Source organism: Streptomyces sp. NPDC037273 (assembly GCF_055603625.1).
In genome coordinates this window covers 604,035-658,439 of sequence record NZ_JBVJVO010000002.1, presented here as the reverse complement: position 1 = coordinate 658,439, position 54,405 = coordinate 604,035, and the positions used below count along the sequence as shown (strand labels likewise).

Below are 54,405 nucleotides of genomic sequence, written 5' to 3'. Positions count from 1 at the left end.
CCGAAGACGTCGATGTTCTCGCGGATGCGCGAGGGGGTGACCGACTTCGGGATCACCACGTTGCCCAGCTGGAGGTGCCAGCGCAGGACGACCTGGGCCGGGGTGCGCCCGTGCTTCCGGGCGATGGCGACGATCGCCGGGACGTCGAGGAGCCCGCGTCCCTGGCCGAGCGGCGACCAGGCCTCGGTCGCGATGCCGAGCCGGGCGTGCGCCTCGCGGGACGCCGCCTGCGGCAGCTGCGGGTGGAGCTCGATCTGGTTGACGGCGGGCACGATCGAGGTCTCGCCGATCAGCCGCTCCAGGTGCTCCGGCTTGAAGTTGGAGACGCCGATGGCCTTGGCGCGGCCGTCCGCGTAGATCTTCTCGAAGGCGCGGTACGTGTCCACGTACGCGTCCTTCGCCGGCACCGGCCAGTGGATCAGGTAGAGGTCGACGTAGTCGAGGCCCAGCTTGTCGAGCGAGTCGTCGAAGGCCTTCAGCGTCGAGTCGTAGCCCTGCTCGCTGTTCCACAGCTTGGTGGTGACGAACAGTTCCTCGCGGGCGATCCCGGATCCGGTGACGGCCTGGCCGGTGCCCTTCTCGTTCTGGTAGATCGCGGCGGTGTCGATCGAGCGGTAGCCGGCCTCCAGGGCCGTCGCCACCGCCGTCGCCGCCTCGTCGTCCGGCACCTGCCAGACGCCGAAGCCGAGCTGCGGCATCGGGACACCGTTGTTGAGGGTCACCGAGGGAACGTTGCTGTCCGTGCTCACGTGGGAGGGATCCTTACGTCGTCACTGGTCGTACGGAGATGCTCCCAGCGTCAACGATCACGGGCGGCTCCGCATTCCGCCCCGCCGCACGGGACACCCGCTATCCGTACAGCGCGTCGACCTCGGCCGCGTACGCCCGCTCGATCGCCTTGCGCTTCAGCTTCAGGGACGGGGTGAGCAGTCCGTGCTCCTCGCTGAAGGGGTGGGCGAGGATGCGGAAGGTGCGGATCGACTCGGCCTGCGAGACGAGCGTGTTCGCGGCCACCACGCCCCGCCTGATCTCCGTCTCCAGGGCCGGGTCCCTGACCAGCTCGGCCGGTGCGAGCGGCGGCCGCCCCTGCATCGCGAGCCAGTGCTCCACCGCCTCCTGGTCGACGGTGACGAGCGCGGCGATGTACGGCCGGTCGTTGCCGACGACGATGCACTGGGCGATCAGCGGATGCGACCGCACCCGCTCCTCGAGACCCGCCGGCGCGACGCTCTTGCCGCCGGAGGTCACCAGGATCTCCTTCTTCCGCCCGGTGATCGTCAGATAGCCGTCGTCGTCGAGGGAGCCGAGGTCCCCGGTGGCCAGCCAGCCGTCGTTGAGGACGGCGGCGGTCGCCTCGGGGGCGTTGAGGTAGCCGGAGAAGACCTGGCCGCCGTGCAGCCACACCTCGCCGTCCTCCGCGATGTGCACGGTGGTGCCGGGGACCGGCTGTCCGACCGTGCCGTACTTGGTGCGCTCGGGCGGGTTCGCGGTGGCCGCCGCCGAGGACTCGGTCAGCCCGTACCCCTCGAAGACGGTGATGCCGGCGCCCGCGAAGAACAGGCCCTGCCTGCGGTCCATCGCCGAACCGCCGGACATCGCGTACCTGACCCGGCCGCCCAGGGCGGCGCGGACCTTGCCGTACACGGTCTTCTCGAAGAACTGGTGCTGGACCCGCAGCGCGGCCGAGGGCCCCGGACCGGTACCGAAGGCCTTGTGCTCAAGCGCCTCCGCGTACCCGACCGCCACCTCCACGGCCTTGTCGAAGGGACCGGCCTTGCCCTCGCCCTCCGCCTTGCGGCGGGCCGCGTGGAAGACCTTCTCGAAGACGTACGGCACGGCGAGCACGAAGCTCGGCCGGAACGCCGCCAGGTCCGGCAGCAGCTCGGCGGCCGCCATCACCGGCTGGTGCCCCAGCTTCACCCCGCCACGGATCGCCGCGACCTCCACCATCCGCCCGAAGACGTGCGCGAGCGGCAGGAACAGCAGCGTCGACGCCTGGTCACCGGGCCGGGACCGGAACACCGGCTCCCAGCGGCCGAGCAGCATGTCCGTCTCGAACATGAGGTTCGCGTGGGTGATCACGCAGCCCTTCGGGCGGCCGGTCGTCCCCGAGGTGTAGATGACCGTCGCCACCGTCTCGGGGGTCACCGCGCGCCGGTGCCGGTGCACGACCTCCTCGTCGATGTCCGTGCCCGCCGCCGTCAGCTCCGCGACCGCACCCGCGTCCAGCTGCCACAGCCGCTGGAGCCTGGGCAGCCGGTCGATCACCGAACCGATCGTCATCGCGTGGTCCTCGTGCTCCACCACGCACGCCGTGACCTCGGAGTCGTACAGCATCCAGAAGACCTGCTCGGCGGAGGAGGTCGGATAGACCGGGACGGGCTGCGCGCCCACCGCCCACAGCGCGAAGTCGAACAGCGTCCACTCGTACCGGGTGCGGGCCATGATCGCGACCCGGTCGCCGAACCGCACGCCCTCCGCGATCAGCCCCTTCGCGAGGCCGAGGACCTCGTCGCGGAACGCCGAGGCGGTCACGTCACGCCATTCCCCGGCCGCGTCCTTGCGGCCGAGCACGATCCGCGCGGGCTCCGCGGCGGCACGGTCGAACACGGCGTCCGCCAGACCGCCGACCTGAGGCGCCGCCTCGACGGGCGGCACGGTGAACTCGCGCACTGACCTGCTCCTCGACGGCTCGATGGCTGGAAAGGCCTCTTGTCGCACTCCGTACGGCGCGCGGTGACGGTACCCCACCGGCCTGCCCGGCGGGAGGGCCTTCACCAAGCCGGGACCTTGCGCGTTCGCACAGGTCAGGGCCGGTGGGACGGCCAAGTCGCCGCCGCTTCGGGGCTGTTACCGACCGGACGGTACGCCCGTGGGGCGCGAATCTCCACGGAATCTGTACCGGCCGCTCACGCTCCGAGCCCCGGGGCGTCGCCGGACGGCCTCTCCCGGGCCGCCTCAGCGATGCCGGTGCAGCCGGTCGCCACCCGCGAGAATCGCCTCGGCCAGCGCGTCCGCCGCCTCCTGCACCGCCCCGCCCCTGCGGCCCGAGCGCAGCACGAAGCCGACCTCGCCGAGCTCCGGGAGCCCGGCGCGGGGCGGTACGGGGACGAGACCCGGCGGCACCAGGCCCCGGGTGTGCGCCATCACCCCGAGCCCGGCACGGGCCGCCGCGACGTTCGCGCTGAGGCTGGAACTCGTACACGCGATCCGCCACGCCCGGCCCTGCGCCTCCAGGGCTTCGAGCGCCCGTGCCCGGGTGATGCCCGGCGGCGGGTACAGGATGAGCGGCACCGGCCGCTCCGGGTCGAGCCGGAGGCCCGGCGCCCCGATCCAGATCAGCGAGTCCTCCCAGACCAGCCGGCCCCCGCTCTCCGCCCCGCGCCGCTTGGCGAGGATCAGATCGAGCCGGCCGGCCGCGAGCCGGGCCTGGAGCGTCCCCGAAAGCTCGACCGTCAGCTCCAGGTCGACCTCCGGATGCTCGCGCCGGAACGACTCCAGGATCTCCGGCAGCCGGGTCGACACGAAGTCCTCCGAGGCGCCGAACCGCAGCCGCCCCCGCAGCCGGGTCCCGCCGAAGAACGCCGCCGCCCGCTCGTTCGCCTGGAGGATCGTCCGGGCGAACCCGAGCATCGCCTCGCCGTCCTCCGTCAGCTCCACCCGGTGCGTGTCCCGGGTGAACAGCGGCCTGCCCGTCGCCTCCTCAAGGCGCCGCACGTGCTGGCTGACCGTCGACTGCCGCAGCCCGAGCCGGTCGGCCGCCCGCGTGAAGCTCAGCGTCTGGGCCACGGCGAGGAAGGTGCGCAGCTGGGTGGGCTCGTACACGCGACGACGTTATCGCGGCGCCCGGTCATCACGCATCACGATGACAGTCAGAGCGCTGTACGGGATTCCCGATCACCGGGCCGTGGAGCAGGATGGACCCGCGCGACCCCTCCGTAGAGCAGTGGAGCCCATGACCCGCCACACCCCACGCCCGGCCCCCCGCCGAGCCCTCCGCCTCCCGTCGCGGCTGCCCGTCGACGCGTACGTCCTGGCGCTGCTCGGCACGGTCGGCCTCGCCGCGCTGCTGCCCGCGTCAGGGACGGCCGCGGACGTCGCCGAAGGCGCGTCGACCGGGGCGGTGGCCCTCCTCTTCTTCCTCTACGGCGCCCGCCTCTCCACCCGCGAGGCCCTCGACGGCCTCCGGCACTGGCGGCTCCACCTCACCGTCCTCGGCTGCACCTTCGTGCTCTTCCCGCTGCTCGGGCTCGCCGCGCGCGGCCTGGTGCCCGCCGTCCTCACCCCCCAGCTCTACGCCGGGCTCCTCTTCCTCTGCCTGGTGCCGTCCACCGTCCAGTCCTCGATCGCCTTCACCTCGATCGCCCGGGGCAACGTGCCCGCAGCGATCTGCGCGGGCTCGTTCTCCTCCCTCGCCGGCATCGTCCTCACCCCGCTCCTCGCGGCACTGCTCCTCGGCGGCAGCACGGGCGGCCTCTCCGCCGACGGCCTCCTGAAGATCGTGTTCCAGCTGCTCGTGCCGTTCCTCGCCGGGCAGTTCCTGCGCCGCTGGGTCGGAGGGTTCCTGGTCCGCCACAAGAAGGTCCTCGGATACGTCGACCGGGGCTCCATCCTCCTCGTCGTCTACACCGCTTTCAGCCAGGGCATGGTCGCCGGCGTCTGGCACCTCGTCACCCCCGCCCGGCTCGCCCTGCTGCTCGCCGCCGAAGCCGTCCTGCTCGCCGTGATGCTGGCCCTGACCTGGTACGGAGCCGGCCGCCTCGGCTTCGACCGGGCCGACCGGATCGCCATCCAGTTCGCCGGCTCGAAGAAGAGCCTGGCCGCCGGACTGCCCATGGCCAGCGTCCTCTTCGGCCCGCAGGCCGCCCTCGCCGTGCTCCCGCTGATGCTCTTCCACCAGATGCAGCTGATGGTCTGCGCGGTCATCGCCAAGCGCCGCTCGCGCGACCCGGAGGCGGCGCCGGGCGAGGCGGAAGCCCCCGTGCCCGGCACCACCGAACCGCGGCCCGTACCGGCCGGGTCGTGACCCCAGGCGGCTTGATCGCGCCCCCGGCCGCCCCGGGATGATCATCCGGGCCGCTACGGTGCTCCCATGCCCGCACTCGATCCCGGCCGCACCGCGCTCGTCCTCGTCGACCTGATGGAACGCATCGTCGCGCTGCCCCTCGCCCCCCGCCCCGGCACCGACGTCCTCGCCGCGTCCGCCCGCCTCGCCGACACCTTCCGGGACGCCGGCGCGCCCGTCGTCCACATCCGCGTCGAGCGGCCGAACGTCGAGAACCAGCCGCCCGGCAGCGAGCTCGTCCCCGACCTGGTCAGGGACGGCGAGCCCGTCGTCGTGAAGCGGACCATCGGCGGCTTCCAGGACACCGGACTCCACGAGCTGCTCGCCGGCTTCGGCGCCACCACCCTGGTCCTCGGCGGCATCGCCACCAACCTCGGCGTCGAGTCGACGGCCCGCGCCGCCGCCGACCTCGGCTACGACCTGGTCTTCGCGGAGGACGCCATGGCGGCCCTCACCGCCGACGAGCACCGCGCCTCCGTCGACCTCGACTTCCCCCGCCTCGGCACCGTCGCGCCCGCCGCCGCGATCACGCTGGACGGACCGCGATGAGTCCGCTGCCGATACGTTACGGGGCCCGCCCCTGCTCGCTCGTCGTCTGCCGCGGCTGCTGCTGCGGCGACGGCCGCAAGAACCCCGGCACCGACCACGAAGGACAGCTGGCCCGGCTCCGCGAGGCCGCCGCGGCCTCCGGCGGCCGGCTCGCCGTCCGCACCAGCGACTGCCTCGGCCCCTGCGCCCAGGCCAACATCGTCGTCGTCCAGCCCTCCACCGAGGGCCGGCGGCGCGGCGGCCGGGCCGCCTGGATCGGCTTCACCCTGGACGACGACTGCCTCCACGACATCCTGGCCTGGACGGCCGACGGCGGCCCGGGCATCGCCCCGCCCCCGGCGACCCTCGCCCTCCAGATGATCGACCCGCCGAAGAACTGAGCCCGGCGGGGCGGCGCCCCCACCCGCCCGGATGCGCCGGACGCGGGCGGCGTCCCCGTCCGGACGGGTCAGACGGCGATCCGGTGCTCGCCCGCGTACACGTTCATGTCAGGCCCGCGCAGGAAGCCCACCAGTGTCAGGCCGGTCTCGGCGGCCAGGTCCACGGCGAGCGAGGAGGGCGCGGACACGGCCGCGAGCACCGGGATGCCCGCCATCACGGCCTTCTGCGCCAGCTCGAACGAGGCCCGCCCCGACACGAGCAGCACCGCCCGCTCCAGCGGCAGCAGCCCCTCCCGCAGGGCCCGCCCGACGAGCTTGTCCACGGCGTTGTGCCGGCCCACGTCCTCCCGCACGTCGAGCAGCTCGCCGTCCTCCGAGAACAGGGCCGCCGCGTGCAGCCCGCCGGTGCTCTCGAAGACCCGCTGGGCCGCCCGCAGCCGGTCCGGAAGCCCGGACAGCAGCGCGGGCGTGAGCCGTACCGGGGGAGTGTCGGCGATCGGGAAGCGGGCCGTGGTGCGGACGGCGTCCAGGCTGGCCTTCCCGCACAGGCCGCAGGACGAGGTGGTGTAGACGTTCCGCTCCAGACTGATGTCCGGGACGGCGACACCGGGCGCCAGCTGGACGTCCACCACGTTGTACGTGTTGCGGCCGTCCTCGGTGGCACCCGCGCAGTACACGATGTTCCGCACGTCCGCGGCGGCCGCCAGGACCCCCTCGCTCACCAGGAAGCCGGCCGCGAGCGCGAAGTCGTCACCCGGGGTGCGCATGGTGATCGCGATCGGACGCCCGTTCAGCCGGATCTCCAGCGGCTCCTCGGCCACCAGGGTGTCGGGCCGCGCGTTGACCGCACCGCCCCGGATCCGCAGCACGCGCCGTCGCTCGGTGACCCGACCCATCGTGACCGTTCTCGTTTCTCTGCGCGGGGAAGGCCGGGAGGCCCCGGCCGGGCCATTCTCCTCCACCGCCACCGGCACGACATCCGGGCCACCGGCGGCCCGGGAGCCCGGCCCCAGCAGGGCCCTTGTCACGGTCGGCCAAGCGGTACGGGTGAATCTTGGTGGTTTACGTCACCTGTTACCCATCAGTCGCTGGCAAGACTGGGGGATCCTGCCGGACGAACGAACCACCTAGGGGGTCCCGGGTATGACGGGCACTCGCATCGCCGCGCTCGGGCACTACCAGCCCGCGAAGGTGCTGACCAACGACGACCTCGCCGCGCTCGTCGACACCGACGACGCGTGGATCACGAGCCGCGTCGGCATCCGCACCCGGCACGTCGCGGGGCCCGACGAGCCGGTCGACGAGCTCGCCGCGCACGCCGCCGGCAAGGCCCTGGCCACGGCCGGACTCAGCCCGGACGACATCGACCTCGTCCTCGTCGCCACCTCCACCGCGATCGACCGCTCGCCCAACACGGCCGCCCGCGTCGCCGCCCGCCTCGGCATGACGTCCTCGCCCGCCACGATGGACCTCAACGTGGTCTGCGCCGGCTTCACGCACGCCCTGGCCACCGCCGACCATGCGGTACGGGCCGGCGGCGCCCGCCGCGTCCTGGTCATCGGCGCCGACAAGATGACCGACGTCTGCGACTGGACGGACCGCACCACCTGCGTCCTCGTCGGCGACGGCGCGGGCGCCGCGATCGTCGAGGCCGTCGACGACGACGAGGACGCCGAGCCCGGCATCGGCCCCGTCCTCTGGGGCTCGGTCCCCGAGATGGGCAACGCCGTCCGGATCGAGGGCACCCCGCCGGTCTTCGCCCAGGAGGGCCAGTCCGTCTACCGCTGGGCCACCCAGCAGCTCCCCGCGCTCGCCCGCAAGGCCTGCGAGCGATCCGGCATCGCCCCCGAGGACCTCGCCGGCGTCGTCCTCCACCAGGCCAACCTGCGGATCATCGAACCGCTCGCCGCGAAGATCGGCGCCGTCAACGCGATCGTCGCCCGTGACGTCGTCGACTCCGGCAACACCTCGGCCGCCTCCATCCCGCTCGCCCTCGCCAAGCTGGTCGAGCGCGGCGAACTCCCCTCCGGCGCCCCCGTCCTCCTCTTCGGCTTCGGCGGCAACCTCTCGTACGCCGGTCAGGTCATCCGCGTCCCCTGACCCGGCGCGGCACGCCCCGGGGCTTCCCCCCGCGCCCCGGCGCCCCTTCCGCCCACCGTGCCCCGTTCGGCGGAGCCCGGTGGCGGCGCGCCGGGGGCGGACCTAGCTTCGATCGCGGTGAGGGTCGTTTCCCCTCGGGCACGGAATCGCTCCGTGGCCGAGCCCTCGCGTGAACCGGAGGACCGCCCATGCGCGCGATACGTGCCGCTTCCGCCGCCCTGCTCGCCGCCGTCGCCGTGGTGGCGACCGCGACGGCCGCCCCGGCCGACGAGGGCAACCGGAACATCACGTCCTTCGGCTTCTCCGTCACCCCGGCGACGGTCGCCCCCGGCGGCACGGTCACCCTCACCACCGACGGCTGCGAAGTGCCGTCCGTGACCGTCACCTCCGGCGTGTTCGACACCGTGACCCTCACCGAGGGCCGCTCGGGCAGCGCGACCGTGGACTTCGACGCCAAGGCCGGCGCCCAGTACGAGATCACCTTCGACTGCAAGGGCGAGCGCGGCACCACCACCCTCACCATCGCGCAGGGCGGCCACGAGAACGGCCTGCCCCCCGCCCACAAAGGCGTGAAGGCCGGCTTCGGCACCGCCGCCTCCGCCGCCGACCCGGACGCCCTCGGCACCACCGAGGTGGTCACCGGCGTCCTGCTCATCGTCGGCGCGCTCGGCGCCGCCGTCGTCCTGACCCGCCGCCGCGACGCCGGCGGCCGCGCCTGACGCCCGGCGCCAGGGGGGCCTGAGAACGGCCCCTCCGACCCGGTGTGACGAGGTCCGGGACGGAGGGGCGCCAAACGGTGGAGACACTGCCGAGGAGGGCGGACGTGGGGCGGTCGCACGGGAGGGGAGCGGCGCACGGGCGCCCGCCCGTCGAGGCCCGGCCGGCGGACGCCCCGGCGCCGGACCGGCACGGGCGGCGCGGTGCCTGGGGTGTCGTCGCCGTCGTCCTGCTCGTCGGCGTGCACCTGGTGCGCGGCGGTACGGGCGCGCTGGACGCCCAAGGACCGCCGCAGCCGCACGCGGTCGCCGCCCCCGACGGAGCCCGCGCCGGTGTCGCGCTCGCCGCCCCCGTCTCCGTACCGGACCCGCTGCCGCCGTCCACCCCGGTCCGGGTCCGTATCCCCGCCGTCCGCGTCGACGCCCCCGTCACGGACGTCGGGCTCGACGCCGACGGCTGGATCGAGGCCCCGCCGCCCGAGGACGACCGGCTCGCGGGCTGGTTCACGGGCGCGGTCACCCCCGGCGAGCGGGGCACCGCCGTCGTCGTCGGCCATGTGGACACCCCGAACGGCCGTGCCGTCTTCTACGACCTCGGGGCCGTCGCCAAGGGACAGCGCGTCGAGATCGCCCGGCGCGACGGCCGGACCGCCGTCTTCGCCGTCTACGGGGTAGAGGTCGTCCCCAAGGACGCCTTCCCCGCCGAACGCGTCTACGGCGACGCGGGCCGCCCCGAGCTCCGGCTGATCACCTGCGGCGGCACCTTCTCCGAGGAGCGGGGCTACGAAGGCAACGTGGTCGTCTCGGCCCGCCTCGTCGAAGTCCGCTGACCTCCCGGACCTGACGGACTCCCGCCCCCTCATTGGCCTGGACCGCACGCCGCTCGGCACTGTGGCCCCACGGAGCCGGCGTCGGGGGGCGTCGGGCTCCCCCTTTCCTCCCAGCCGCCCAGGCCCCGAACCCGCCTCCGGCCCTTCCACCAGGCATTTCGCGGAAATCTCCGAGCTCTCGCCCCACCCTGCGCGCACATCCGGTCACAGAACGCACGCGCAGTCGGACAATTCACCACAAGTCGCAGCTCAGGTCGCCCCTCCACCCCACTGACCACGGAAAACGCTGGTGAAAGGCACCTCGAACCCCTGGTAGAGTTACATCTGTCGCCGCGAGGGAAACCGCAAAGCGACAGACACCTAGTCCGGGTGGCGGAATGGCAGACGCGCTAGCTTGAGGTGCTAGTGCCCTTTATCGGGCGTGGGGGTTCAAGTCCCCCCTCGGACACCACGCGGAAGTGCCGGTCGATCTCGAATCGACCGGCACTTTTCGTTGTGTCAGCGCTTGCGCGCCACCACCAGGCGGCAGACCGGGCTGCCGTCCTCGCGGCGGCCGAGGGGCTCGACCGGGGTGAGGGAGACGTCGAAGCCCGCGTCCCGCAGCCGGTCGTGGACGTCGGTGAGGCGGAAGGTCCGGTAGTACATGACGAACGGGGGTCGCCAGACGGCGTTCCTGACGCGCATGGCGGCGTCGAAGCCCCAGAGGGTCCAGTAGAGGCGGGAGCCGACGGGCGGTGGGGCGGCCACGGGGAAGGCGAAGGTGCCGCCGGGGCGCAGCGAGGCGTGGACCTGGGCGAAGAGGGTGCGCTGCTCGTCGGGGAGGAAGTGGCCGAAGGCGCCGAAGCTGACGGCCAGGTCGAAGACCGGGGCGAACGGCAGGGCGAGGGCGTCGGCGCGGACCAGGTCGGCGGCCGGATGGGCGGCCCGGGCCCGGGTCAGCATGCCCGTACTGAAGTCGACGCCCGTGACGCGGCCGGCGCAGACCGAGCGGAGGACGTCGAGTCCGGCGCCGGTGCCGCAGCAGACGTCGAGCCCCGAGTCGAAGGGGCCGAGGGTCTCCAGGGTGCCGGTCACCGCGGCGAGGAGGCGGTCGGAGGTGCGGAAGGGGGTCGCGTCGAACTTGCCGGCGAGCAGGTCGTAGCCGTGCTCGACCGAGGAGAGGGCCTGGACGGTCAGCTCGCGGAGGCTGGGACCCTGCGGGGTGAACATGGCTCCGAGCCTATGCCGTGCGGGGCCCCGGCGGGGGTCAGAGCGCGCTGCCCACCGAGGGCGCCGGCCAGGCGGGGGCGATGCCCGTCAGCTGGCAGGTCAGCAGGTAGAGGGGGATCGGCGGGGTGTAGGGGGAGGTGCCGTCCGGGTGGTGGATCAGGCGCGGCCCGCGGTCGGGGATCTCGGCGCCGGGGGCGTAACAGACGGGCAGCGGCCAGGTGAGGTCGAGGTCGGAGCCGGCCGGGACCAGCCACCACCACCAGTCGGAGTCCGCGTAGACGCAGCCCTTGGCGGGGAGGCGGGAGAGGATCTTGAAGCCGAAGCGGGCGGGGACACCGACGGCGTCGCAGCCGAGGCCCGTGTGGAGGCCGACGGGGACGGCGAGGCGGGTGGCGCCGAGTTCGGCGGCGTCGAGGGTCCGTGAGCCGGGCGCCGTCGAGCCGAGCTTCCCCGGCTGCGCTCCGCGCGGGTCGGAGGTGCCGCGCTGGCGCGGGACGGCGAGGTTCTCGGGCGGCCTGCGGGCCGACCGGGGGGTGAGGAGGGTGGCCATCGACCTCAGCATGGTTCCCCCATGCCGTGGGCGAGCTCCGCCCAGACGACCTGGGCCGTGCCGAGGCCGGTGCGGTCGGCGCCCCAGGCGGTGCAGAGCGCGTCAACTATGAGGAGTCCGCGGCCGCGTTCCTCCTCGCCGCAGTCGCGTATCCGCGGTCCCGCGGGTCCGCCCTCGTCGCGTACGGCTATCCGCAAGGTGTCCTCGCCCTCGCGGAGTTCGCAGATCACCCGGTCGCTCGCGGTGTGCACGACGGCGTTGGTGACGAGTTCGGAGACGACCAGGGCGACCGTGTCGCGTATCTCGGGGCCGCAGCCCCAGAGGATGAGCCGCTCCTCGGCGAGCCGGCGGGCGCGCGCGACGGACCCGGTGAGGGCCGGGAGCTCGAAGGCGAAGCGGCGGACGGGATCGGTGTGCTGCTGTGGGCGCTGGGCCATGACCCGATGGGCTCGCGGACTCATGAGACCTGAGGGCTGCGCGTTACCAGAAGCCACGACCGGTTCCTCACAACAGTGGGCAGGACTGCCGTACGGCGCTGTCGCCGTGGCCCGGTGGGGCACGGCGGCAGCGTGTACTGGTTCACCGGAACACTGTCCTCCTGAGTCGGACACTTGGCAAGTGGCACTCTGAAAATTGCAGAGTGCCTTGTTCTCACTGGCCCGGTCTCGTGGCACACTCGTCGAAACAGCGCGTCGGGGAGGTCTGAGAGTGAGCGAGCCGCGGTCCGCCCCCACGGTGGGACAGGTCGTTCTCGGCAGGCGCCTGCAGGATCTGCGGGAGCGAGCCGGCCTGAAGAGGGAAGAGGCCGCGAAGATCCTCCGGGTGGCCCCGGCCACCGTCCGGCGGATGGAGACCGCCGAAGTCGCGCTGAAGATCCCGTACGTACAGCTCCTGTTGAAGGAGTACGGGATCACGGACTCCGAGGCCGAGGGCTTCATCGCCCTGGCGGAGGAGGCCAACCTCCCCGGCTGGTGGCAGCGCTTCCACGACGTGCTGCCCGGCTGGTTCTCCATGTACGTGAGCCTGGAGGGGGCCGCGAGCCTCATCCGGGCCTACGAACCCCAGTTCATCCCCGGTCTCCTGCAGACCGAGGCCTACGCCCGCGCCATTCTGCGCAGCGGGGCGGTCGGTGGCGGCAGCGACGCCGCCAGGGACGAGGACACCGAGCGGCATGTAGCCCTACGGATGGAGCGGCAGTCCCTCCTGACCCGGGAGGACGCCCCGAAGTTCTGGGTGATCATGGACGAGACGGTGTTCCGCCGACCGGTCGGCGACGGGCCCGAGGTGATGCGCGACCAGCTCGACCGGCTGCTCGAAGCGTCCGAGTCGCCGAACGTCACCCTGCAGATCGCGGAGTTCAGGTCCGGCCACCATCCCGGCACCTACGGACCGTTCGTCCTCTTCCGCTTCGCCATGCCCGAACTCCCGGACATGGTCTACAGCGAGTACCTGACCGGCGCCGTCTATCTCGACGCGCGCCCCGAGGTGGCATCCCACCTGGAGGTCATGGACCGCATGGCGGCGCAGGCCGCGACTGCACAACGCACGAAGGAGATCCTCAGGGATCTCCGCAAGGAGCTGTGAATGGATCGCATATACAACGGCATGCCCGCCGCCGAGCTCGGTGCCGAAGGCTGGCACAAGCCCTGGAGCGGCGGGAACGGGGGCAACTGTGTGGAGGCCATGAAACTGGCCGACGGCAGAGTCGCCGTGCGACAGTCCGCAGACCCTGAAGGACCAGCGCTCATCTACACCCACGGGGAGATCGCCGCTTTCATCCAGGGCGCCAAATCCGGTCAGGCTGACTTCCTGCTCACCTGACCCCTTCCGTCCCACCGCTACCATCGCGTAACTCTTGCCGTAGTGCCAGCCGTTCATCCCGACCAGGAGAGCCGATGACCCAGGACCCCGCATCCGCGCGGAGCGAGATTCGCATCGACACCAGCAAGCCGCATCCCGCGCGGATGTACGACTGGTTCCTGGGCGGCAAGGACAACTACCCGGTCGACGAGGCGATGGCACGCCAGCTGCTCACCGTCGACGCCCGGGGCCGGGACATGGCCCGCGTCAACCGGGCCTTCATGCACCGCGCCATCCGCTGGCTCAGCGCCCACGGCGTCCGGCAGTACCTGGACGTCGGCACGGGCATCCCGACCGAGCCCAACCTGCACCAGATCGCGCAGGAGGCCGCGCCGGAGTCCCGCATCGTCTACTGCGACAACGACCCGATCGTGCTCGCGCACGCGGCCGCCCTGCTGCGCTCGACCCCGGAAGGGGCCACCGAGTACATCCAGGCGGACGCCCGCGAGCCCGAGGTCATCCTCGAAAGGGCCGGAAAGGTCCTTGATTTCGACCAGCCCATCGCGCTGTCGATGCTCGCCCTGCTGCACTTCGTCGGGGACGAGGACGGCGCCTACGAACTCGTCTCCAAGATCGTCGAGAAGCTCGCGCCCGGCAGCTACCTCGTCCTCTCCCACGTCACCGGGGACTTCGACCCCGAGGGTGCCGCGAAGGCGAGTGCCATGTACAAGGCGCGCGGGCTGACCCTGCGGCCCCGCTCGCGCGACGAGCTGGCCGCCTTCTTCGAGGGCCTGGAGTTCGTCGAGCCCGGTGTCTCGCTCACCGCCGAGTGGCACCCGGAGCTCGGCGAGCCGGTCCCGGTCCAGGGCGACGACCCCATCCCGGGATGGGCCGCCGTGGCCCGCAAGCCCTGACCCGACAGGCACGGAGCGGCACGAGGGCCCGTGGACCGGCATCCGGTCCACGGGCCCTCGTCATGCCCCGGCCCGCCTAGGCGGGCTTCACCAGCGTCACCAGGAAGCTCCGCGCGCCGCTCACGTTCCCCGCGGCGTCGATCGTGCGGTACTCGATCGTGTGGGTGCCGTAGTCAGGGGTGGCGTCGTCCCATGGCACCGCGCGGCTGCGGCCCAGCTTCCCGTAGACGAGGTCGTCGATGACGGTGCCGCCGGGGGAGAAGAGGAAGGGCGCTTTCGCGTCCGTCGGCCAGCCGTAGTACGTGTACCAGCCGTCGCCGTCCACCCGGAACTGGCCGACCACGGCGCCCTCCTGGTCGTCCCGCGTGGTCAGGCGCATGGTGAAGGGCCCGTCGTAGACGTACTCGGCGGGCCGGCCCGGGCGGCGCACCGTGCGCAGCGGCGTGGACAGTTCGTACGAGGCCGTCGCCGGGCGGGCGTCCACCGTCCAGCTCAACTCCTCGGACGTTCCCGGGATGGTCGCGGTCAGCCGGTGCGTACCGGGGGGAACGGGGAGTGAACCCAGGTCCAGGTCACGGTCGTTGCGGTCGGCCGGGCGGACCGGGCGGCCGTCGAGGCGCCAGCGCACGGCCAGGGGCCGGCCCGTCGGGTGGGTGGTGTCGGCGTGGACGACCGACCGGGCGCCGACCGGGGCACCGGTGGGGGTGTGGCCGGTGAAGGCGGCCTTCGCCGGCTCCTCGGGGGTGGTGAGCGAGGGGTCGACCGTCCAGGAGACCGTACGGGTCAGGGCCGGCGAGGCACGGACCGCCGGGTCGCGGACGAAGGGGGTCGGGTCGGTGACCGTCGCGGTGACGGTGTGCGGACCGGGGGAGAGGGCGAGGCGGCGCAGGTCGACGGTGCGGGCGCCACGGGTGTCGAGGGGCCGGCCGTCCAGCCGCCAGGTGACGGCGAGTGCGCCGCCGACCGGGTGCAGCGTGTCCACCCAGACGGTCCGGTCGGCGCCGATCGGCGCGGCGTTCGGCGTGTGCTCCTGGACCAGGTTCGCCTTCGCGGAGATCGCCTTGACCATCACCTCGCGCTCCACCTGGTCGAAGGCGTAGCCGAGGGTCTTCATGAGGGAGTGGCGGCTCGGCCGCCAGACGTCCTTCGTGCTGTACAGACCGCCCTCGAAGCGGCCGATGGTGCCGCCCGACGCGCTCTCCTCGCCCAGCCAGCGCCACCACTTGGCCCGCCGCTCCCGCATCTGCTCCTCGGTCAGGAGGGTGTGGTGCGCGGAGCCGGGCTCGGGCCCGGAGTAGGCATCGCCCGGCACTCCGCGGGCGTAGTAGTCGTACTCGTCCTGGAGGCCGCCGAGCGAATGGCCTATCTCGTGCGGGGTGATGAGGGAGGAGAGCGCGTTGCCGCCGGACGCGGTGGCGTAACCGCCGCCCGCGCCGCCGTAGGTGGAGCTGTGGGCGAGGGCGACGACCTGCCGGTTGGCGCGGCTGGTGCCGGGGACGAGGTCGGCGAGCGCGGCGGCCTTGCGGCTGTCGACGGTGAGCAGCCGCTGCACGCTGTCCGGGTTGCAGCCGCCCCAGAAACCCATGTCCAGGGCGGTGTCGCGGGCGGGGGCGGTCAGGGACGGGTCGCAGTCGACGCCGGACTCGGGCGAAGGGACCTCCACCGCCCACACGTTGACGTACGAGCGGTAGGAGGCGAAGGGCTCGATGCTCCACAGCGTGTTCAGATGCCGTTCGAGGTCGGCCCGGAAGGCGGGCATCTCCTCGGCGGTGTAACCGTCGCCCATGAAAACCAGGTTGAACCGCCGGTCGGCGGGCCCGGTCGTCTGGACGGGGACGACGACGGGGCCGTCACCGGTCGTCGGGGTCTCCGCCGCGGCCGGTCCCGCGCCCACGAGTCCCGCGGCCAGCAGACAGACCGCGGCGAGCCGGCCCAGGACTCCACGTGCTCCCTTGCGCTGTGAGGTCATGGGGCGCGAGCCTAGGCCGCGCCCCCCGCCTCGTAAAGATGTTCGCCGGACGTACGGCTGCGCGACGGTTCAGTGCCGCAGATACGCCAGACCGGGGTGCTCCGTCCGGTAACCCTCCACGAGGCGCCGGGCCACGGCCACCGAGTCGACCAGCGGATGCAGCGCGAAGGCCTTGACGGCCGTGGCCCGCGAGCCGCTCTCCGCCGCCGCGAGGACCTCGCGCTCGACCCCCTTCACGGCCGTCACCAGACCGACGGCGTGGTACGGGAGCGGGGAGACCGACACCGGATGGGCGCCGTTCGCGTCGACGGAGCAGGGCACCTCGATCACCGCGTCCGCGTCGAGGGCGGCCAGCGTGGAGCCGTTGCGCACGTTGAGGATGAGGGTGGCCCGCTCGTCCCGCGCGATCGCCCGCATCAGGGCCAGCGCCACCTTCTCGTACCCGCCGGACTCCAGGTCCTCCTCGTCGCGGTCCCCGGTCCCGGCGGCCTCCCGGTTGGCGGCCATGTACGTCGCCTCGCGGTCGGCGAGGGTGCGGTGCCAGGCGGCGAGCGCCGAGGTGTCGGGCTTGGCCACCTCCTCGTAGAAGCCGGCCTGCTGGTCGCGGAGGTAGGCGCCGCGGGTCCGCTCGGCGCTCCGGTAGGCGTGGACCGCCTCCCGGTTGAAGTAGTAGTAGTGCAGGTACTCGTTGGGGATCGCGCCCAGGGAGCGCAGCCACTCGGGGCCGAAGAGCCGGCCCTCCTCGAAGGAGCCGAGCGCCTCCTCGTCGGCGAGCAGCCGGGGCAGTTGGTCCCGGCCGCCGATCCGCAGACCGCGCAGCCAGCCCAGGTGGTTGAGGCCCACGTAGTCGATCCACGCCTCGTCCGGGTTCGCGCCGAGGACCCGGGCGACCCGGCGCCCGAGGCCGACGGGGGAGTCGCAGATGCCGACGACCCGGTCGCCGAGGATCCGGGACATCGCCTCCGTGACCAGGCCCGCCGGGTTGGTGAAGTTGATGACCCAGGCGTCGGGGGCGAGTGCGGCGACCCTCCGCGCGATGTGCGTCGCGACGGGCACGGTCCGCAGCCCGTACGCGATCCCGCCCGCCCCCACCGTCTCCTGGCCGAGGACACCCTCGGCCAGGGCGATCCGCTCGTCCGCCGCCCGGCCTTCGAGGCCGCCGACCCGGATCGCGGAGAACACGAAGTCGGCCCCGCCCAGCGCCTCGTCCAGATCCGTCGTCGCCGTCACGACGGGCGCGTCCGGCACCCCGGCGCCCTGCTCCGCGAGGACCCGAGCGACGGCCGAGAGCCGCCCCTCGTCGAGGTCGTACAGGGTGACGTGGGTGACCCGCCCCTCGGCGTGGTCGCCGAGCAGCGCGCCGTACACCAGCGGCACCCGGAATCCGCCGCCTCCGAGAATCGTCAGTTTCATGCCCGTACGCTACTCGGGCACGCCTTCCGGGCAGCGGGAATGCGCGGGGACGTCCACGCCGCCGTCCACATGCCGGGCGCCGCCCGGCCTTGGCGGTGGGGGAGAATGACGGCATGTCCCGACGCAAGACCCGCCCCCGTGCCGGCACGCCCGCCGCGCCCGCCGTGACCGTGACCTCGCCCTGCCCGTGCGGCCTCGACGCCGCGTACGGGGAGTGCTGCGGCCGTTTCCACGCGGGCACGGGCGGCACGGCGCCCACGGCCGAACTCCTGATGCGCTCCCGCTACAGCGCCTTCGTCGTGCGCGACGAGGCGTATCTGCTGCGCACCTGGGCGCCGGAGACCCGGCCGGACGACGTCGACTTCGACCCGGCGATGCGCTGGGCGGGCCTGGAGATCGAGGCGGCCACCGACGGCACCGCCTTCCATCAGCACGGCACCGTCACCTTCGTCGCGCGCTTCGTCCACGGCGGGGAGCAGGGCACGCTGCACGAGCGGAGCCGTTTCGCCCGCCATGAGGGCGCCTGGGTGTACGTGGACGGCGACTTCATCGAGTAGGGGCCTCAGCGGGCGCCGGCCGAGACGGTGGCCCGCGCCGAGGGGAGGCCGCTCGCGAGGTCCTCGGCGACGATCTTCTTGGCGATGGCGTCCGTCGCCATGCGGAGCTCGGGGCCGCTGGGCCGGCCGCGCTCCTTCTCGATGGTGTCGGAGAGCCAGTCGCCCCAGGCGTGGGTGATGACGTCGGCCTCGCGCTTGCCGGCCGCCGTGTGCGAGAGCAGGTTCCCGTCGCGGGTGAGGAAACCCTCGTCGACCATCCGCTCGAAGACCGGCAGGAGCACCTCCGGCGGAATCCGCCGGCCGGCCGCGATGAGGCCGAGGCTGGCGTGCCCGACGGTCCGGGTGTAGAGCTCGACCTGCATCACCGCCCAGGCGCCGGCCGTGTCGAGCCGGGTGTCGGAGGCGGTGACGATCCGCCGGATGGTGTCCAGGTCGGTGCGGCGCAGGATGCGTCCGACGGCCAGTTCCAGGAGCTTCGCCGAGTCGCCGGTCGCGGTGGGGGAGCTGAAGCCCTCGCCCATGTCGGGGGCGGCGGCGCGCGCCGAGTCGCGCAGCGCCACCTGCTTGAGGAAGAGCGCCACCACGAAGCCGACGGCGGCGACCGGCACGGTCCAGAGGAAGACGGTCTGCAGGGTGTCGGCGTAGGCGTGGACGATGGGCTGGGCGACCTGGTCCGGCAGCCCGTGCAGTCCGGCCGGGCTCTGCGCCGCCTGCGCGAGGCCGGTCTGGGGCACGCCGAGGCCGCCCGCGACGGCCGCCGCCTCGCCGACGCCCGCCGTGAGGTTGGGCTTGAGGGAGTTGGCGTAGATCGTGCCGAAGACGGCGGTGCCGAAGGAGCTGCCGAGCGTACGGAAGAAGGTGACGCCCGAGGTGGCGGTGCCGAGGTCGGCGTAGTCGACGGTGTTCTGCACGGCGATGGTGAGGACCTGCATGCACAGGCCGATGCCGGTGCCCAGGACGAACATGTACAGCGATTCGAGCCAGGTGCTGGTCTCGGGTCCCATGAGCGAGAGCAGATAGAGCCCGACGCCCATCACCAGGCAGCCCAGGATGGGGAAGATCCGGTAGTGGCCGGTCTTGCTGACCACGTTGCCGCTGAAGATGGAGGCGATGAGCAGGCCGATGACCATGGGCAGGGTGCGGATGCCGGACATGGTCGCCGATTCCCCGTCGACGTACTGCAGATAGGTCGGCAGGAAGGTCATCGCGCCGAGCATGGCGAAGCCGACGACGAAGCTGAGCACGGAGCAGACGGTGAAGACCGGATTCCCGAACAGCCGCATGGGCAGCATCGGTTCGGCCGCCCGGGTCTCCACCCAGCAGAACAGGCCGAGCGCGATCAGACCGCCCGCGAAGAGCCCGATGATGACACCGGACCCCCAGGCGTACTCGTTCCCGCCCCAACTGGTGGCCAGGATCAGGGCGCTGGAACCGGCGGCGACGAAGGCGATGCCCGCGTAGTCGATGACCGGGCGGCTCGCGGAGCGCACGGAGGGGATCGTGCGGGCGGCGGCGATGACGACCAGGATCGCGATGGGCACGTTGACGTAGAAGGCCCAGCGCCAGCTGAGGTGGTCGGTGAACAGGCCGCCGAGCAGCGGGCCGATGACGGTCGAGACGCCGAACACCGCCCCGATCGCGCCCTGGTACTTGCCGCGCTCGCGCAGCGGGATCACGTCGGCGATGAGGGCCATCGAGGTGACCATGAGACCGCCGGCGCCGATGCCCTGGAGACCGCGCCAGACGATCAGCAGCGTCATGTTGGTGGCGAGTCCGCACAGGAACGAGCCGGTGATGAAGACGACCGCCGAGATCTGGAAGATCACCTTGCGGCCGAAGAGGTCGCCGAACTTGCCGACGAGGGCCGTCGCGACGGTCTCCGCGAGCAGGTACGAGGTGACCACCCACGACATGTGGGCGGCGCCTCCCAGGTCCGAGACGATGGTCGGCAGGGCGGTGCCGACGATCGTCTGGTCGAGGGCGGCCAGGAGGACGCCCAGCATGATCGTGCCGAAGACGATGTTGCGGCGGCGGCTGTCGAGCACGGGTGGCTCGGTGGCGGCCGAGGGCGCGGGCGCTGCGTCGCTGGTCGTGGTCACCCTCGCAGCGTCACACCGGCACCGGGGGCGTGCATGCGGGGGACGGCCGAACGAGTGGACCCCGCCGGTGTCCCGTCAGGGCGTCACGGGCAGCTGGGGGTGGTGCTTGGCGAGGATCTTGTTGGCCCGCGCCAGCGCGGCGAGGGCGTGCTCCCGGTCCGCCCGGTCCTCCGCGCACAGCGGCCCCCGGAACCGGTACACCTCGCGGGCCGCGCAGTCCGCGTCGACCTCGGCCTGGAGGACGTGCAGCGGGAGACAGGCCCCGATCATCGCGGCCACACGGTCGGGGATCGGTACGGGGACGAGGGGCGAGGGCGAGGTGATCACGGGTCAGTCCTAGTCGGTCCGGGAAGAGGGCGGAAGGTTCTCCCCTCCATACGTACCGGATGCCGGTACAGGTTCCGGTACGGCCCGGTCGCGGCCGGGCAACAGCCCACTGGGCCCCCGCTCGAACACGACACCGCCGGGAGCGCCGCCCGCGCGCCGGCGCCGGGCCGGCGACCGGGATATCGCCGCAGGTACGGGGACGGGTGAGTGGCCCGCGCCCCGCGCACCGGCCCCTCGATTCCGCCCGCGCCACCCTCGAACGCGATCTCCGTACACGGGTGTTGAACCCGCGGGATCATCGAGCGAATGTGAAGGATCTCACTCCCCGGTCCGGAGGCTTCCGGTGCGGCCGCTCCTGTGCCCTTGGGGACTCCGGGGCGCCTGGGGCCTATGTGAGGATCTGGGACAGGTCGTACGAGACCGGCTCCTCCAGCTGTCCGTAACCGCAGGACTCCGGGGCCCGGTCCGGGCGCCATCGCTTGAACTGGGCGGTGTGCCGGAACCGGTCGCCCTCCATGTGGTCGTACCCGACCTCGCAGACCCGGTCGGGGCGCAGCGCCACCCATGACAGGTCCTTCTTGCCGGACCAGCGGCTCGGCGCGCCGGGCAGCCGGGCTCCCTCGTGGGCGGCCTCCTCGGTCCAGGCCGCCCAGGGGTGCCCGTCCGGGGGGTCCATGCGGAGCGGCTCCAGTTCCTCGATCAGTTCGGCCCGGCGCTGGGCGGTGAAGGCCGCGCACACGCCGACGTGCTGGAGGACGCCGTCGTCGTCGTACAGGCCGAGGAGCAGGGAGCCGACTACGGGGCCGCTCTTGTGGAAGCGGTAGCCGGCGACGACCACGTCGGCGGTCCGCTCGTGCTTGATCTTGTACATCAGGCGGGCGTCGGGCCGGTACGGCAGGTCGAGGGGTTTGGCGATGACCCCGTCGAGGCCCGCGCCCTCGTACTGCTCGAACCAGCGGGCGGCGAGCTCAGGGTCCCGGGTCGCGGGCGCCAGATGGAGCGGCGCGTCGACGCCGTCGAGGATCCGTTCCAGGGCCGTCCGCCGCTCGCTCAGCGGGACATCGAGCAGCGAGACCTCGCCGAGGGCGAGCAGGTCGAAGGCGACGAAGCGGGCCGGGGTGGTCTCGGCCAGCATCCGGACCCGGGACTCGGCCGGGTGGATCCGCTCGCTGAGCCGGTCGAAGTCGAGGTGTCCGTCGTGCTCGATCACGATCTCGCCGTCGACCACGCAGCGCTGCGGCAGCCGCTCGGCCAGCGCCTCGACCAGCTCGGGGAAGTACCGGGTGAGGGGTTTGCCGGTACGGCTGCCGATGACGAGTTCCGGCCCGTCCCGGTGCACGATCGCGCGGAAGCCGTCCCACTTCGCCTCGTACTGCATGCCGGGCGGGATGCGCTTCACGGACTTGGCGAGCATCGGTTTCACGGGCGGCATCACCGGGAGATCCATGGGGTGATTGTCCGGTATGCGCGTGTTGTCGGCGAGCCCTAGGCTGAGCCGCATGGCAGGCAAGGCGGCAGCGCTCGAACTGGAAGTCGGCGACCGGACCGTACGGGTCTCCAACCCCGACAAGGTGTACTTCCCCGAACCCGGCTACACCAAGCTCGACATGGTCACCTACTACCTGGCCGTCGGCGACGGCATCACCCGCGCCCTGCGGAACCGCCCCACCACCCTGGAGCGCTACCCCGACGGGGTGACCGGCGAGTCCTTCTTCCAGAAGCGCGCGCCCAAGTACCTTCCCGACTGGATCCCGACCGCGCACATCACCTTCCCCAGCGGCCGGTCAGCCGACGAGATGTGTCCCACCGAACCGGCGGCCGTCCTCTGGGCCGCCAACCTCGGCGCCGTCACCTTCCACCCCTGGCCGGTGCGCCGGGACGACACCGACCACCCCGACGAACTCCGCATCGACCTCGACCCGCAGCCCGGCACGGACTACGCCGACGCCGTCCGCGCCGCCCATGAACTCCGTGCCGTCCTCGACGAGCACGGGCTGCGCGGCTGGCCCAAGACCTCCGGCGGACGGGGCCTGCACGTCTTCGTGCCGATCGTGCCCGAATGGACCTTCACGCAGGTCAGAAGGGCCGCCATCGCCTGCGGCCGTGAGCTGGAGCGGCGGATGCCGGACCGCGTCACCATCAAGTGGTGGAAGGAGGAGCGCGGCGAGCGGATCTTCGTCGACTACAACCAGACCGCCAGGGACCGCACCATCGCCTCCGCCTACTCCGTACGCCCCCGGCCGCACGCCCCCGTCTCGGCGCCGCTGCGCTGGGAGGAGATCGACGACGCCGTCCCGCGCGACTTCGACATCAAGACCATGCCGGTCCGGTACGCCGAGGTCGGCGACGTCCACGCCGACATGGACGACCATCGCTTCGGCCTGGAGTCCCTCCTCGAACTGGCCCGTCGCGACGAGGCGGAGCACGGTCTCGGCGACCTGCCGTATCCGCCGGAGTACCCGAAGATGCCGGGCGAGCCGAAACGGGTGCAGCCGAGCCGGGCGAAGAAGACCGAGGAGTGAGACCGGGCAGTGAGACCGGGGAGGCGGGCCGGGCTTCCGGGTGGGCGCCGGCCCGCCTCTTCTCCGACTCTAAAACAACACGAACGGTCGTGCTAGCATTTTTGCCGTATCCAGGACGACCGAGGAGATCCGGCATGCACCCGATGGCTCCACTCATCCGTACCGGCCTGAACGCCGCCGCCCACGTGGCCCCCGGCCTCGCGGGCCGCTGGGCCTTCGGCTTCTTCATCCGCCCCCTCGGCCGGGCCCGGCTCAGGCCCGCCGAGGCCGAGGTGTTCGCCTCCGCGCGCACTGAACACCTCCGGGTGCGGGGCGCGGACGTCGTCACGTACGCCTGGGGCGACGGGCGGCGGCCGGTGCTCCTCGTCCACGGCTGGTCCTCGCGCGCCTCGCGCCTCTCCGCCTTCGTCGAGGCGCTGCTCGCGCGCGGCTACAGCCCCGTCGCCTTCGACGCCCCCGGCCACGGCGAGTCCACCGGCAAGGCGAGCAGCATCGTCGACTACCGGGCGATCATCCGGGAGTTGCACGCCCGGCATGCCCGCGACGGCGCCTTCGACGCCGTCATCGCCCACTCCCTCGGCGTCCTCGCCTCCCTCGTCACCCTGCGCGACGGCATCCGCACGGCCCGCTTCGTCGGCCTCAGCGGAGTCGGCACCTTCGACCTGCTCCTCACGACCTTCCGCTCCCGACTCCCGGTGAGCGACCTGACGATGCGGCGCATGAGGGAGTACGTCGAAGGGGTCGTCGCCCCGGACGAGCCCGGCATCTGGGAGCGCTTCCGCGAGGCCCCGGACCCGGGCGTACTCGACGCGCCCGTCCTGCTGCTCCACGACGAGGGCGACGACATGGTGCCGCTCGACCAGTCGCGGTTCCTCACGGGGGTGTTCGGCGACCGGTCGCGCCTCGTGGTCACCCGGGGCCTCGGCCACCGCCGTACCCTCGCCGACGCCGAAGTCGTCGCCGAGGCGGTGGAGTTCGCGACCGCCGGTGCCGTCAGGGCGCCGGCGGCCACGCGGTAGGACCTGCCGGGATCAGCTCACCGGTGTGGTGAGCGCGGCCACGTTGTTGCCGAGGCGGGGATCGGGGGTGTCGCCGCTCGCGGAGACCCCGTTGGTGACGGGCCCGGTCGAGCGCACCTTCACCGCGAGCGTGACCGTGGCGGCGCCGCCCCTGGCGAGGGTGCCGAAGTGGCAGGTCACGGTGTTCGTGGTGCCCGTCGGCGGGGTGTCGCAGTGGCCCACGGACGGGGTGGCGCCGGCATAGCGGACGCCCGTCGGCAGGTGGTCGGTGAGGACCACGTTCTCGGCCGAGGTCGGGCCGTAGTTGTGGACCCGGATCGTGTAGGTGAGGGTGCCGCCGTTGGCCACCGGCTCGGGGCTCGCGGCGATCGAGGTCGCGAGGTCGGCGAGCGGCCGGGACACGGCGATGGTGTGCCGGTCGCCGGCACCGATCGACGTGACCCCTTCGAGGAAGCGGCCGCAGGGGGCGGTCTCGCCGGACGCGCAGACGCGGACGGGCGTCAGACGCATCGTCTGCGTGCCGTCGCCGAGCTGGCCGTCGAGGTTGGTGCCCCAGGCGCGGACCGTGCCGTCGGAGCGCAGGGCGACGCTGTGGGTGCCGGTCGTGCTCCCGGCGACGGCGGTGACGCCGGTCAGGAAGCCCGAGCAGCCGCCCGGCGCGCAGACCTGGACCGGAGCCTTGCGCTGGGTGGTGGTCCCGTCGCCGAGCTGACCGGTGAAGTTCTCGCCCCAGGCCACGGCGGTGCCGTCGGCGCGGACCGCCAGGGTGTGGAAGCCACCCGCGGCCACGGACTTCACGCCCGTCAGGAAGGTGGTGCACGGCGCGGTCTGCCCGATCCCGCAGACCCGCACCGGGATGCTGCTCTCCGCGCCGCTGCCGTTGCCGACCGAAGCGCCGGCACCCCAGCCGTACGCGGAACCGTCGGCCAGGGCGGCCGTGCTGTGGAACTGCCCGGCCGCCACCGAGACCGCGGTGAACACACCGGTCACCTGCACCGGGGTGGTGCGGATGGAGTTCGTCCCGTCGCCGAGCTGGCCGTTGCCGTTGAAGCCCCAGGAGACCACGCTGCCGTCCGAGCGCAGCGCAAGCGTGTGCTGGAAGCCGGCGCTGAGGGCGGTGACGTTGCTCAGGTACGAGGTGCAGGGCGCGACGGAGAACGGGGCGCAGACCCGGACCGGCGACCGCCGCTCGGTGGCGGCGGAACCGTCACCGAGGCGGCCGACGCCGTTGGAGCCCCAGGACACGACCGTGCCGTCCTTGAGGAGCGCGAGGCTGTGCAGGTCGCCGACCGCGACGGAGACGACGTCCTTCAGGAAGGACGCGCAGGGCGCGGGCTCGTCGACCGCGCAGACCCGGACGGGGGTGAGGCGGTCGGTGTCGGTGCCGTCGCCCAGCTGGCCGCTGGCGTTGTTGCCCCAGCCCAGGACCGTCCCGTCGTCGAGCAGGGCGATGCTGTGACCGTCACCGGCCGCGACCTGCACGACCTTGTCGAGCGGCGCGGTGCAGGTGACGTTCCCGCAGACCCGCCCGGGGACCGTGGCCGATCCGGCGGTGTTGCCGTCGCCGAGCTGGCCGTGCGCGTTGTACCCCCAGGTCAGCGCCGTACCCGGGATTCCCGTACGGATGTCCCGTCCCTCCGCGTTGTCGGCGTACGCGGGGGACGGGGCGGACAGGCCGAGGCCGGGCAGCACCAGGGCGGTGGCGAGTGACGTGGCCAGGGCGGCCATGAGGGCGAGTGGTCTTCGCAAGGCGGGCCGGCGACGGGCGCCGGGTGGGGAGTCCGGGACGGACATGCGCGCTCCTCTCACGGGGGGCGGGCCGGACCGGCGGCGGACGTGCCGACGGCTCCGGCCGACGCGCTCACCATGCGGGCGCCCCCGCTCGCCTCCCTCTGAGCGACACCGCCCCTTCACCCGAACAGCGACCGGACCCGAACCGGGTGGGCCGCCCGGCGTGCGGCGAACCCGCGGACGTGAAAGGAAGGAGCCTTGGCGTGCCGAGCGATCAGGCCGTCTCGGCGAGAGCCGTCCGGCCCTGCTCGGTGGCCACGGCGGTGAGCCGGGCGGTGATGCCGCGCTCGGCGCGGGCGTACGCGGAGGTCTCGCCGAGCAGGACGGACTGCGCGTTGGCGGCCTCCATGAGGGCGATGACCTCGAAGGCCAGCTGTTCCACGTCCACGTCGTCGGTGAGGTCGCCGGCGGCCCGGGCCTCGGAGAGGGACCGCTCCATGTACGCGCTCCAGTCGAGCCGGGTCCGGGCGACGGCGTCGTGGACCGGCCCCGTACGGGCGTCGAACTCGGCCGAGACCGCGTAGAAGAAGCAGCCGCCGGCGAAGACGCGCCCCGAGGAGTACGCGAGCCAGTTCCGGCACAGTTCGCGCACCCGCCGGGCGCCCGGCGGCACGTCATCGAGAGGGGTGACGACCCGGTCGGCGAAGACGGCGACGGCGGCGCGGACCGTGGCGAGCTGGAGCTCCTCCTTGGAGCCGAAGAGCGCGAACACGCCGCTCTTGCTCAGCTGGAGCTCGGTGGCGAGCCGCCCGAGCGACAGCCCTTCGAGCCCCTCGACGGAGGCGATGTCCATGGTCCGGCCGAGGACCAGGCGCCGGGTCTGGTTGCCGCGCTCGACGCGCCCGTCGGTCTTGGTGCCGGTGTCGCCGCTCATGCCCCCATCGTACTGAACGCACGACCGTGCGGACATCTGCGCGGCAACCGCGCGGGAGCCCTTCCGGAGGGGGCCGGTATACGCCATTGATCGAACGTTGATGGCCCGTTTACGGCGGGGCGGCACCGTAGGAGTCATGCAGACGGATACCGACACGCTGACCGCTCCCGACCTCACCTGGCGCGAGAACGCCCTGTGCGCCCAGGCCGGACCCGAGTTCTTCTTCCCGGCCCCCGGCTCGTCGACGCGCGAGGCGAAGCAGCTCTGCGGCGCGTGCGAGGGGCGGCTCGCCTGCCTGGACTACGCGCTCCGCCACGACGAGAGGTTCGGGGTGTGGGGCGGGCTCTCGGAGAAGGAGCGCGGGCGGCTCAAGCGGCAGAGCCGCTGAACCGCCCGCACCGGGGACCGGTGAGGGCTCAGCCGGCGGCGCGGGCCGCCATGCGGGCCTTGCGGGCCGCCAGCTTCTCGTCGAACTTGCTCGCCTCGCTGTCCAGACCGTTCATGTAGAGCCCCAGCTCCTCCTGGGCGCGCAGGCCCTCGGGGCCGAGGCCGTCGATCTGGAGGACCTTGAGGAAGCGCAGGACGGGCTGGAGGACGTCGTCGTGGTGGATGCGCATGTTGTAGATCTCGCCGATCGCCATCTGCGCCGCCGCCCGCTCGAAGCCGGGCATGCCGTGTCCGGGCATCCGGAAGTTGACCACGACGTCCCGGACGGCCTGCATGGTCAGGTCGGGGGCGAGCTCGAAGGACGCGCCGAGCAGGTTGCGGTAGAAGACCATGTGCAGGTTCTCGTCGGTGGCGATGCGGGCGAGCATCCGGTCGCAGACCGGGTCGCCGGACTGGTGGCCGGTGTTGCGGTGCGAGATCCGGGTCGCGAGCTCCTGGAAGGCGACGTACGCCACGGAGTGCAGCATCGAGTGCCGGTTGTCGGACTCGAAGCCCTCGCTCATGTGCGCCATCCGGAACGCTTCCAGCTTGTCCGGGTCGACGGCGCGCGAGGCGAGCAGGTAGTCGCGCATCACGATGCCGTGGCGGCCCTCCTCGGCGGTCCAGCGGTGCACCCAGGTGCCCCAAGCGCCGTCGCGGCCGAAGAGGCTGGCGATCTCGTGGTGGTAGCTCGGGAGGTTGTCCTCGGTGAGCAGGTTGACGACGAGCGCGATCTTGCCGATGTCCGTCACCTTGGACTGCGACGGGTCCCAGGCCTCGCCGTCCTCGAAGAACCCGGGGAAGTTCCGGGCGTCGGACCACGGCACGTACTCGTGCGGCATCCAGTCCTTCGTGACCTTGAGGTGCCGGTTGAGCTCCTTCTCCACGACCTCTTCCAGCGCGTAGAGCAGCCGTGCGTCGGTCCACCCTGTCGAGCTGCCGAGGGAGGGAGAGGTGAGCGTCACGGGGACTCCTGGGGACGGAGAAGGGCATACGGGCATACCTACGGATTCGTAGGTTACGAGACCGTAGGTTAAGGCTCCGTAAGGCGTCGGCCAAGCCCGTCCCGGCGATGTCCGGTTACGTTCCGTTATGTGCGCTGCTCGGCCGGGGTCCCGGAGACGCAGGTCACGTCCTGGGCGGCGTCCGGCGGTCATGCGGTCGACTACGCAGCGCAGACGTCCGGCGGCTCAGAGCAGGTGGTCGGCGGCGCCGGCCTTCACCGCGGAGATCAGCGCGCGCAGCGCCTCCACCGAGTCGCTGACGTACGCGCCGGGGGTGAGGGTCGAGCCGATGTAGGCGTGGCCGGAGTCGTCCAGGCCGAAGCGGAAGCAGTTGGCTCCCTCGCTGCAGAAGGGCTCGTTCCATTCGATCGCGCCGGCGGTGGTGGCGGTCGGGGCGGCAGCGGCGGTGGTGACGTTCATGGTGGGGGGTCCTTCACAGATCCAGGGCTATGGCGCGGATGAACGCGCGTGATTCGGTCGCCGGCAGCGCGAGCCCGCGCAGCCGGTCGAGGAGGCCGCGGTACCGGCGCAGTTGCATGTCGGTGTCGAGCAGGAGCGAGCCGTGGGAAGAGTCGAGCTGAACGGTGTCGAGCTGCGGCACGGGCGCGGACACATAGGTGAACGACTGCCCGGCCCCGGGGAAACCCCCCGCGGCGAAGGGGATGACGCGGACCGAGACGGTGTCACGGTCGGTGTGCTCCAGGATGTGCTCCAACTGCTCCCGCGTGACCTTCGGCCCCCCGAACTGCATGCGCAGCGCGGCCTCGTGGATCACGGCCTCGTAGTACACGGGCCGGTCGCGGTCCAGGACCTCCTGGCGGCGCAGCCGCAGGGCGAGGCGCGCCTCCAGGTCGGGCTCGGGCAGCGGGGGGACGGCGGTGTCGAAGACGGCCCGCGCGTGTTCCTCGGTCTGCAGGAGGCCCGGGATGTGGGTGGTGACGGCGGTGTGCAACTCCGATGCGTGGAACTCCAGTTCGGCGATGTCGATCAGCGCGGGCGGCAGCAGTCCGCGATGCCCCTCCCACCAGCCGCGGTCCCTTTCCAGGGCCATCGCGGCGAGCAGGTCGACGAGTGCGGTGTCGGGGCAGCCGTAGTTGAAGGCGAGGGTGCGGACGCGCTCGGCGCTGATCCCGAAGCGGCCCGCCTCGATGTTCGGGATGCGGGTGCGGTCGACGCCCAGGAGGGCGGCGGCCTGCTGGGCCGACATCCCCGACTGTTCGCGAAGTTTGCGCAGCTCGCCCCCCAGTCGCTGCTGTCGCGCGGTCGGGCTGCTCCTGGGTGGCACGCTCCGTCTTCCCTTCGCTCCGTGACCGCGACGGCCCGGAGAGGCGTCGGTTTGGCCGGAATTGGCATGAGTACCTGCAAGTAGTAGCACTGTGCTCCGGTCGTGCGCTACGGTCGGTAGCGCAAGTCTCACACGGGGCTACCGAGACCGTGTGCAGGTACCCCCCCATGCACAGGAAATGTGAGCAACCCGATGAAGGGCGCCCTGCGTTGCCTCCCGTCCGCCGTCGCGGCCGGGCCCATACCTCCCGCCACGGAGAACCTCAGCTACTCCATGCTCCTCCCCGGAGGCGCCTACTGCGCCGGACTCGCCCGGGAGTCCGTCACCTCGCTGCTCAACCGCCACGGCCTGTCCGAGCTCGGTGAGACCGCCGCCCTCGCCGCCTCCGAACTCGTCGCCGGCGCGTACCGCTTCACCCCGGACCGGGAGATGATCCTGCGCGTCCGCTGGCAGTACGAGGCACTGCGGATCGTCGTCTACGACCAGCACCCGGCCCACGCCGCACCGGCCGCGGCCGAGGAATGCCGAGACCGCCGCAGCCGCAGCATGTGGCTGCTGGCCGCGGCGGTCGAATCACACGGCGGCGACTGGGGACTCGCCCCCGTCCTCACACCCGGCGGCGGCACCAAGTCCTGGGCGTTACTCCACCGCTGACGCGCCCCGAAGCCGCCGAAGCGCCCCTCCGGCACCGACACGCGGGGCCGCACCCCGGCACCGGAACCTCCCGCGCGACACCCATACGCGTGGCCGCACCCTGGCACCGGAACCTCCCGCGTGACACCGACCCGCGTGGCCGCATCCGGCGCCGAAATCGCGTACGCGGCACCGGCCCCGACGCCGCCGTCCCGGCATTACGCCGCCACCGCCGCGCCGCCCGCCCGGTGTCGTGTCCCCAGCGCACCGCCTCGTCCCTAACGCACCTCCGCCATCATTCCCCGTACCTCCTCCGCCGTCGTCGGCCGCAGCTCACCGTCGAGCAGCAGCCAGCGGGTGATCCCCAGCGATTCGAGGAACGCCACGTCGTGGCTCGCCACGACGAGTGCCCCCTCGTAGGCGTCGAGGGCCGCCGTCAGCTTCCGTACGGACGCCATGTCCAGGTTGTTCGTCGGCTCGTCCAGCATCAGCAGCTGCGGAGCGGGCTCCGCCAGGAGCAGCGCCGCCAGCGTCGCCCGGAACCGCTCGCCCCCGGACAGGGTGCCCACGGGCTGATCGGCCCGCGCGCCCCGGAACAGGAACCGTGCCAGCCTCGCCCGGATCGCGTTCCCCGTCGCCGTGGGCGCGAAGCGGGCGACGTTCTCCACCACGCTCAGCCCGTCGTCGAGGACGTCGAGCCGCTGCGGCAGGAAGCGGAGCGGCACCCGCGCCTCCGTCTCGCCCGACAGCGGCTCCAGCTCCCCGGCGATCGTCCGGAGCAGCGTCGTCTTCCCGGCCCCGTTCCGGCCGACCAGCGCGATGCGCTCCGGACCCCGCAGGTCGAACTGACCCTCGACCCGGGCCCCGTACCGCAGTTCGAGATCGCGCAGGAACAGGACCTCGCGGCCCGGCGGCACCGAGGTACGGGGCAGTTCGACGCGGATCTCGTCGTCGTCCCGCACCGCCTCCACGGCGGCGTCGAGCCGCTCCTTGGCCTCCGAGAGCCGCTCGGCGTGCAGCGTGCGCTGCTTGCCGGCGGTGACCTGCGCGTCGCGCTTGCGGCCGTTCGCCACGATCTTCGAGGCGACCTTGTTCTCGAAGCTCTTCTGCCCGTACCGCTTGCGCCGGGCCAACTTGACCTGGGTGTCGACCAGTTCGCGTTTCTGGCGCTGTACGTCGGCCTCGGCGACCCGCACCATCCGCTCCGCCGCCTCCTGTTCGGCGGCGAGCGCCGTCTCGTACGCGGACCAGTTGCCGCCGTACCAGGTGACCTCGCCGTCGCGCAGATCGGCGATCTGGTCGACGCGCTCCAGGAGTTCGCGGTCGTGGCTGACCACGACGAGGACGCCGGACCAGCTCTCCACCGCCTCGTACAGACGGGCCCGGGCGTGCAGGTCGAGGTTGTTGGTCGGCTCGTCGAGCAGCAGGACGTCCGGCCGGGCGAGCAGCAGCGCGGCGAGCCGCAGCAGCACGGACTCGCCGCCCGAGATCTCGCCCACGGTCCGGTCGAGACCGACGTGGTCGAGCCCCAGCTGGTCCAGGGTGGCTCGGGCCCGCTCCTCCACGTCCCAGTCGTCGGCCAGGGCCGTGAAGTGCTCCTCCGCCGGGTCGCCCGCCTCGATGGCGTGCAGCGCCGCGCGCTTCGCGGCGATGCCGAGGATCTCGTCGACCCGGCGCGAGGTGTCGAGGACCAGGTTCTGCGGCAGGTAGCCGAGTTCGCCGGTCACCCGGACCGTGCCCTCCACCGGCGTCAGCTCGCCGGCGATCAGCCTGAGGAGGGTGGACTTGCCCGAGCCGTTGAGGCCGACGAGCCCGGTGCGGCCGGGGCCGACCGTCAGCCGGAAGTCGTCGAGGACCTCGGTGCCGTCGGGCCAGGAGAAGGAGAGCGAAGTGCAGGTGATGAAGGTGGGGTGATGCGCCATGGAGGCCTCCCGGTCGCGCGAGCGTGGAAACAGGTCATCGCGTGGAGACACCGGGGCGCGGCCAGTCGTCTGTCAGGAACGGCTCGTACGCCGAGGTCGAGAACGGCACACGCGGCACAGGGGGCACGCGCGGCTCGGTGTCTCAAACCTCAGACGAGCAACGTCCTTCTCCGATCGGGTGACGACAAGGTCAGTAACGACCGTACGACCCGGACCGGAGAAGGGCAAACGAATTAACGACGCTGTGCGCGATCGAGGTCAGGAGCTGCCGAGCGCGCCCACGGCCGCACGGATGTGGGCCGGCCCGCCTCCCGACCGCCTCCCGGAGCACCACCAGGAGAGCAGCCCCTCCACGTCACGCGTGTGCATGCCCAGGTCGTGTTCGGCACACACGGGCCACGCCTGCCACAGAAGCTCGGTGACGGTTTCCTGGGCGGCGTCGGCGACGATCGCCAAGGCCTCAGCGGAGTCCTCCGGCGTCTCCGGGTCCAAGGGACCGCCGTGCCACTCGCCGTTGGGCATGGCGACGTAGACACGCTCCGGCTCGCCCTCCTCGCAGGAATGCTGGGCCAGCAGTCGCAGAGGTTCCTGCTCGGGGAGAGTCACGGCCAAGTCCTGGTTGAGGACCGCGAGAGCCTCGTCCCACAAGGGGTACTCGCCTCGAGAGACCCAACGGAATTCGGGTTGTTCGTCAAAAGCACGCATGGGGTCATCCTCGGCCATGGACCCCGGACCGCAGACGCGGACGACCTCGTCAGGGGACCTGCTACGAACGGTCGCGCAGCAGCTCCGCCAGATCCTGGTCCCAGTCCAGGTACTGGTGCTCGCGCCCGGCCGGCACCAGGGACTCCGACCGCTCCAGGAAGAGGCGCAGCTCCGAGGTTCTGACGTGCACCATGGCCACCCCCTCCGGGGCGTGGAACTCGACGACCGTCCGGTCGTAGCCGTACGGGCGCAGCCGCACGTCCCCGACGCCGGCCGGCCGCTCGACCCCCTGCACCAGCAGCTCACGGGCGAACGCCCAGGACACCTCGACGCCCTCCAGCGTCGCCGGCGGCGGGAACGCCATGCTCACCGCGTACGGGTCCTCGCGGTCGTAGCGCAGAGTGGCGGGCACGGACTCCATACGGGGAGCTGACGCGACCAGACGGGCCTGGAGGGACTGTTCGATGACGGCGGGCAAGACCGGCTCCTCTCACGCGGGCTTCGGATCCTGTGCGTCTCCCCGACACCAGGCCACCTGACACAAGGAAGGACGAGCGAGGTGACCGGAACGTGCACTCGCCGCCCACGTGACCTGTGTCACGGACGTTTCTCGGGGCGTCCGGCGCGAGGGTGGGGGAGGGGTGATGCCGTCGGGCGTGCCTGCGCGTAGGGCTGGGGTGGGTGGGGGACGGTGCGGGCCGGTGGGGGTTGCCGCGTGCACGTGGTGGAGGTGGTCGTCAGCGCTCCTCGGCGACATCGTCGTCCGGCTCCGCGCAGGGGCCCGAGTGGTCGCAGTACGGCTGGTTGCCCGAGGCGCCGCAGCCGCAGAGCATGACGCGGGTCTCGTGACGGTCGCCGTACGCGCTGGTGACGACGAGATCGCCCCGGATCACCAGCTGGCCGGAGGGGGTGCGGTGGACGGTGGTGGGGGAGTCCGGGGCTTCGGGCAGGGAGTCGTCAGGGCGGTGGTGGTACTGGAGGGCGCCGGAGGGGCAGCGGCGGATGACGCGCTCGACCTGGCCGGGGTCGGCCGCGTCGGGGAGGACCCAGGGGCGGCGGGAGAGGTCGAAGACCTCGGGGAGGCCGTGGACGCATTCGGCCGCGTGGAGGCAGCGGCGCGGCTCGAAGGTGACGGTGATGCCCTCGCCCTCGTACTCCTTGAGCTTCGGCTGTTCCTCGCCCGGCCGCTCGTCCGTACGCTCGCTCATGCGACCCAGCCTAGGAACGCCCGGCGCGGGACGCACCCTGGACGGGGGCCGCCCCGGGGCACTAGCTTCCGGCGCCATGACGTCCATGGGGAAGACGAGACGAATGATGTCGGTGGGGCTGATCGGGGCGGCGCTCGCGCTCACCCTCGCGGCACCCGCGCGCGCCGGGGAGACCCCCACGGCGGCGGCCGGCTGGCAGCTGACACCCACGAACACCGACGCCCGGTTCCGCGGCCTCGCGGCGGTCGACCGGTCCACCGCCTGGGCCGCGGGATCCAAGGGCACGGTGCTGCGCACCACCGACGGCGGACGGAGCTGGCGAAACGTCTCGCCGGCCGGCGCGGGCGAGCTGGAGTTCCGCGACGTGGAGGCCTTCGACGCCCGCCGGGCCGTCGTCCTGGCCATCGGGGAGGGCGAGGCCTCGCGGGTGCTGCGCACCGAGGACGGCGGCGTCACCTGGACCGAGTCCTTCCGCAACACCGATCCGCGCGCCTTCTACGACTGCATGACCTTCTTCGACCGCCGGCACGGCCTCGCCATGAGCGACCCGGTCGACGGGAAGTACCGCCTCCTCGCCACCCGCGACGGCGGCCGCTCCTGGCAGGTCCTGCCGAGCGCCGGCATGCCGGACGCCCTGCCCGGCGAGGCCGCCTTCGCCGCGAGCGGCCAGTGCCTGGTCTCGGCCGGACCCCGCGACGTCTGGCTCGCGACCGGCGGCGGCGCCACGGCCCGCGTGCTCCACTCGGCCGACCGTGGCCTCACCTGGACCGCGACCGCCACGCCGATCCCCGCGGGCGACCCGGCCCGCGGGGTCTTCGGGCTCGCCTTCCGGGACCGTACGCACGGCATCGCGGTCGGCGGCGACTACCGCAAGGACCAGCCCTCCCCACAGGCCGGCGCCGTCACCCACGACGGCGGCCGCACCTGGCGCCCCTCGCCCACGCCGCCGCCCGCCTACCGCTCCGGCGTCGCATGGCTCCCGCACGCCAAGGCCACCGCGCTCGCCGTCGGCCCCACCGGCACCGACCTCACCACCGACGCCGGCCGCACCTGGCGCACCATCGACACCGGCTCGTACGACACCGTGTCCTGCACCCCCGACGGCTCCTGCTGGGCCTCCGGCGAGAAGGGCCGCATCGCCCGCCTGACCACCAGGGGAGGGGCCGGGGACTAGGAAGCGGGCAGCTCGTCCCGGTACGGCGCGAGGCCCTCGACCGTCTTGGTCGCGTAGAACTCGGTGATCCGGTACGCGCAGACGCCCTCGACGCTGAACGGGTCGGCCGCCGCGATCCGCTCGATCTCGGCGCGGTCGGTCCCGGCGGCCAGGATCACGCCGCCGTCGCGGGGGTTCTTCCGTCCCGAGGCGAGGAAGACGCCCTCGGCGTACCGCGCGTCGAGCCACTCGACGTGCGCTTCGAGGAGCGCGTCCACGCGCTCGACGGGGGCGGTGTAGGTCAATTCCAGTACGAACATGATCGCCAGGCTACCGGGGCGGCCCGGTAGCCCGGCGGCCGTTCCAGCCCTCGGAACCGGGCCCCGGAACCCGCCCCCGGAACCCGCCCCCGGAATCCACTCTCGGACCTGCCCTAGGGTGCCCCACTATGACGATCATCGGGATTCCGGCGGGCTGGCCCGCGGACGAGACGGCGGCACTGGCCGTCCAGCGGGAGCTGCGCGGGAGGCTCGTCCTCGACGAGCCGGGGCCGGCGGCCGGCGAGGGGCACGTGACCGGGCTCGACGTGGCCTACGACGACGAGCGGGACCTGGTCGTGGCCGCCGCCGTGGTGCTCGACGCCGGCACGCTGGAGGTGGTGGAGCGGGCCACCGCGGTGGGCAGGGTGTCCTTCCCGTACGTCCCCGGGCTGCTCGCGTTCCGTGAGATCCCCACCGTCCTGGCCGCTCTCGACTCCCTCACCACCGATCCCGGGCTCCTGGTCTGCGACGGCTACGGCCTCGCGCACCCCCGCCGGTTCGGCCTCGCGAGCCACCTCGGGGTCCTCACCGGTCGGCCGTCCATCGGCGTCGCCAAGAACCCCTTCACCTTCACCTACGAGCAACCCGGCGACGAGCGCGGCGACTTCAGCCCGCTCCTCGCCGAAGGGGAGGAAGTGGGGCGGGCGTTGCGGACCCAGGCGGGGATCAAGCCCGTCTACGTCTCCGTGGGCCACCGCGTCTCCCTCGACAACGCCTGCGCACACACCCTGCGGCTCTCCCCGCGCTACCGCCTGCCCGAGACCACCCGCCACGCCGACTCCCTGTGCCGCAGGGCGCTCAAGGAGGCTCAGGAGTACCCGGGTTCGCTCTGAGTACCTCGGGTGAGTACCCGTACGGATGCCCGTTGTCACACCCCCACGGCAGAGTGGGGGCCATGACAGCTCGTGTTCCCGCACCCCGCGCACTGACCGTCGCCATCGCCGTCGGCGGCGCCTCCGCCCTGGCCTGGGCCTGCGCCATCCTGTACGTCCTCGCGGACTGGACGCTCGGATGATCGGTCGCCTGCGCTGCGCCGTGCTCGACTGCCCGGACGCGAGTGAACTGGCCGAGTTCTACCGGCGGTTGCTCGGTGGCCGGGTCGAGTGCCCCGACCCCGCGCTCGCCGTCGGCGAAGGCTCCGCCGTGCTGTGCGACGAGGGCGGCCCGGTGCTCGCCTTCCAGAGCGTGGCCGACCACCGTCCGCCCGTCTGGGGCGCCCCCGAGCAGCAGTTCCACCTGGACGTGAGGGTCGAGGACCCCGCCGCCGCCCACACGGCCGTGCTCGCCCTCGGCGCCGTCGCCCTCGACGTGGGAGGGACGCCCGCCTGGCGCGTCTACGCGGACCCGGCGGGCCACCCCTTCCGTCTCGTACGACCCTGAGGGCCGCCTTCTCCGTCTCGTACGGCCCCGAAGGGTGCCGGTCAGCCCCGGTGGGCCACCCGGAAGCGGATGCCCGCGGCCCGTAGGCGGTCGGTGAGGGCGTCGCCCATCGCGACCGCGGTCGTGACCTGGCCCGCGGTCTTCGGCAGGGTGTCGAAGGCGAGGCAGAGGGCGGACTCGGCGAGCATCTTGGCCGTCTCGTCGTAGCCGGGGTCGCCGCCCGAGACCTCGGTGAAGACCCGTCGCCCGCCGCCCTCGCCGACGAAGCGGACCGAGAACCAGCTGCGGGCGCGCCGTTCGGCCGAAGGGCCCTCGCCCGCCGAGTAACGCTCCATCAGCCATCCTCGCACTGAGGGGAGTTGTGCCGCGGCGACGCTCGCGCCGACGGCGGCCGCGCCGCCGAGGGCCATCGGCAGCGTCTTGACGGAGGCGTAGTGGCGGTAGCGGAAGTCCGGTCCGTACCGGTCGAGTCCGGCGGCCGAGCGGGCCACGATCTGCGGGTCCAGGGTCGGCAGCGGGAGGGCCCAGGTGCCGGTCTCGGTGCTGAACCGGGGGCCGCCGAGCGGTGCGCGGGCCCGCCGTCCCACCAGGCGCGGCTCGTGCAGGTGCCGTTCGTGCGCGGCCCGCAGGATCTCCCGCCCACGGCCGAGGGCGGTGAGCGCGGAGGCGAAGGTGCCGCCGGAGAAGGCGGCACCGGCGCGGACGAAGCCGTCGACGCGGAGCGGCACGTCCTGCGGGAGCTGCTTGACGGTGTAGTACACGCCCAGGTCGTGCGGGACGGAGTCGAAGCCGCAGGCGTGCACGATCCGGGCGCCGGTCTCGCGGGCGCGCGCGTCGTGGCGCACATAGGTGAGGTCGACGAACTCGGCCTCGCCGGTGAGGTCGACGCAGTCCGTGCCGGCCTCCGCGCAGGCGGCGACGAGCCCGTCGCCGTACCAGACGTAGGGGCCGACCGTGGTGGCCACGACCCGGGTGGACTCGGCGAGCTCGCGCAGCGAGTCCGCGTCGTCGGCGTCGGCGACGACCAGCGGCAGGCCGGCGCAGTGCGGCCACCGCTCGGCGAGCCGGTCGCGCAGGGCGGCGAGTGCCGACCGGTTGCGCCCGGCGAGCGCCCAGCGGCACTCCGCCGGGGCGTTCCCGGCCAGGTACTCGGCCGTGAGCTCGCCCACGAAGCCGGTCGCGCCGAAGAGGACCACGTCGTAGGGCCTCGTCGGGGGTGCCGCCCCGGCCTCGCGCTCCGTGCCCGCCCCTGTGTCCATGCAGCCCCTCGATTCGGCCGTGCCGCGCCGCCGCGCGCGGTTGTCGTCGGCGGAGGATAGCGGAAGTCGGCGGCGTGGCAATTTCCAAGCGCTTGCTCGGCCGGGGGGCTTGTGCCCGGTGGAACACGTTCCTAGCATCTCCGGTGTTACATCATTGGTGTCACACACTCCTGGGGGCTAGATGAGCACGACGCGCACCGCCCGGACCGGCCCCCTCGCCGGGGTCCGCGTGGTCGAACTCGCCGGCATCGGCCCCGGTCCCTTCGCCGCCATGCTCCTCGCCGACCTCGGCGCCGACGTCGTCCGCGTCGACCGCCCCGGCGGCGCCGGCCTCGGCATCGACCCGGCCCGCGACCTCACCAACCGCAACAAGCGGTCCGTCCTCGTCGACCTCAAGGCCGAGGACGGCCCCGCCACCGTGCTCGACCTCGTCGACCGGGCCGACGTCCTCATCGAGGGATACCGGCCCGGCGTCGCCGAACGACTCGGCGTCGGCCCCGAACCCTGCCTCGCCCGCAACCCGCGCCTCGTCTACGGCCGGATGACCGGCTGGGGCCAGGAGGGACCGCTCGCCCCCACCGCCGGACACGACATCGGCTACATCGCCATCACCGGCGCCCTCGGCATGATCGGCCCCGACCCGGACGGTCCGCCCACCATCCCCGTCAACCTCGTCGGCGACTACGCGGGCGGCTCCCTCTACCTCGTCATCGGCGTCCTCGCCGCCCTCCAGCACGCCCGGACCCACGGCGAGGGCCAGGTCGTCGACGCCGCCATCGTCGACGGCACCGCCCACCTCACCACCATGATCCACGGCATGCTCGCGGCCGGCGGCTGGCAGGACCGCAGGGGCGTCAACCTCCTCGACGGCGGCTGCCCCTTCTACGGGGTGTACGAGACCTCCGACGGCGGCCACATGGCCGTCGGCGCCCTCGAGCAGCAGTTCTACGCCGAGTTCGCCCGACTCCTCGGCCTCGCGGAAGCGGCTTCGGCGCGCCAGGACCTCGGGCGGTGGGGGGAGTTGCGCGCCGCTGTGGCCGAGCGGTTTCGGAGCCGTACGAGAGAGGAGTGGACGGAGGTCTTCGCGGGGTCCGACGCCTGTGTCGCGCCCGTCCTCTCGCTGCGCGAGGCGCCCGGCCATCCGCACCTCGCGGCCCGAGGCACCTTCACCGAGCGGTACGGGCTCGTGCAGCCCGCCCCCGCACCCCGCTTCTCCGTCACCCCCGGCACCGTCCGCAGCGGCCCCGCCCTGCCCGGCGCCGACACCGCCGAGGTCGCCCGCGACTGGGCCGTACCCGCCCTGAAGACCCAGGAGCCCGAAGCATGAGACGCCAGCTCTACACCGAGGACCACGAGGCCTTCCGCGCGACCGTGCGCACCTTCCTGGAGAAGGAGGTGCTGCCGCACTACGAGCAGTGGGAGAAGGACGGCATCGTCTCCCGCGAGGCCTGGCTGGCCGCCGGACGGCAGGGCCTCCTCGGCCTCGCCGTCGAGGAGGAACACGGCGGCGGCGGCAACCCCGACTTCCGGTACGCCTCCGTCCTCGCCGAGGAGTTCACCAAGGCGGCCGCCCCCGGACTCGCCATCGGCCTGCACAACGACATCATCGGCCCCTACCTCACCAAGCTCGCCACCGACGAGCAGCGCCGCCGCTGGCTGCCCGGCTTCTGCTCCGGCGAGATCATCACCGCCATCGCCATGACCGAACCCGGCGCCGGCTCGGACCTCCAGGGCATCCGCACCACCGCCGAGGACCACGGCGACCACTGGATCCTCAACGGCTCCAAGACCTTCATCTCCAACGGCATCCTCGCCGACCTGGTGATCGTCGTCGCGAAGACCACCCCCGAGGGCGGCGCCCACGGCCTCTCCCTCCTCGCCGTCGAGCGCGGCATGGAAGGCTTCGAGCGCGGCCGCAACCTCGACAAGATCGGCCAGAAGGCCCAGGACACCGCCGAACTGTTCTTCAAGGACGTCCGCGTCCCCAAGGAGAACCTGCTCGGCGAGCTCGACGGCGCCTTCGTCCACCTCATGACCAACCTCGCCCAGGAGCGCCTCGCCATCGCCGTGGCGGGCATCGCCGGCGCCGAGCACCTCCTCGAACTCACCACCCGCTACGTCAAGGAACGCGAAGCCTTCGGCCGCCCCCTCGCCAAGCTCCAGCACGTGCGCTTCGAGATCGCGGAGATGGCCACCGAGTGCGCCGTCACCCGCACCTTCGTCGACCGGTGCATCGCCGAGCACGCCGACCCGACCGGCCTCGGACTCGACCCGGTCAACGCCTCCATGGCCAAGTGGTGGGCGACCGAACTCCAGAAGCGCGTCGCCGACCGCTGCCTGCAACTGCACGGCGGATACGGCTACATGAGCGAATTCCCGGTCGCCCGCGCCTACACCGACGGCCGGATCCAGACCATCTACGGCGGCACGACCGAGATCATGAAGGAGATCATCGGCCGCTCCCTCCTCGGCTGACCTCCCGCCGCCCCGCCCCACCCACCCTCATCGTGAAAGGCTTCTCGTGAGCACCGAAGCGTACGTGTACGACGCGATCCGCACCCCGCGCGGACGCGGCAAGGCCAACGGCGCCCTCCACGGCACCAAGCCGATCGACCTGGTCGTCGGCCTCATCCGCGAGATCCAGGTCCGCAACCCCGCACTCGACCCGGCCGCCATCGACGACATCGTCCTCGGCGTCGTCGGCCCCGTCGGCGACCAGGGCTCCGACATCGCCCGGATCTCCGCCATCGCCGCCGGCCTCCCCGACACCGTCGCCGGCGTCCAGGAGAACCGCTTCTGTGCCTCCGGCCTCGAAGCCGTCAACATGGCCGCCATGAAGGTCCGCTCCGGCTGGGAGGACCTCGTCCTCGCCGGCGGCGTCGAGTCCATGTCCCGCGTCCCGATGGCCTCCGACGGCGGCGCCTGGTTCGCCGACCCGATGACCAACCTGGACACCAACTTCGTCCCCCAGGGCATCGGCGCCGACCTCATCGCCACCATCGAGGGCTTCACCCGCCGCGACGTCGACGAGTACGCCGAGCTCTCCCAGGAGCGCGCCGCCACCGCCTGGAAGGACGGCCGCTTCGCCCGCTCCGTCGTGCCCGTCCTCGACCGCAGCGGCCTCGTCGTCCTCGACCACGACGAGCACATGCGCCCCGGCACCACCGCCGACTCCCTCGCCCGCCTCAAGCCCTCCTTCGCCGACATCGGCGAACTCGGCGGCTTCGACGCGGTCGCCCTGCAGAAGTACCACTGGGTCGAGGAGATCGACCACGTCCACCACGCCGGCAACTCCTCCGGCATCGTCGACGGCGCCTCCCTCGTCGCCATCGGCTCCAAGGAGGTCGGCGAGCGGTACGGGCTCACCCCGCGCGCCCGGATCGTCTCCGCCGCCGTCTCCGGCTCCGAGCCCACCATCATGCTCACCGGCCCCGCCCCGGCCACCCGCAAGGCCCTCGCCAAGGCCGGCCTCACCATCGACGACATCGACCTGATCGAGATCAACGAGGCCTTCGCGGCCGTCGTCCTGCGCTTCGTCAAGGACATGGGCACCACGCTGGACAAGGTCAACGTCAACGGCGGCGCCATCGCGCTCGGCCACCCGCTCGGCGCCACCGGCGCGATGATCCTCGGCACCCTCGTCGACGAGCTGGAGCGCCAGGACAAGCGCTACGGCCTCGCCACCCTCTGCGTGGGCGGCGGCATGGGCATCGCCACCGTCATCGAGCGCGTCTGACCGTCCCGCCCGCACCCCTCTTACGGAGAAGCAGAGCCATGAGCGAGAGCACCACCATCCGCTGGGAACAGGACGCGACCGGGATCGTCACCCTCGTCCTCGACGACCCCAACCAGTCCGCCAACACCATGAACCAGGCCTTCCGGGCCTCGATCAAGGCGATCGCCGACCGCGTGGAGGCCGAGAAGGACTCCATCCGGGGCATCATCTACACCTCCGCCAAGAAGACCTTCTTCGCCGGCGGCGACCTCAAGGACATGATCAAGGCGGGCCCCGAGCACGCCCAGGACATCTTCGACTCGGCCATCGAGATCAAGAGCGCCCTGCGCCGCATCGAGACCCTCGGCAAGCCCGTCGTCGCCGCGATCAACGGCGCCGCCCTCGGCGGCGGCTACGAGATCGCCCTCGCCTCCCACCACCGCGTCGCCCTCGACGCCCCCGGCTCCAAGATCGGCCTGCCCGAGGTCACCCTCGGCCTGCTGCCGGGCGGCGGCGGCGTCGCCCGCACCGTCCGCCTCATGGGCATCACCGACGCCCTGCTCAAGGTGCTGCTCCAGGGCACCCAGTACGCCCCCAAGCGCGCCCTCGACAGCGGACTCGTCCACGAGATCGCCGCCACCCCCGAGGAGATGATGGCCAAGGCCATCGCCTTCATCGACACCCACCCCGAGTCCCACCAGCCCTGGGACGTCCCGGGCTACCGCATCCCCGGCGGCACCCCGTCGAACCCCAAGTTCGCCGCCAACCTGCCGGCCTTCCCTGCCAACCTGCGCAAGCAGCTCAACGGCGCGCCCTACCCGGCGCCGAAGGCCATCATGGCCGCCGCCGTCGAGGGCTCCCAGGTCGACTTCGAGACCGCGATCACCATCGAGAGCCGCTACTTCACCGAGCTCGTCATCGGCCAGACCGCGAAGAACATGATCCAGGCGTTCTTCTTCGACCTCCAGGCCGTGAACTCCGGCGCCAGCCGCCCCAAGGACGTCGCCAGGCGCCAGGTCCGCAAGGTCGCCGTGCTCGGCGCCGGCATGATGGGCGCCGGCATCGCCTACTCCTGCGCCCGGGCCGGCATCGAGGTCGTCCTCAAGGACGTCTCCGCCGAGTCGGCCGCCAAGGGCAAGGCGTACTCCGAGAAGCTCTGCGCCAAGGCCGTCTCGCGCGGCCGCACCACCCAGGAGAAGGCCGACGCCCTCCTCGCCCGCATCACCCCCACCGGCGACGTCGCCGACCTGGCGGGCTGCGACGCCGTCATCGAGGCCGTCTTCGAGGACACCGCGCTCAAGCACAAGGTCTTCCAGGAGATCCAGCACGTCGTCGCCCCCGACGCGCTGCTCTGCTCCAACACCTCGACCCTGCCGATCTCCGTCCTCGCCGAGGGCGTCGAGCGCCAGACCGACTTCATCGGCCTGCACTTCTTCTCGCCCGTCGACAAGATGCCGCTCGTCGAGATCATCAAGGGCGAGCGGACCGGCGACGAGGCGCTCGCCCGCGCCTTCGACCTGGTCCGGCAGATCAACAAGACCCCGATCGTCGTCAACGACTCGCGCGGCTTCTTCACCTCCCGGGTCATCGGCCACTTCATCAACGAAGGCGTCGCCATGGTCGGCGAGGGCATCGAGCCCGCCTCCGTCGAGCAGGCCGCCGCGCAGGCCGGCTACCCGGCGAAGGTCCTCTCCCTCATGGACGAGCTGACCCTCACACTGCCCCGCAAGATCCGCAACGAGACGAGGAAGGCGATCGAGGACGAGGGCGGCACCTGGGTCACCCACCCCGGCGAGGCCGTCATCGACCGCATGGTCGACGAGTTCGGCCGCCCCGGCCGCAGCGGCGGCGCCGGCTTCTACGAGTACGGCGAGGACGGCAAGCGCGGCAAGCTCTGGCCCGGCCTTCGCGAACACTTCGCCAAGCCCGGGTACGAGATCCCCTTCCGCGACATGCAGGAGCGGATGCTCTTCTCCGAGGCCCTCGACACCGTCCGCCTCCTCGAAGAGGGCGTCCTCACCTCCGTCGCCGACGCCAACATCGGCTCCATCATGGGCATCGGCTTCCCCGCCTGGACCGGCGGCATCCTCCAGTACATCAACGGCTACGAGGGCGGCCTCCCCGGCTTCGTCACCCGCTCCCGCGAACTGGCCGCCACCTACGGCGCCCGCTTCGAGCCCCCGGCCCTCCTGGTCGAAAAGGCCGAGCGCGGCGAGGTCTTCACGGACGCGTGAGCCGTGATCCGTCAGCCGTGTTCCGTGAGCTCCTGACGGTCCTCAGGAGCTCCGGAACGCCGTCCTCAGTTCCTCGCTCAGCGAGCGCTGGAAGGCGGTGAGCAGGGCCTGGACCACCATCGGCTGCATATGGGCCGAGAGCGACCGCATGGCGCTCAGGTGGTCCGGGTCCTCCCCGTTCTCCCGGTACGGGCTCCACACCTCGTCCCGGAACAGCCGGGACAGCTCCTGCGCCGCCGCGCGCGCGTGCGCCAGGAGTACCGTCCGCGAGGCCAGGATCGTCTCGTGCTCGATCGGCACGTCCAGCAGCTCGACGCCGAGCCGCAGCAGCGACCCGTCGAGCCGGAAGGTGTCCGCCTCGTCCGTACGGTCCAGCACCCCCATCGCCGCCAGCCGCTCCACGTCCCGCCCGGTCAGCTCCCGCCCCGCCCGCCGCTCCAGCTCCCGCCGCGTGATCGTCTCCGCCGACTCCGGCGCCCACGACGCCACCAGCGCCCGGTGCACCGCCAGATCCCGCGCACTCAGATCCGCCGGCAGCTGCTCCAGATACCTCTCGATCGCCGCCAACGTCATCCCCTGCCGCTGCAACTCCTCGATCAGCGCCAACCGCGACAGATGCTCCGGCCCGTAATGCCCCACCCTCCGCGCCCCGATCACCGGCGGCGGCAACAACCCCCTCGTCCCGTAGAACCGCACCGTCCGCACCGTCACCCCGGCCCGCGCCGCCAGCTCGTCCACGGTATACACCGGCTCCCGCACACCGCTCGCCTGCTCCATGGTTCAACAGTATTGCTGTCTCACCACCTATGTAAAAGACTCGGCGACTGTCAGTGGCGGCTCGTAGCGTGATCGTCATGAACGACATCACATACGTCCGGGGCGACGCGACCGCACCCCACGGAAAGGGCGTCAAGATCGTCGCGCACGTCTGCAACGACCTCGGCGGCTGGGGCAAGGGCTTCGTCCTGGCCGTCTCCCGTCGCTGGCCCGAACCGGAAGCCGCCTTCCGCCGCTGGCACCGCGACCGCGCCCACAACGACTTCGCCCTCGGCGCGGCCCAGTTCGTCCAGGTCGAGCGGTACATCTGGGTGGCCAACCTGGTGGGGCAGCGGGGGATACGGACGGGGCGGAGCAGCGGGGTGCCGGTGCGGTACGAGGCGATCGACGCAGGGCTCGGGCTGCTCGCGGAGAAGGCGGCGGGGCTGGGGGCCTCCGTGCACATGCCGCGCATCGGCTGCGGGCTCGCGGGGGGTTCGTGGGCGAAGGTGGAGCCGTTGGTGAGCCGGCGGCTGGCGGAGCGGGGGATACCGGTCACCGTGTACGACTTCGGGGGTAAGGGGCAGGGGGGTGGGGGGTCGTGGGGGTGGGGGAGGGGGCGGGTTAGAGTCGGCGGCTGGTTCGGGTGGGGAAGAGGGAGTGGGGGAGTTCGGTGTACGTGCAAATACGGGAGACGGCCGAGGAGTTGGCCAAGGTGTTGTGGCGCGAGCACACCGTGTACCGGGAGCGGGGTGGTGGGGTCGTGATCAGGGGGGAGCATGTGCGGCGGTGGATCAGTCTGGCGCCGACCGGGGGGAAGGACCGGGCGCTGCTGAGGGCGGGGCGGCTGTTGGACGGGGGGACGACGGCGCCGGCGCGTACGGAGGTGGTGGTCGACCTGACGGCGGGGACGGCGGAGCTGGCGGCGGTGTGCCGGCGGCTGCTGGCCGATGTGGCGGCGGCGGCCGAGCCCGTACCGGGGAGGCCGGACAAGGGGGAGAAGCGGGAAAGGCCGGGGCGGACGGCTCGTGCCGCCCGCCCCGGCCGCCGCCCCCGGAGGGAGCGGCACACGAGCGCGGGGTCGTGGTTCGTCCTGCTGTGCGTCGTCGCCGTGGTCGGCGCGTGGCTCTACGCCAACTTCGCCGGGCCCGGCTACTGAGCCGGGAGGGCTCAGAAGCCGGTGACCGGGTAGTGGTCGGAGAGGTTCGTGTACGTGTAGCGGGTGCCCCAGCTGGAGACGGTCCACGGGGCGCTCTGCTCCAGGACGACGTGGTTGGTCCAGCCGGCGGGGCGGGCGTTCCCGGCGCGGTAGAGGACGTAGTCGAGGTCCTCGCGCGGGTCGGTCGGGTACCGGTAGGCGGCGATCGAGTTCAGCTGGGTGTCGAAGGAGTACGGGTGACCGGTGCGGGCGTCGGCGCCCGCGAGGCCCGCGTCGGCGAGCATCGTCGCGTACTCGGGGGTGTGGGAGTCGACGTTCATGTCGCCGGCGACGATGACCTGCTCGTTCGCCGGGATGTTCTTGGCGTCGAGGAAGGCGTCGATCGTCTTGAACTGGCGGCTGCGCATCTGCGCCGCCTCGCCCGTCGAGCAGCCCGGGTCGGTGGACTGGGCGTGGGTGCCGACGACGTGCACCTTGCTGCCGTTGACGTCGAGGACGGTGTAGGCGAAGCCCTTGTTCGAGTACCAGTCGGCGCCGCAGGCGTCCTTGTATACGTACTGCTCCTTGCGGACGATCGGCCACTTGCTGAGGATCGTCACCCCGCCGTCCTCGGGCGTGGTGGTGGAGTAGGCGCCGCCGGTGGCGTCCCAGCCGCTCTTGCTGCGGCCGACGACGGGCGTCTGGTACGGGTACTGGGCGGCGGCCTTCGCCTTGAGGGCGTCGGAGGAGGAGTTGTCGAAGGCCTCCTGGAGCACGACGACGTCCTGGCCCTGGAAGAAGGACGCGGCGGGGATCTCCGCCGCCCGGTGGTCCTGGCCCCAGTTCGGGTAGAGCGTCTTGGAGAAGAGGAACGTGTTGTAGGTGAGGACCTTCAGGCGCGGCGCCTCGGCGGCCGTCGCGGTGGAGGCGGACGCGGCCGGGGCGACGGCCGCCAGGGTCGCTGCGGCGAGCGCGAGGGAGACGGCGGCACCGTGGGTGCGGCGGAACGCGGCGAACGACACGTGAACTCCTGTGGAGGCGTGGGGGGTTGGGCTGGCGCCGCACATACAATCAGCCGTGGTTACCTTCCGGTAGCCTTTGGGTGCCGGGAATCTTGCGGAGCGAGCACGATCACGCCAACTCTCCGCCCGGTGTCGGAATTGTCCTTATTTGAACCAGGTAGAATGCGCGCATGACCCTCGCGAACTCGCAGATCTTCAAGACGGACCTCGGTCCGCTCAACCCCGTTTGGGCCGAGCTCATCCTCGGCTTCGTGGTGTTCGGAATCACCTTCCTCATCCTGGCGAAGGCGATCCTGCCGAAGATCAAGCGCACGCTCGAAGAGCGTGAGGACGCCATCGAGGGCGGCACCGACCGCGCCGACGACCTGCGCGCCGAGGCCACCAGGATCCGCGAGCAGTACGAGGCGGAGCTCGCCGAGGCCCGCCACGAGGCCGCCCGCATCCGCTCCCGCGCCACCGAGGAGGGCTCGGCCGCCATCGCCGCCGCCCGCGCCGAGGGCATCGCCGAGCGCGACGCGATCATCGCCGCCGGCGTCGCGAAGATCGCCACCGAGCGCGCCGCCGCCGAGCGCGAGCTCACCGCCGACGTCGACGCCTGGGCCCACGCCCTCGCCGCCCGCATCGTCGGCGAGCCGGTCGGCGCCGACCGCGGCTGACCCCGACATCCCACCGAAGGGGCCGTCACCCCGGGCCGCGAGCCCGGAGCGACGGCCCCTTCGTCGTGGGCGAGCCCGGTGGCAGTCTGGAACCGAGGAGGACACGACCATGCCGCGTGCGACCAGCCCCGTCCGTGCCCCGGCCGACGACCCGGCACCGCCGCCCGTCGGCGGCGTCCTGTGGACCGTCGCCGGTGACATCCGGGCCCTCCTGATGCTGCCCGCCGCCCTCACCATGCAGGTCGCCCACCCCGCGATCGGCGCCGGGGTCGACGAGCACTCCGTCTTCAGGACCGACCCCTGGGGCCGCGGCGAACGCTCCCTGCGCTCGCTCCAGCTGTGGATCTACGGCGGCGAGGACGCGGCACGCGAAGGCCGCAGGCTCCGGGAACTGCACCGGACCATCCAGGGCACCGACGCCCACGGCCGCCGCTACCACGCCCTCACCCCGGCCTACTACTCCTGGGTCCACGCCACCGGATTCCCCGTCTACCTGCACGGACTCGGCCTCCTCGCCCGCCCCCTCACCGAGGCGCAGCAGCGGCAGCTGTACGCCGAGTGGCTCATGGTCGGCCGTGTCCTCGGCCTCCACGACCGGGACATGCCCCCGACGATCGAGGCCTTCTGGCCGCACTACCGCAAGGTCCTCGCCGAGGAGCTGGAGGCGACCGTCGTCGTGCGGGAGCTGCTCGACACCGACCTTCCGGTGCCCGCCCCGGACCGGGGCCCGCTCCCCGTCCGGCTCGCGCTCCGCGTCCTGTGGCCCGTGCTGCGCCGCCCGTTCCTGCGGCTGCGGGCCTTCCTCACGGTCGGCCTGATGCCCCCGGACGCCCGGGAGGCCATCGGGCTCGACTGGACCGACGCGCAGGAGCGGACCCTGCGCAGGTTCGCCCGGGTCGTCCGGGCCGTCGTCCCCGTGCTGCCCGAGCGGCTCCGCTACCTGCCCCTGGCCCGCACGGCGCGCGAGGCCGCCCGCAGCGCGGCGCGCTGACGGACGGCCCCGGTCACGGCACGGCTCAGTGGCCGCCGTGGCCGTCGCGGTCGTGGACGGTGTCCGTCGCCGCGATCTTCTTCCAGGACTTCGGCTGGACGGGCTTCGCGGAGCGGCTCGCGGCTCCGGGCTTCCCGGCGGCGGGCGCCGACGCGAGCGCGCCGGACCGCGCCGCCGTGCCGGACCCGGCCGTGGGCGGGGTGGACGGCTTCGACGGCTGGTAGAGCCAGGTGTCGAAGAGGCCGGCCAGCGGCTTGCCGGAGACCCGCTCCGCGTACCGCACGAAGTCGGTGACCCGCGCGTTGCCGTAGGCGAACTCCTGCGGCCAGCCCTTGAGGATCGCGAAGAAGTCCTCGTCGCCGATCTCGTTCCGCAGGGCCTGGAGCGCCAGCGCGCCCCGGTCGTAGACGGCCGTGTGGAACTGGTTGTCCGGGCCCGGGTCGCCCGGCTTGACCGTCCAGAACGGGTCGTCGGCCGCCCGGGTGGCGTACACCCAGTCCGCCAGCTCCTGCGCCGTGCCCTCGCCCTCCTTCTCCGACCACAGCCACTGGCTGTAGCGGGCGAAGCCCTCGTTGACCCAGATGTCCTTCCAGTCGCGGACGGACACGCTGTCGCCGTACCACTGGTGCGCGAGCTCGTGCACGACGACGGAGACGTTCGCGCCGTTGGCGAACTGGCGCGGGCTGTAGAACGGGCGGGTCTGCGTCTCCAGGGCGAAGCCGCTGGTCACGTTGGGCACGTACCCGCCGAGGGAGTTGAAGGGGTACGGCCCGTAGACCGACTCCAGCCACTCGGCGACCTCGGTGGTGCGCTCGATCGAGGCGCGCGCGGCGCCCGCGTTGTCGCCGAGGTCCTTGCTGTAGGCGTTGAGGACCGGCAGGCCGTTGGCCGTCTTGTCCGTGGTGATGTCGAACTTGCCGACGGCGAGCGTGGCCAGATAGGGCGCCTGCGGCTTGTTGGAGCGCCAGCTGTAGCGGGTCCAGCCGAGCCGCGAGGACTGCGCCTGCAGGACGCCGTTGCTGATGGCCTGGTGGCCGTCCGGCACGGAGACCGAGACGTCGAAGGTGGCCTTGTCGCGCGGGTGGTCGTTGGACGGGAACCACCAGGCGGCCGCGTCCGGCTCCTGCGCGGCGACGCCGCCGTCCGGGGTGCGGGCCCAGGCCGACCAGCCGTCGACCTTGTACTCGGAGGGCTTGCCCGCGTAGTGGACGACGATCGTGACCGTCTTGTTCTTCTCCAGCGGGACGGCGGGGGTGACCTCCAGCTCGTGCTCGCCCGAGGCCGCGAACCTCGCGATCCGGCCGTTCACCCGCACCTCGCTGACCTTCAGCCCGAGGTCGAGGTTGAAGCGGGACAGGTTCTGCGTGGTGGTGGCGAGGATCGTCGCCGTGCCCTCCAGGAGGTCCGTCGCCGGCTGGTACTTCAGGCGCAGGTCGTAATGGGACACGTCGTAACCGCCGTTGCCGGCGGCGGGGTAGTAGGAGTCCCCGATTCCGGCCGCGCCGGGCACGTAGTCGGCCGCCGATGCCGGGATCGCCAGCAGCAGGGAGGCCGCGAGGGCGCTCGGGACGATGATTCTGCGGTGCACAGGTGCTCCCCAAGTCATAAGCGACGTAAGACGCGTGGGTGGTCGTCGGTCCTTAGCTCGGACCCTATTCAGCCTCCCGACGCACCGTCACGTCCAGAGGACCCCCTGTCACACGATCGCCATTCGGCCGACATGAACCCCCCCGCCACGGCCTTCACGCCGGAATCCCTCCGGCACTCTTTTGCACGGGAGTCGACCGGGGTACGTTCCGCCCCATGCCGATGCGAAAGCGGAGAACCCGCGGAGCCCGACTGTCGTACGGAACCCTCGTGGCCACGGCCACCGCCGCCCTGTTCGCGACCCTGGTCACCCCGGCAGGGGCCCGGCCCGAGCCCGCGGCCCCGCTGGCGGCCACCGGCGCGTCGGCGGCCTCCGCCGGCCGGTCCGCGCCCGCCGTACGCGAATCCCGCCCCGTCCACTCGTACGCCGACGCCATCCGCGAGTCCGTCTGGGTCGACACCGGCCTCGACGGCGACGGCGACGGGCGCGCCGACCGGGTCGCCGTGGACATCGTCCGCCCCCGGGAGACGCCCGCCGCCGGCCGGCGGATCCCGGTCATCATGGACGCCAGCCCGTACTACGCCTGTTGCGGACGCGGCAACGAAGGCCAGAAGAAGACGTACGACGCCGACGGCAGACCCGTCCAGGTCCCGCTGTTCTACGACAACTACTTCGTGCCGCGCGGCTACGCCTTCGCCGCCGTCGACCTCGCCGGCACCAACCGCTCCGACGGCTGCGACGACGTGGGCGGCCGCTCCGACGTCCAGTCCGCCAAGGCCGTCGTCGACTGGCTGAACGGCCGCGCCCGCGGCTACACCAGCCGCACCGGCACCACCCCGGCCCGCGCCACCGGCTGGAGCACCGGGAACGTCGGCATGATCGGCAAGAGCTGGGACGGCACCATCGCCAACGGCGTCGCCGCCACCGGCGTCGAAGGGCTGAGGACGATCGTCCCGATCGGCGCGATCTCCTCCTGGTACGACTACTTCCACTCCCAGGGCGCCCCGCTCTACAACGCCAACCCGAGCTGGCTCTCCGAGTACGTGAACAGCCCCGACGCGCAGGCCCGTTGCGGCGCCGTCCAGGACCGGATCGCCGCGGCCACCCCGTACAGCGGCGACCGCACGGCGGCCTGGAGCGAGCGCGACCACGTGAAGGACGCGGGCAAGGTGAAGGCCAGCGTCTTCGTCGTCCACGGACAGCAGGACCTCAACGTCCGCGCCAAGCAGTTCGGCCAGTGGTGGGACGCGCTCGCCGCGAACGGCGTCGAGCGGAAGATCTGGCTCTCCCAGACCGGGCACGTCGACCCCTTCGACTTCCGGCGCGCCGAATGGGTCCGCACCCTGCACCGCTGGTTCGACCACTACCTGCTCGGATACGACAACGGCATCGACCGGGAACCGGTCGCCGACATCGAGCGCGCCCCCGACCTCTGGACCACCGACCGCCAGTGGCCGCCGCGCGCCACCGCGACCACCACCATGCGCCCCGTGCGGAACGCGCGGCCCGGCGCCGGCGGCCTCGGTCTGGTCCCCGCCGCCCCCGGCTCCACCGCGACCTTCACCGACGACCCGGGCCTGGGCGAGCTCGACTGGGCGGCCCGGATCGACGCCGACACCCCCGAGAAGGCCGGCTTCGTCACCCGCCCGCTCTCCCGCGACCTGCGGATCTCCGGCTCCTCGAAGGTGACCGTCACCGCCACCCCGAGCACCGCCACGGCCCACCTCTCCGCGGTCCTCGTCGACCTCGGCCCCGCCACCATCCGCGACTACACGGCGGCGGGGGAGGGCATCACCACCCTCGCGGACCGCACCTGCTGGGGCGCGAGCACCCCCGGCGACAGCGCCTGCTTCAAGGAGACCGCGGCCCGCACCGCGGACGTCGGCCTCACGGTCGTCAGCCGCGGCTGGGCCGACCTCGGCACCTGGGCCGACCCGGACGAGGAACGTCCGCTGACCCCCGGCAGGGCGTACACCCTCACCCTGGACCTGGCGGCCACCGACCACATCGTCCCGGCCGGTCACCGGCTCGCGCTGATCATCGCCGGCACGGACAAGGACCTGCTCGACCCTCCGTCCACCACCCCGGCCCTCACCCTCGATCTGGCCCGCACCTGGGCGAGGCTGCCCCTGGTCGGCGGCGTCGGCGCGTTCGTACGGGCCACGTCGGGTCCGGTTACGGCCCCGCCGTCGTCGCCCGCCGCCGTGCCGTCGCTGACCGGTCCTGTGCCGCCGGCCGCCGTCACGGGGCCGCGCCTGCCGGGAGCGGCGCGATGAGGCTCCGTACCGCGTACCGGAGTTCGCGGCGCGCCCTCGCCCTCGTGGCGGGGGCCGCCGCCCTCGGCCTGCCCCTGGTCACCGTGCCCGCCAAGGCGGCGGACCGCGCGCCCGAGGAGCCGGCGCCGCGCACCGGGTTCGAGAGCAGCCAGGGCGCGCGCTGGACGAGCGAGACCGAGGAGCGGGACTTCCTCGCGGCCGTCGACCGGGCCAGCGACCGGGTGGCGCTGCGGGTCATCGGCACCACCGCGCAGGGCCGCCCGCTCCGGCTCGCCACCGTCGGCACGGGCCACGGCGGCACCACCGTGCTGCTCGTCTGCAGCCAGCACGGCGACGAACCCGCCGGCCGCGAGGCCTGCCTGAGCACCGTGCGGGACCTCGCGTACGCCCAGGACCAGGAGACCCGGAGCTTCCTCGCCCGCACCACCCTCCTCGTCGTGCCCAACGCCAACCCCGACGGCCGGGAGGCCGACACCCGGGGCAACGGCGCCGGCATCGACGTCAACCGCGACCACATCGCCCTGCGGACCGCCGAGGCGCGCGCCCTCGCCGCCGTCCTCCGCGACCGGCGCCCCGAACTCGTCTACGACCTCCACGAGTACGGTGCCACCCCGCGCTACTACGACAAGGACCTGCTCGCCCTCTGGCCGCGCACCCTCGACGCCGACCCGCACGTCCACGACGAGTCGCGCACGCTCTCGGAGTCGTACGTCAGGCCCGCCGCCGGACTCGCCGGGTACAGCAGCGGCATCTACGGCATCTGGACCGACCCGGTCACCGGGGAGCCGGTCAAGCAGGTCGCGGGCGACGGCCAGGAGCGGATCCTGCGCAACACGGCGGGCATCAAGCACGCGGTCGGCCTGCTCGTCGAGACCCGGGTGGACGCCTTCGACGACAGTGAGGAGAGCGACCCGGCCCGCAACCACCGTCGCCGTGTCGCCACCCAGCACGCGGCCCTCGAAGGAGCCTTCGCCTACGTGAAGGAGCGACGAGGACCGCTCACCGCGGCCACGGCCGTCGCCCGCCACGCCGGCTTCGCCGACCGGGGCCCCGTCCACCTCGGCGGCGCCGACAACGACCCGCCCGAGCCCGCCGAGATCATCGCCGACCCGCCGTGCGGCTACCGCCTCGACGCCGGCCAGTACGCCGAGGTCGGCGACGAGCTCGACCTGCACGGGATCACCGTAAGACCCGAGGGGAGCGGGGTGTTCGTCCCGCTCCGGCAGTCGCTGCGGGCCCTCGTCCCGCTGCTCCTGGACCGGCGCGCGAGCTATCACCTCGTCAGTGCGGCTCCTGTGGAGGGGTGTTGACGATCGGGTGAATCCGGGCCGTCGTGGCGTGGTGGGGGTATTTGCCGAGGTAAAGTTACCCATCGGTACTGACCATGCCTCGAACCGGCCGCCACGGCCCGGAAGTCGGAGAACCACCATGCGCCACCTCAAGCCCGCCCGTCGCACCCTGACGGCCCTGCTCGCCACGACGCTGCTCGCCGGGGGCGTGCTGCTCGGCCAGACCGCCACCGCGGAGCCCGCCGCCGCCGGCACCATCACCTGCAACATCTCCAAGCTCCGCGCCGACGCCCACAAGGAGCGCGCCCGCGCCGCCGAGCTGAAGCGCCTCGGCGCCACCACCGAGGCCCGCAAGGCCCTCGCCAAGGCCGACGGCCTGGAGCGCCGCGCCCAGCAGTGCGCCGACGCCGACAACAACAGCAAGCCCCCGCTCTGGAAGTAGCACCCCGCGCACAGGGCGGGCGGACTCCACGGAGACCGCCCGCCCTTTCGCATGCCCAAGGGCCTTGTTGCGCAAGGGTCGTTGGCGCGCCGTTGGAACTCTGTTGATCACCGGTTGAGGCACCTCCGCAGGATGGCCGCAGGCGGTCGGCGCCCAGCTCCGCGCCGCTCTTGTCCCGCACGCTCCCCGGCGCCCCACGGGCCTCGGGCACTCACGAGGTGATCATGAAGATTCGTCCTGTTCTCGGTGTCACCGCCGGCCTGCTGGCCGTCCTGACGGCCGTCGCCCCCGCCGCCTCGGCGGGCGGAAACTGGGACTA

General features: G+C 72.6%; 55 protein-coding genes, 1 tRNA gene and 1 pseudogene (2 of these 57 running past the window's edge). 31 read left to right on the top strand and 26 right to left on the bottom strand.

Translation table 11 applies throughout. The features are described from left to right. The 3 genes from ACZ7G1_RS08225 to ACZ7G1_RS08215 all read right to left on the bottom strand — a co-directional run. A protein-coding gene (locus ACZ7G1_RS08225) for an aldo/keto reductase (RefSeq protein WP_470873910.1) crosses the window boundary here: on the bottom strand, positions 1 to 698 show its 5' portion. The gene continues 97 nt to the left of window position 1, outside the view; the window shows 698 of its 795 coding nt (coding positions 1-698); its start codon is at positions 696 to 698; its stop codon lies off the left edge, out of view. A gap of 151 nt (positions 699 to 849) precedes the next feature. Further along, entirely contained in the window at positions 850 to 2,673 is a 1,824-nt protein-coding gene (locus ACZ7G1_RS08220) for an AMP-dependent synthetase/ligase (RefSeq protein WP_470873581.1), read from the bottom strand. 285 nt (positions 2,674 to 2,958) lie between these two features. Next, complete coding sequence (locus ACZ7G1_RS08215; protein ID WP_470873583.1) at positions 2,959 to 3,825, bottom strand: LysR substrate-binding domain-containing protein; 867 nt, start codon at positions 3,823 to 3,825, stop codon at positions 2,959 to 2,961. Positions 3,826 to 3,955: 130 nt separating this feature from the next. Here ACZ7G1_RS08215 and ACZ7G1_RS08210 point away from each other — a divergent pair, with 130 nt between their 5' ends. From ACZ7G1_RS08210 to ACZ7G1_RS08200, 3 genes are all read left to right on the top strand, one after another. Beyond that, positions 3,956 to 5,026, top strand: a complete 1,071-nt coding sequence (locus tag ACZ7G1_RS08210) for a bile acid:sodium symporter family protein (protein WP_470873584.1) — start codon at positions 3,956 to 3,958, stop codon at positions 5,024 to 5,026. 66 nt (positions 5,027 to 5,092) lie between these two features. Continuing rightward, the gene (locus tag ACZ7G1_RS08205) at positions 5,093 to 5,614 is read left to right on the top strand and encodes an isochorismatase family protein (RefSeq protein WP_470873585.1); all 522 of its coding nucleotides are present in this window, start codon (positions 5,093 to 5,095) and stop codon (positions 5,612 to 5,614) included. Further along, positions 5,611 to 5,994 carry a (2Fe-2S) ferredoxin domain-containing protein gene (locus ACZ7G1_RS08200; protein WP_470873587.1) on the top strand — a complete coding sequence of 128 codons (384 nt, stop codon included), beginning with the start codon at positions 5,611 to 5,613 and terminating at the stop codon, positions 5,992 to 5,994. Before ACZ7G1_RS08205 ends, ACZ7G1_RS08200 begins: the two co-directional genes overlap by 4 nt. Positions 5,995 to 6,062: 68 nt before the next feature. Here ACZ7G1_RS08200 and fdhD read toward each other — a convergent pair whose 3' ends face one another. Continuing rightward, the gene (fdhD, locus tag ACZ7G1_RS08195) at positions 6,063 to 6,890 is read right to left on the bottom strand and encodes a formate dehydrogenase accessory sulfurtransferase FdhD (RefSeq protein ID WP_470873588.1); all 828 of its coding nucleotides are present in this window, start codon (positions 6,888 to 6,890) and stop codon (positions 6,063 to 6,065) included. 247 nt (positions 6,891 to 7,137) lie between these two features. Between fdhD and ACZ7G1_RS08190 the strand changes: the two genes are divergently transcribed. From ACZ7G1_RS08190 to ACZ7G1_RS08175, 4 genes are all read left to right on the top strand, one after another. Next, positions 7,138 to 8,094: a beta-ketoacyl-ACP synthase III gene (locus ACZ7G1_RS08190; protein WP_470873589.1), complete on the top strand. Its 957-nt coding sequence runs from the start codon at positions 7,138 to 7,140 to the stop codon at positions 8,092 to 8,094. Positions 8,095 to 8,282: 188 nt separating this feature from the next. Continuing rightward, a complete protein-coding gene (locus tag ACZ7G1_RS08185) occupies positions 8,283 to 8,813 on the top strand; it encodes a hypothetical protein (RefSeq protein ID WP_470873590.1) in 531 nt (176 codons plus the stop codon). Positions 8,814 to 8,917: 104 nt separating this feature from the next. Next, entirely contained in the window at positions 8,918 to 9,640 is a 723-nt protein-coding gene (locus ACZ7G1_RS08180) for a class F sortase (RefSeq protein WP_470873592.1), read from the top strand. Between the two features lie 363 nt (positions 9,641 to 10,003). Next, positions 10,004 to 10,091 (top strand) — tRNA-Leu (locus ACZ7G1_RS08175). Positions 10,092 to 10,138: 47 nt separating this feature from the next. Here ACZ7G1_RS08175 and ACZ7G1_RS08170 read toward each other — a convergent pair. Genes ACZ7G1_RS08170 through ACZ7G1_RS08160 form a run of 3 tightly spaced genes read right to left on the bottom strand, consistent with a single transcriptional unit; the run spans position 10,139 to position 11,836 of the window. Continuing rightward, on the bottom strand, positions 10,139 to 10,849 hold the full coding sequence (locus tag ACZ7G1_RS08170) for a class I SAM-dependent methyltransferase (protein WP_470873594.1): 711 nt from the start codon (positions 10,847 to 10,849) through the stop codon (positions 10,139 to 10,141). Positions 10,850 to 10,886: 37 nt separating this feature from the next. Then, positions 10,887 to 11,399 (bottom strand): hypothetical protein, encoded by a 513-nt coding sequence (locus tag ACZ7G1_RS08165; RefSeq protein ID WP_470873595.1) that lies wholly within the window; start codon positions 11,397 to 11,399, stop codon positions 10,887 to 10,889. A gap of 5 nt (positions 11,400 to 11,404) precedes the next feature. Then, entirely contained in the window at positions 11,405 to 11,836 is a 432-nt protein-coding gene (locus tag ACZ7G1_RS08160; RefSeq protein WP_470873596.1) for an ATP-binding protein, read from the bottom strand. Positions 11,837 to 12,107: 271 nt separating this feature from the next. On the opposite strand from ACZ7G1_RS08160, the gene ACZ7G1_RS08155 reads away from it, so the two are divergent. From ACZ7G1_RS08155 to ACZ7G1_RS08145, 3 genes are all read left to right on the top strand, one after another. Further along, entirely contained in the window at positions 12,108 to 12,983 is an 876-nt protein-coding gene (locus tag ACZ7G1_RS08155) for a helix-turn-helix domain-containing protein (RefSeq protein WP_470873598.1), read from the top strand. After that, positions 12,984 to 13,220 carry a DUF397 domain-containing protein gene (locus ACZ7G1_RS08150; protein ID WP_015037566.1) on the top strand — a complete coding sequence of 79 codons (237 nt, stop codon included), beginning with the start codon at positions 12,984 to 12,986 and terminating at the stop codon, positions 13,218 to 13,220. Positions 13,221 to 13,294: 74 nt separating this feature from the next. Next, positions 13,295 to 14,113: an SAM-dependent methyltransferase gene (locus ACZ7G1_RS08145; RefSeq protein WP_470873600.1), complete on the top strand. Its 819-nt coding sequence runs from the start codon at positions 13,295 to 13,297 to the stop codon at positions 14,111 to 14,113. A 76-nt stretch (positions 14,114 to 14,189) separates the two neighbouring features. On the opposite strand, the gene ACZ7G1_RS08140 is transcribed toward ACZ7G1_RS08145, so the two are convergent. Both ACZ7G1_RS08140 and ACZ7G1_RS08135 read right to left on the bottom strand, forming a co-directional pair. Beyond that, positions 14,190 to 16,082, bottom strand: a complete 1,893-nt coding sequence (locus ACZ7G1_RS08140) for a M64 family metallopeptidase (RefSeq protein ID WP_470873601.1) — start codon at positions 16,080 to 16,082, stop codon at positions 14,190 to 14,192. Between the two features lie 69 nt (positions 16,083 to 16,151). Further along, a complete protein-coding gene (locus ACZ7G1_RS08135; RefSeq protein ID WP_470873603.1) occupies positions 16,152 to 17,495 on the bottom strand; it encodes a 6-phospho-beta-glucosidase in 1,344 nt (447 codons plus the stop codon). A gap of 113 nt (positions 17,496 to 17,608) precedes the next feature. Between ACZ7G1_RS08135 and ACZ7G1_RS08130 the strand changes: the two genes are divergently transcribed. Further along, a complete protein-coding gene (locus tag ACZ7G1_RS08130) occupies positions 17,609 to 18,052 on the top strand; it encodes a YchJ family protein (RefSeq protein ID WP_470873605.1) in 444 nt (147 codons plus the stop codon). Positions 18,053 to 18,057: 5 nt separating this feature from the next. On the opposite strand, the gene ACZ7G1_RS08125 is transcribed toward ACZ7G1_RS08130, so the two are convergent. From ACZ7G1_RS08125 to ACZ7G1_RS08115, 3 genes are all read right to left on the bottom strand, one after another. Then, positions 18,058 to 20,151: an MDR family MFS transporter gene (locus ACZ7G1_RS08125; protein ID WP_470873607.1), complete on the bottom strand. Its 2,094-nt coding sequence runs from the start codon at positions 20,149 to 20,151 to the stop codon at positions 18,058 to 18,060. 75 nt (positions 20,152 to 20,226) lie between these two features. Then, complete coding sequence (locus tag ACZ7G1_RS08120; RefSeq protein WP_382871914.1) at positions 20,227 to 20,421, bottom strand: hypothetical protein; 195 nt, start codon at positions 20,419 to 20,421, stop codon at positions 20,227 to 20,229. Positions 20,422 to 20,866: 445 nt separating this feature from the next. Continuing rightward, the gene (locus ACZ7G1_RS08115; RefSeq protein WP_470873609.1) at positions 20,867 to 21,925 is read right to left on the bottom strand and encodes an ATP-dependent DNA ligase; all 1,059 of its coding nucleotides are present in this window, start codon (positions 21,923 to 21,925) and stop codon (positions 20,867 to 20,869) included. A gap of 52 nt (positions 21,926 to 21,977) precedes the next feature. On the opposite strand from ACZ7G1_RS08115, the gene ligD reads away from it, so the two are divergent. Further along, positions 21,978 to 23,000 carry a non-homologous end-joining DNA ligase gene (gene ligD / locus ACZ7G1_RS08110; RefSeq protein WP_470873610.1) on the top strand — a complete coding sequence of 341 codons (1,023 nt, stop codon included), beginning with the start codon at positions 21,978 to 21,980 and terminating at the stop codon, positions 22,998 to 23,000. Between the two features lie 134 nt (positions 23,001 to 23,134). Then, a complete protein-coding gene (locus ACZ7G1_RS08105; RefSeq protein ID WP_470873611.1) occupies positions 23,135 to 24,019 on the top strand; it encodes an alpha/beta hydrolase in 885 nt (294 codons plus the stop codon). A 12-nt stretch (positions 24,020 to 24,031) separates the two neighbouring features. On the opposite strand, the gene ACZ7G1_RS08100 is transcribed toward ACZ7G1_RS08105, so the two are convergent. Together ACZ7G1_RS08100 and ACZ7G1_RS08095 are read right to left on the bottom strand one after the other, a co-directional pair. Then, complete coding sequence (locus ACZ7G1_RS08100; RefSeq protein WP_470873612.1) at positions 24,032 to 25,813, bottom strand: RCC1 domain-containing protein; 1,782 nt, start codon at positions 25,811 to 25,813, stop codon at positions 24,032 to 24,034. A 211-nt stretch (positions 25,814 to 26,024) separates the two neighbouring features. After that, on the bottom strand, positions 26,025 to 26,684 hold the full coding sequence (locus tag ACZ7G1_RS08095) for a TetR/AcrR family transcriptional regulator (RefSeq protein ID WP_470873614.1): 660 nt from the start codon (positions 26,682 to 26,684) through the stop codon (positions 26,025 to 26,027). A gap of 136 nt (positions 26,685 to 26,820) precedes the next feature. Here ACZ7G1_RS08095 and ACZ7G1_RS08090 point away from each other — a divergent pair, with 136 nt between their 5' ends. Next, positions 26,821 to 27,072 carry a WhiB family transcriptional regulator gene (locus ACZ7G1_RS08090; RefSeq protein ID WP_033202899.1) on the top strand — a complete coding sequence of 84 codons (252 nt, stop codon included), beginning with the start codon at positions 26,821 to 26,823 and terminating at the stop codon, positions 27,070 to 27,072. A gap of 28 nt (positions 27,073 to 27,100) precedes the next feature. Here ACZ7G1_RS08090 and ACZ7G1_RS08085 read toward each other — a convergent pair whose 3' ends face one another. The 3 genes from ACZ7G1_RS08085 to ACZ7G1_RS08075 all read right to left on the bottom strand — a co-directional run bounded on the left by ACZ7G1_RS08085 (position 27,101) and on the right by ACZ7G1_RS08075 (position 29,399). Further along, complete coding sequence (locus ACZ7G1_RS08085) at positions 27,101 to 28,075, bottom strand: acyl-ACP desaturase (RefSeq protein WP_470873615.1); 975 nt, start codon at positions 28,073 to 28,075, stop codon at positions 27,101 to 27,103. A gap of 225 nt (positions 28,076 to 28,300) precedes the next feature. After that, positions 28,301 to 28,534 carry a hypothetical protein gene (locus ACZ7G1_RS08080; protein ID WP_470873617.1) on the bottom strand — a complete coding sequence of 78 codons (234 nt, stop codon included), beginning with the start codon at positions 28,532 to 28,534 and terminating at the stop codon, positions 28,301 to 28,303. Between the two features lie 13 nt (positions 28,535 to 28,547). After that, positions 28,548 to 29,399 (bottom strand): helix-turn-helix domain-containing protein, encoded by an 852-nt coding sequence (locus tag ACZ7G1_RS08075; RefSeq protein WP_470873618.1) that lies wholly within the window; start codon positions 29,397 to 29,399, stop codon positions 28,548 to 28,550. A gap of 180 nt (positions 29,400 to 29,579) precedes the next feature. On the opposite strand from ACZ7G1_RS08075, the gene ACZ7G1_RS08070 reads away from it, so the two are divergent. Then, on the top strand, positions 29,580 to 30,053 hold the full coding sequence (locus ACZ7G1_RS08070; protein WP_470873619.1) for an ATP-binding protein: 474 nt from the start codon (positions 29,580 to 29,582) through the stop codon (positions 30,051 to 30,053). 257 nt (positions 30,054 to 30,310) lie between these two features. On the opposite strand, the gene ACZ7G1_RS08065 is transcribed toward ACZ7G1_RS08070, so the two are convergent. The 4 genes from ACZ7G1_RS08065 to ACZ7G1_RS08050 form a co-directional block, all read right to left on the bottom strand. After that, a complete protein-coding gene (locus ACZ7G1_RS08065; protein WP_470873621.1) occupies positions 30,311 to 31,954 on the bottom strand; it encodes an ABC-F family ATP-binding cassette domain-containing protein in 1,644 nt (547 codons plus the stop codon). Between the two features lie 258 nt (positions 31,955 to 32,212). Next, positions 32,213 to 32,560 carry a hypothetical protein gene (locus ACZ7G1_RS08060; protein WP_470873623.1) on the bottom strand — a complete coding sequence of 116 codons (348 nt, stop codon included), beginning with the start codon at positions 32,558 to 32,560 and terminating at the stop codon, positions 32,213 to 32,215. Between the two features lie 160 nt (positions 32,561 to 32,720). Then, positions 32,721 to 33,137, bottom strand: a complete 417-nt coding sequence (gene ssgD, locus ACZ7G1_RS08055; RefSeq protein WP_470873625.1) for a spore wall synthesis regulator SsgD — start codon at positions 33,135 to 33,137, stop codon at positions 32,721 to 32,723. A gap of 259 nt (positions 33,138 to 33,396) precedes the next feature. Then, positions 33,397 to 33,867, bottom strand: a complete 471-nt coding sequence (locus tag ACZ7G1_RS08050; protein WP_470873627.1) for a (4Fe-4S)-binding protein — start codon at positions 33,865 to 33,867, stop codon at positions 33,397 to 33,399. Positions 33,868 to 33,943: 76 nt separating this feature from the next. Between ACZ7G1_RS08050 and ACZ7G1_RS08045 the strand changes: the two genes are divergently transcribed. Further along, the gene (locus ACZ7G1_RS08045) at positions 33,944 to 35,041 is read left to right on the top strand and encodes a WD40/YVTN/BNR-like repeat-containing protein (protein ID WP_470873629.1); all 1,098 of its coding nucleotides are present in this window, start codon (positions 33,944 to 33,946) and stop codon (positions 35,039 to 35,041) included. On the opposite strand, the gene ACZ7G1_RS08040 is transcribed toward ACZ7G1_RS08045, so the two are convergent. After that, a complete protein-coding gene (locus ACZ7G1_RS08040) occupies positions 35,038 to 35,340 on the bottom strand; it encodes a YciI family protein (protein ID WP_470873631.1) in 303 nt (100 codons plus the stop codon). The two genes, ACZ7G1_RS08045 and ACZ7G1_RS08040, sit on opposite strands and share 4 nt — an antisense overlap. Before the next feature lie 128 nt (positions 35,341 to 35,468). On the opposite strand from ACZ7G1_RS08040, the gene ACZ7G1_RS08035 reads away from it, so the two are divergent. The 3 genes from ACZ7G1_RS08035 (at position 35,469) to ACZ7G1_RS08025 (ending at position 36,720) form a co-directional block, all read left to right on the top strand. Continuing rightward, on the top strand, positions 35,469 to 36,173 hold the full coding sequence (locus ACZ7G1_RS08035; protein WP_470873632.1) for an endonuclease V: 705 nt from the start codon (positions 35,469 to 35,471) through the stop codon (positions 36,171 to 36,173). Positions 36,174 to 36,235: 62 nt separating this feature from the next. Next, positions 36,236 to 36,355, top strand: coding sequence for a morphogenic membrane protein MmpA (mmpA, locus tag ACZ7G1_RS08030; protein ID WP_470873633.1), 120 nt, complete (start codon positions 36,236 to 36,238; stop codon positions 36,353 to 36,355). Next, complete coding sequence (locus ACZ7G1_RS08025; protein WP_470873635.1) at positions 36,352 to 36,720, top strand: VOC family protein; 369 nt, start codon at positions 36,352 to 36,354, stop codon at positions 36,718 to 36,720. The genes mmpA and ACZ7G1_RS08025 overlap by 4 nt, the downstream gene beginning before the upstream one ends. A gap of 41 nt (positions 36,721 to 36,761) precedes the next feature. Here ACZ7G1_RS08025 and ACZ7G1_RS08020 read toward each other — a convergent pair whose 3' ends face one another. Then, complete coding sequence (locus ACZ7G1_RS08020; RefSeq protein WP_470873637.1) at positions 36,762 to 37,979, bottom strand: saccharopine dehydrogenase family protein; 1,218 nt, start codon at positions 37,977 to 37,979, stop codon at positions 36,762 to 36,764. 181 nt (positions 37,980 to 38,160) lie between these two features. Here ACZ7G1_RS08020 and ACZ7G1_RS08015 point away from each other — a divergent pair, with 181 nt between their 5' ends. From ACZ7G1_RS08015 to ACZ7G1_RS08000, 4 genes are read left to right on the top strand one after another with little or no spacing between them, the layout of a single operon-like run. Next, on the top strand, positions 38,161 to 39,306 hold the full coding sequence (locus ACZ7G1_RS08015) for a CaiB/BaiF CoA transferase family protein (protein ID WP_470873639.1): 1,146 nt from the start codon (positions 38,161 to 38,163) through the stop codon (positions 39,304 to 39,306). Beyond that, positions 39,303 to 40,454, top strand: a complete 1,152-nt coding sequence (locus tag ACZ7G1_RS08010) for an acyl-CoA dehydrogenase family protein (RefSeq protein ID WP_470873640.1) — start codon at positions 39,303 to 39,305, stop codon at positions 40,452 to 40,454. Before ACZ7G1_RS08015 ends, ACZ7G1_RS08010 begins: the two co-directional genes overlap by 4 nt. A 46-nt stretch (positions 40,455 to 40,500) precedes the next feature. After that, positions 40,501 to 41,715: an acetyl-CoA C-acetyltransferase gene (locus ACZ7G1_RS08005; protein ID WP_470873642.1), complete on the top strand. Its 1,215-nt coding sequence runs from the start codon at positions 40,501 to 40,503 to the stop codon at positions 41,713 to 41,715. A 38-nt stretch (positions 41,716 to 41,753) separates the two neighbouring features. Then, positions 41,754 to 43,928, top strand: coding sequence for a 3-hydroxyacyl-CoA dehydrogenase NAD-binding domain-containing protein (locus ACZ7G1_RS08000; protein WP_470873644.1), 2,175 nt, complete (start codon positions 41,754 to 41,756; stop codon positions 43,926 to 43,928). A 42-nt stretch (positions 43,929 to 43,970) separates the two neighbouring features. Here ACZ7G1_RS08000 and ACZ7G1_RS07995 read toward each other — a convergent pair whose 3' ends face one another. Beyond that, positions 43,971 to 44,705, bottom strand: a complete 735-nt coding sequence (locus ACZ7G1_RS07995) for a MerR family transcriptional regulator (RefSeq protein WP_470873645.1) — start codon at positions 44,703 to 44,705, stop codon at positions 43,971 to 43,973. 77 nt (positions 44,706 to 44,782) lie between these two features. Here ACZ7G1_RS07995 and ACZ7G1_RS07990 point away from each other — a divergent pair. Both ACZ7G1_RS07990 and ACZ7G1_RS07985 read left to right on the top strand, forming a co-directional pair. Next, positions 44,783 to 45,253, top strand: a pseudogene (locus ACZ7G1_RS07990) (macro domain-containing protein); the annotation flags it as partial. Positions 45,254 to 45,357: 104 nt separating this feature from the next. Beyond that, positions 45,358 to 45,843, top strand: coding sequence for a hypothetical protein (locus ACZ7G1_RS07985; protein WP_470873647.1), 486 nt, complete (start codon positions 45,358 to 45,360; stop codon positions 45,841 to 45,843). Positions 45,844 to 45,854: 11 nt separating this feature from the next. Here the strand turns inward: ACZ7G1_RS07985 and sph are convergent, their stop codons facing one another. Next, positions 45,855 to 46,889, bottom strand: a complete 1,035-nt coding sequence (gene sph / locus ACZ7G1_RS07980; protein WP_470873649.1) for a sphingomyelin phosphodiesterase — start codon at positions 46,887 to 46,889, stop codon at positions 45,855 to 45,857. A 125-nt stretch (positions 46,890 to 47,014) separates the two neighbouring features. On the opposite strand from sph, the gene ACZ7G1_RS07975 reads away from it, so the two are divergent. Next, complete coding sequence (locus ACZ7G1_RS07975) at positions 47,015 to 47,500, top strand: F0F1 ATP synthase subunit B family protein (RefSeq protein WP_470873651.1); 486 nt, start codon at positions 47,015 to 47,017, stop codon at positions 47,498 to 47,500. A 109-nt stretch (positions 47,501 to 47,609) separates the two neighbouring features. After that, positions 47,610 to 48,491 (top strand): oxygenase MpaB family protein, encoded by an 882-nt coding sequence (locus tag ACZ7G1_RS07970; RefSeq protein WP_470873652.1) that lies wholly within the window; start codon positions 47,610 to 47,612, stop codon positions 48,489 to 48,491. 25 nt (positions 48,492 to 48,516) lie between these two features. Here ACZ7G1_RS07970 and ACZ7G1_RS07965 read toward each other — a convergent pair whose 3' ends face one another. Further along, entirely contained in the window at positions 48,517 to 50,079 is a 1,563-nt protein-coding gene (locus ACZ7G1_RS07965; RefSeq protein ID WP_470873654.1) for a M1 family metallopeptidase, read from the bottom strand. Between the two features lie 215 nt (positions 50,080 to 50,294). Between ACZ7G1_RS07965 and ACZ7G1_RS07960 the strand changes: the two genes are divergently transcribed. From ACZ7G1_RS07960 to ACZ7G1_RS07945, 4 genes are all read left to right on the top strand, one after another. Beyond that, positions 50,295 to 52,355 carry a Xaa-Pro dipeptidyl-peptidase gene (locus tag ACZ7G1_RS07960; protein WP_470873656.1) on the top strand — a complete coding sequence of 687 codons (2,061 nt, stop codon included), beginning with the start codon at positions 50,295 to 50,297 and terminating at the stop codon, positions 52,353 to 52,355. Continuing rightward, positions 52,352 to 53,665 carry a M14 family metallopeptidase gene (locus ACZ7G1_RS07955; RefSeq protein ID WP_470873657.1) on the top strand — a complete coding sequence of 438 codons (1,314 nt, stop codon included), beginning with the start codon at positions 52,352 to 52,354 and terminating at the stop codon, positions 53,663 to 53,665. The genes ACZ7G1_RS07960 and ACZ7G1_RS07955 overlap by 4 nt, the downstream gene beginning before the upstream one ends. A 118-nt stretch (positions 53,666 to 53,783) precedes the next feature. Continuing rightward, the gene (locus tag ACZ7G1_RS07950; protein ID WP_470873659.1) at positions 53,784 to 54,086 is read left to right on the top strand and encodes a hypothetical protein; all 303 of its coding nucleotides are present in this window, start codon (positions 53,784 to 53,786) and stop codon (positions 54,084 to 54,086) included. Positions 54,087 to 54,310: 224 nt separating this feature from the next. Continuing rightward, a protein-coding gene (locus ACZ7G1_RS07945) for a hypothetical protein (protein ID WP_470873661.1) crosses the window boundary here: on the top strand, positions 54,311 to 54,405 show its start. Its footprint extends 328 nt past the window's final position; only the first 95 of its 423 coding nucleotides appear in the window; the start codon lies at positions 54,311 to 54,313; the stop codon falls past the right edge of the window.

Bases quoted from the DNA above. Each gene is read 5' to 3' on its own strand.
- ACZ7G1_RS08045 (WP_470873629.1), top strand. From the start codon at position 33,944: ATGACGTCCATGGGGAAGACGAGACGAATGATGTCGGTGGGGCTGATC.
- ACZ7G1_RS08050 (WP_470873627.1), bottom strand. From the start codon at position 33,867: ATGAGCGAGCGTACGGACGAGCGGCCGGGCGAGGAACAGCCGAAGCTC.
- ACZ7G1_RS08140 (WP_470873601.1), bottom strand. From the start codon at position 16,082: ATGACCTCACAGCGCAAGGGAGCACGTGGAGTCCTGGGCCGGCTCGCC.
- ACZ7G1_RS08020 (WP_470873637.1), bottom strand. From the start codon at position 37,979: ATGGACACAGGGGCGGGCACGGAGCGCGAGGCCGGGGCGGCACCCCCG.
- ACZ7G1_RS07950 (WP_470873659.1), top strand. From the start codon at position 53,784: ATGCGCCACCTCAAGCCCGCCCGTCGCACCCTGACGGCCCTGCTCGCC.
- ACZ7G1_RS08080 (WP_470873617.1), bottom strand. From the start codon at position 28,534: ATGAACGTCACCACCGCCGCTGCCGCCCCGACCGCCACCACCGCCGGC.
- ACZ7G1_RS08100 (WP_470873612.1), bottom strand. From the start codon at position 25,813: ATGTCCGTCCCGGACTCCCCACCCGGCGCCCGTCGCCGGCCCGCCTTG.
- ACZ7G1_RS08170 (WP_470873594.1), bottom strand. From the start codon at position 10,849: ATGTTCACCCCGCAGGGTCCCAGCCTCCGCGAGCTGACCGTCCAGGCC.
- mmpA (WP_470873633.1), top strand. From the start codon at position 36,236: ATGACAGCTCGTGTTCCCGCACCCCGCGCACTGACCGTCGCCATCGCC.
- ACZ7G1_RS07955 (WP_470873657.1), top strand. From the start codon at position 52,352: ATGAGGCTCCGTACCGCGTACCGGAGTTCGCGGCGCGCCCTCGCCCTC.
- ACZ7G1_RS08145 (WP_470873600.1), top strand. From the start codon at position 13,295: ATGACCCAGGACCCCGCATCCGCGCGGAGCGAGATTCGCATCGACACC.
- ACZ7G1_RS08120 (WP_382871914.1), bottom strand. From the start codon at position 20,421: ATGATCGGGGCCTGTCTCCCGCTGCACGTCCTCCAGGCCGAGGTCGAC.
- ACZ7G1_RS07960 (WP_470873656.1), top strand. From the start codon at position 50,295: ATGCCGATGCGAAAGCGGAGAACCCGCGGAGCCCGACTGTCGTACGGA.
- ACZ7G1_RS08025 (WP_470873635.1), top strand. From the start codon at position 36,352: ATGATCGGTCGCCTGCGCTGCGCCGTGCTCGACTGCCCGGACGCGAGT.
- ACZ7G1_RS08105 (WP_470873611.1), top strand. From the start codon at position 23,135: ATGCACCCGATGGCTCCACTCATCCGTACCGGCCTGAACGCCGCCGCC.
- ACZ7G1_RS08205 (WP_470873585.1), top strand. From the start codon at position 5,093: ATGCCCGCACTCGATCCCGGCCGCACCGCGCTCGTCCTCGTCGACCTG.
- ACZ7G1_RS08165 (WP_470873595.1), bottom strand. From the start codon at position 11,399: ATGGCCACCCTCCTCACCCCCCGGTCGGCCCGCAGGCCGCCCGAGAAC.
- sph (WP_470873649.1), bottom strand. From the start codon at position 46,889: ATGTGCGGCGCCAGCCCAACCCCCCACGCCTCCACAGGAGTTCACGTG.
- ACZ7G1_RS08200 (WP_470873587.1), top strand. From the start codon at position 5,611: ATGAGTCCGCTGCCGATACGTTACGGGGCCCGCCCCTGCTCGCTCGTC.
- ACZ7G1_RS08095 (WP_470873614.1), bottom strand. From the start codon at position 26,684: ATGAGCGGCGACACCGGCACCAAGACCGACGGGCGCGTCGAGCGCGGC.
- ACZ7G1_RS08035 (WP_470873632.1), top strand. From the start codon at position 35,469: ATGACGATCATCGGGATTCCGGCGGGCTGGCCCGCGGACGAGACGGCG.
- ACZ7G1_RS08115 (WP_470873609.1), bottom strand. From the start codon at position 21,925: ATGGATCTCCCGGTGATGCCGCCCGTGAAACCGATGCTCGCCAAGTCC.
- ACZ7G1_RS08135 (WP_470873603.1), bottom strand. From the start codon at position 17,495: ATGAAACTGACGATTCTCGGAGGCGGCGGATTCCGGGTGCCGCTGGTG.
- ACZ7G1_RS07995 (WP_470873645.1), bottom strand. From the start codon at position 44,705: ATGGAGCAGGCGAGCGGTGTGCGGGAGCCGGTGTATACCGTGGACGAG.
- ACZ7G1_RS08130 (WP_470873605.1), top strand. From the start codon at position 17,609: ATGTCCCGACGCAAGACCCGCCCCCGTGCCGGCACGCCCGCCGCGCCC.
- ACZ7G1_RS08090 (WP_033202899.1), top strand. From the start codon at position 26,821: ATGCAGACGGATACCGACACGCTGACCGCTCCCGACCTCACCTGGCGC.
- ACZ7G1_RS08000 (WP_470873644.1), top strand. From the start codon at position 41,754: ATGAGCGAGAGCACCACCATCCGCTGGGAACAGGACGCGACCGGGATC.
- ACZ7G1_RS07970 (WP_470873652.1), top strand. From the start codon at position 47,610: ATGCCGCGTGCGACCAGCCCCGTCCGTGCCCCGGCCGACGACCCGGCA.
- ACZ7G1_RS08185 (WP_470873590.1), top strand. From the start codon at position 8,283: ATGCGCGCGATACGTGCCGCTTCCGCCGCCCTGCTCGCCGCCGTCGCC.
- ACZ7G1_RS08190 (WP_470873589.1), top strand. From the start codon at position 7,138: ATGACGGGCACTCGCATCGCCGCGCTCGGGCACTACCAGCCCGCGAAG.
- ACZ7G1_RS08010 (WP_470873640.1), top strand. From the start codon at position 39,303: ATGAGACGCCAGCTCTACACCGAGGACCACGAGGCCTTCCGCGCGACC.
- ACZ7G1_RS08150 (WP_015037566.1), top strand. From the start codon at position 12,984: ATGGATCGCATATACAACGGCATGCCCGCCGCCGAGCTCGGTGCCGAA.
- ACZ7G1_RS08015 (WP_470873639.1), top strand. From the start codon at position 38,161: ATGAGCACGACGCGCACCGCCCGGACCGGCCCCCTCGCCGGGGTCCGC.
- ligD (WP_470873610.1), top strand. From the start codon at position 21,978: ATGGCAGGCAAGGCGGCAGCGCTCGAACTGGAAGTCGGCGACCGGACC.
- ACZ7G1_RS07975 (WP_470873651.1), top strand. From the start codon at position 47,015: ATGACCCTCGCGAACTCGCAGATCTTCAAGACGGACCTCGGTCCGCTC.
- ACZ7G1_RS08040 (WP_470873631.1), bottom strand. From the start codon at position 35,340: ATGTTCGTACTGGAATTGACCTACACCGCCCCCGTCGAGCGCGTGGAC.
- fdhD (WP_470873588.1), bottom strand. From the start codon at position 6,890: ATGGGTCGGGTCACCGAGCGACGGCGCGTGCTGCGGATCCGGGGCGGT.
- ACZ7G1_RS08065 (WP_470873621.1), bottom strand. From the start codon at position 31,954: ATGGCGCATCACCCCACCTTCATCACCTGCACTTCGCTCTCCTTCTCC.
- ACZ7G1_RS08160 (WP_470873596.1), bottom strand. From the start codon at position 11,836: ATGGCCCAGCGCCCACAGCAGCACACCGATCCCGTCCGCCGCTTCGCC.
- ACZ7G1_RS08210 (WP_470873584.1), top strand. From the start codon at position 3,956: ATGACCCGCCACACCCCACGCCCGGCCCCCCGCCGAGCCCTCCGCCTC.